The 56691-nt window shown below is 71.4% G+C and carries 50 protein-coding genes and 1 pseudogene (1 of these 51 only partly in view); 23 read left to right on the plus strand and 28 right to left on the minus strand.

From position 1 onward, the window contains the following. The 8 genes from ADL12_RS24310 to ADL12_RS24345 form a co-directional block, all read right to left on the minus strand. A partial coding sequence (locus tag ADL12_RS24310; protein ID WP_159053271.1) for an eCIS core domain-containing protein occupies positions 1 to 2240 on the minus strand: 2240 nt, incomplete at its 3' end. Beyond that, entirely contained in the window at positions 2237 to 2581 is a 345-nt protein-coding gene (locus ADL12_RS24315) for a hypothetical protein (protein ID WP_062705124.1), read from the minus strand. The genes ADL12_RS24310 and ADL12_RS24315, both read right to left, overlap by 4 nt. After that, on the minus strand, positions 2572 to 4557 hold the full coding sequence (locus tag ADL12_RS24320; protein WP_062705125.1) for an ATP-binding protein: 1986 nt from the start codon (positions 4555 to 4557) through the stop codon (positions 2572 to 2574). Before ADL12_RS24320 ends, ADL12_RS24315 begins: the two co-directional genes overlap by 10 nt. Positions 4558 to 4589: 32 nt before the next feature. Next, positions 4590 to 5543, minus strand: coding sequence for a Pvc16 family protein (locus tag ADL12_RS24325; protein ID WP_062705126.1), 954 nt, complete (start codon positions 5541 to 5543; stop codon positions 4590 to 4592). A gap of 70 nt (positions 5544 to 5613) precedes the next feature. Continuing rightward, positions 5614 to 6366 carry a hypothetical protein gene (locus ADL12_RS24330; protein WP_062705127.1) on the minus strand — a complete coding sequence of 251 codons (753 nt, stop codon included), beginning with the start codon at positions 6364 to 6366 and terminating at the stop codon, positions 5614 to 5616. Next, entirely contained in the window at positions 6359 to 7093 is a 735-nt protein-coding gene (locus tag ADL12_RS24335; RefSeq protein WP_062705128.1) for a T4 family baseplate hub assembly chaperone, read from the minus strand. Before ADL12_RS24335 ends, ADL12_RS24330 begins: the two co-directional genes overlap by 8 nt. A gap of 214 nt (positions 7094 to 7307) precedes the next feature. Further along, positions 7308 to 7832 carry a phage tail protein gene (locus ADL12_RS24340; protein ID WP_062705131.1) on the minus strand — a complete coding sequence of 175 codons (525 nt, stop codon included), beginning with the start codon at positions 7830 to 7832 and terminating at the stop codon, positions 7308 to 7310. 33 nt (positions 7833 to 7865) lie between these two features. Then, the gene (locus ADL12_RS24345) at positions 7866 to 9731 is read right to left on the minus strand and encodes a phage tail sheath subtilisin-like domain-containing protein (protein ID WP_062705133.1); all 1866 of its coding nucleotides are present in this window, start codon (positions 9729 to 9731) and stop codon (positions 7866 to 7868) included. Positions 9732 to 10365: 634 nt separating this feature from the next. Between ADL12_RS24345 and ADL12_RS24350 the strand changes: the two genes are divergently transcribed. The 5 genes from ADL12_RS24350 to ADL12_RS24370 are packed head-to-tail and all read left to right on the plus strand — an operon-like array spanning position 10366 to position 15737. Further along, positions 10366 to 11694: an ABC transporter substrate-binding protein gene (locus ADL12_RS24350; protein WP_062705136.1), complete on the plus strand. Its 1329-nt coding sequence runs from the start codon at positions 10366 to 10368 to the stop codon at positions 11692 to 11694. After that, complete coding sequence (locus tag ADL12_RS24355) at positions 11691 to 12605, plus strand: carbohydrate ABC transporter permease (protein ID WP_062705138.1); 915 nt, start codon at positions 11691 to 11693, stop codon at positions 12603 to 12605. Before ADL12_RS24350 ends, ADL12_RS24355 begins: the two co-directional genes overlap by 4 nt. Further along, on the plus strand, positions 12602 to 13546 hold the full coding sequence (locus ADL12_RS24360) for a carbohydrate ABC transporter permease (protein WP_062705140.1): 945 nt from the start codon (positions 12602 to 12604) through the stop codon (positions 13544 to 13546). Before ADL12_RS24355 ends, ADL12_RS24360 begins: the two co-directional genes overlap by 4 nt. Before the next feature lie 26 nt (positions 13547 to 13572). Next, on the plus strand, positions 13573 to 14481 hold the full coding sequence (locus ADL12_RS24365; RefSeq protein ID WP_062705141.1) for a 5-dehydro-4-deoxyglucarate dehydratase: 909 nt from the start codon (positions 13573 to 13575) through the stop codon (positions 14479 to 14481). After that, positions 14478 to 15737: a glucarate dehydratase family protein gene (locus tag ADL12_RS24370; protein WP_062705142.1), complete on the plus strand. Its 1260-nt coding sequence runs from the start codon at positions 14478 to 14480 to the stop codon at positions 15735 to 15737. Before ADL12_RS24365 ends, ADL12_RS24370 begins: the two co-directional genes overlap by 4 nt. Before the next feature lie 11 nt (positions 15738 to 15748). Here the strand turns inward: ADL12_RS24370 and ADL12_RS24375 are convergent, their stop codons facing one another. Genes ADL12_RS24375 through ADL12_RS24390 form a run of 3 tightly spaced genes read right to left on the minus strand, consistent with a single transcriptional unit; the run spans position 15749 to position 19132 of the window. After that, positions 15749 to 16504 carry a dienelactone hydrolase family protein gene (locus ADL12_RS24375; RefSeq protein ID WP_062705144.1) on the minus strand — a complete coding sequence of 252 codons (756 nt, stop codon included), beginning with the start codon at positions 16502 to 16504 and terminating at the stop codon, positions 15749 to 15751. A 7-nt stretch (positions 16505 to 16511) separates the two neighbouring features. Beyond that, a complete protein-coding gene (locus tag ADL12_RS58575) occupies positions 16512 to 18107 on the minus strand; it encodes a TIGR03619 family F420-dependent LLM class oxidoreductase (protein ID WP_425265146.1) in 1596 nt (531 codons plus the stop codon). After that, positions 18104 to 19132: a helix-turn-helix transcriptional regulator gene (locus tag ADL12_RS24390; RefSeq protein ID WP_062705146.1), complete on the minus strand. Its 1029-nt coding sequence runs from the start codon at positions 19130 to 19132 to the stop codon at positions 18104 to 18106. Before ADL12_RS24390 ends, ADL12_RS58575 begins: the two co-directional genes overlap by 4 nt. 289 nt (positions 19133 to 19421) lie before the next feature. Here ADL12_RS24390 and ADL12_RS24395 point away from each other — a divergent pair, with 289 nt between their 5' ends. The 7 genes from ADL12_RS24395 to ADL12_RS24425 all read left to right on the plus strand — a co-directional run bounded on the left by ADL12_RS24395 (position 19422) and on the right by ADL12_RS24425 (position 29265). After that, positions 19422 to 20459, plus strand: a complete 1038-nt coding sequence (locus ADL12_RS24395) for a sugar ABC transporter substrate-binding protein (protein ID WP_062705148.1) — start codon at positions 19422 to 19424, stop codon at positions 20457 to 20459. An 8-nt stretch (positions 20460 to 20467) separates the two neighbouring features. Next, a complete protein-coding gene (locus tag ADL12_RS24400; protein ID WP_079052245.1) occupies positions 20468 to 22186 on the plus strand; it encodes a sugar ABC transporter ATP-binding protein in 1719 nt (572 codons plus the stop codon). Continuing rightward, the gene (locus ADL12_RS24405; protein WP_079052246.1) at positions 22183 to 23217 is read left to right on the plus strand and encodes an ABC transporter permease; all 1035 of its coding nucleotides are present in this window, start codon (positions 22183 to 22185) and stop codon (positions 23215 to 23217) included. The genes ADL12_RS24400 and ADL12_RS24405 overlap by 4 nt, the downstream gene beginning before the upstream one ends. Positions 23218 to 23255: 38 nt before the next feature. Continuing rightward, on the plus strand, positions 23256 to 24953 hold the full coding sequence (locus ADL12_RS24410; RefSeq protein WP_062705151.1) for an amidohydrolase: 1698 nt from the start codon (positions 23256 to 23258) through the stop codon (positions 24951 to 24953). Between the two features lie 101 nt (positions 24954 to 25054). After that, positions 25055 to 26113, plus strand: coding sequence for an NAD-dependent epimerase/dehydratase family protein (locus ADL12_RS24415; RefSeq protein ID WP_062705260.1), 1059 nt, complete (start codon positions 25055 to 25057; stop codon positions 26111 to 26113). Between the two features lie 406 nt (positions 26114 to 26519). Further along, complete coding sequence (locus ADL12_RS56740; protein ID WP_062705153.1) at positions 26520 to 27935, plus strand: C40 family peptidase; 1416 nt, start codon at positions 26520 to 26522, stop codon at positions 27933 to 27935. A gap of 325 nt (positions 27936 to 28260) precedes the next feature. Further along, the gene (locus ADL12_RS24425; RefSeq protein WP_062705155.1) at positions 28261 to 29265 is read left to right on the plus strand and encodes a substrate-binding domain-containing protein; all 1005 of its coding nucleotides are present in this window, start codon (positions 28261 to 28263) and stop codon (positions 29263 to 29265) included. A 99-nt stretch (positions 29266 to 29364) separates the two neighbouring features. On the opposite strand, the gene ADL12_RS24430 is transcribed toward ADL12_RS24425, so the two are convergent. Further along, entirely contained in the window at positions 29365 to 30366 is a 1002-nt protein-coding gene (locus tag ADL12_RS24430) for a LacI family DNA-binding transcriptional regulator (protein ID WP_062705157.1), read from the minus strand. Between the two features lie 211 nt (positions 30367 to 30577). On the opposite strand from ADL12_RS24430, the gene ADL12_RS24435 reads away from it, so the two are divergent. Genes ADL12_RS24435 through ADL12_RS24450 form a run of 4 tightly spaced genes read left to right on the plus strand, consistent with a single transcriptional unit; the run spans position 30578 to position 34891 of the window. Continuing rightward, positions 30578 to 31537: a TIM barrel protein gene (locus tag ADL12_RS24435; protein WP_062705159.1), complete on the plus strand. Its 960-nt coding sequence runs from the start codon at positions 30578 to 30580 to the stop codon at positions 31535 to 31537. Between the two features lie 11 nt (positions 31538 to 31548). Beyond that, positions 31549 to 32973, plus strand: a complete 1425-nt coding sequence (locus ADL12_RS24440) for a sugar porter family MFS transporter (protein WP_062705161.1) — start codon at positions 31549 to 31551, stop codon at positions 32971 to 32973. Positions 32974 to 33011: 38 nt separating this feature from the next. Continuing rightward, positions 33012 to 34028, plus strand: a complete 1017-nt coding sequence (locus ADL12_RS24445) for a Gfo/Idh/MocA family oxidoreductase (RefSeq protein WP_062705164.1) — start codon at positions 33012 to 33014, stop codon at positions 34026 to 34028. Beyond that, positions 34025 to 34891 carry a sugar phosphate isomerase/epimerase family protein gene (locus tag ADL12_RS24450; RefSeq protein ID WP_062705166.1) on the plus strand — a complete coding sequence of 289 codons (867 nt, stop codon included), beginning with the start codon at positions 34025 to 34027 and terminating at the stop codon, positions 34889 to 34891. The genes ADL12_RS24445 and ADL12_RS24450 overlap by 4 nt, the downstream gene beginning before the upstream one ends. Before the next feature lie 6 nt (positions 34892 to 34897). Here ADL12_RS24450 and ADL12_RS24455 read toward each other — a convergent pair whose 3' ends face one another. Genes ADL12_RS24455 through tgmA form a run of 4 tightly spaced genes read right to left on the minus strand, consistent with a single transcriptional unit; the run spans position 34898 to position 37572 of the window. After that, positions 34898 to 36124 (minus strand): cytochrome P450, encoded by a 1227-nt coding sequence (locus ADL12_RS24455; protein WP_062705168.1) that lies wholly within the window; start codon positions 36122 to 36124, stop codon positions 34898 to 34900. Between the two features lie 28 nt (positions 36125 to 36152). Next, positions 36153 to 36362, minus strand: coding sequence for an MbtH family protein (locus ADL12_RS24460; RefSeq protein WP_062705171.1), 210 nt, complete (start codon positions 36360 to 36362; stop codon positions 36153 to 36155). Between the two features lie 47 nt (positions 36363 to 36409). Then, the gene (gene tgmB, locus ADL12_RS24465; protein WP_062705173.1) at positions 36410 to 37366 is read right to left on the minus strand and encodes an ATP-grasp ribosomal peptide maturase; all 957 of its coding nucleotides are present in this window, start codon (positions 37364 to 37366) and stop codon (positions 36410 to 36412) included. Between the two features lie 14 nt (positions 37367 to 37380). Next, the gene (gene tgmA, locus ADL12_RS24470) at positions 37381 to 37572 is read right to left on the minus strand and encodes a putative ATP-grasp-modified RiPP (RefSeq protein WP_062705175.1); all 192 of its coding nucleotides are present in this window, start codon (positions 37570 to 37572) and stop codon (positions 37381 to 37383) included. 312 nt (positions 37573 to 37884) lie between these two features. On the opposite strand from tgmA, the gene ADL12_RS24475 reads away from it, so the two are divergent. Further along, complete coding sequence (locus ADL12_RS24475) at positions 37885 to 39900, plus strand: GDSL-type esterase/lipase family protein (RefSeq protein WP_062705177.1); 2016 nt, start codon at positions 37885 to 37887, stop codon at positions 39898 to 39900. Between the two features lie 2 nt (positions 39901 to 39902). Here the strand turns inward: ADL12_RS24475 and ADL12_RS24480 are convergent, their stop codons facing one another. The 3 genes from ADL12_RS24480 to ADL12_RS24490 all read right to left on the minus strand — a co-directional run bounded on the left by ADL12_RS24480 (position 39903) and on the right by ADL12_RS24490 (position 44015). Continuing rightward, positions 39903 to 41381, minus strand: a complete 1479-nt coding sequence (locus tag ADL12_RS24480; protein ID WP_062705179.1) for an MFS transporter — start codon at positions 41379 to 41381, stop codon at positions 39903 to 39905. A 210-nt stretch (positions 41382 to 41591) separates the two neighbouring features. Beyond that, positions 41592 to 43046, minus strand: coding sequence for a cytochrome P450 (locus ADL12_RS24485; protein WP_062705181.1), 1455 nt, complete (start codon positions 43044 to 43046; stop codon positions 41592 to 41594). 243 nt (positions 43047 to 43289) lie between these two features. Continuing rightward, complete coding sequence (locus ADL12_RS24490; protein ID WP_062705183.1) at positions 43290 to 44015, minus strand: ankyrin repeat domain-containing protein; 726 nt, start codon at positions 44013 to 44015, stop codon at positions 43290 to 43292. 416 nt (positions 44016 to 44431) lie between these two features. Here ADL12_RS24490 and ADL12_RS24495 point away from each other — a divergent pair, with 416 nt between their 5' ends. From ADL12_RS24495 to ADL12_RS24505, 3 genes are read left to right on the plus strand one after another with little or no spacing between them, the layout of a single operon-like run. Further along, complete coding sequence (locus ADL12_RS24495) at positions 44432 to 45454, plus strand: FecCD family ABC transporter permease (protein ID WP_244188033.1); 1023 nt, start codon at positions 44432 to 44434, stop codon at positions 45452 to 45454. Between the two features lie 2 nt (positions 45455 to 45456). After that, a complete protein-coding gene (locus tag ADL12_RS24500; protein ID WP_062705185.1) occupies positions 45457 to 46242 on the plus strand; it encodes an ABC transporter ATP-binding protein in 786 nt (261 codons plus the stop codon). Beyond that, the gene (locus tag ADL12_RS24505) at positions 46227 to 47231 is read left to right on the plus strand and encodes an ABC transporter substrate-binding protein (RefSeq protein WP_062705187.1); all 1005 of its coding nucleotides are present in this window, start codon (positions 46227 to 46229) and stop codon (positions 47229 to 47231) included. Before ADL12_RS24500 ends, ADL12_RS24505 begins: the two co-directional genes overlap by 16 nt. 179 nt (positions 47232 to 47410) lie before the next feature. Here the strand turns inward: ADL12_RS24505 and ADL12_RS24510 are convergent, their stop codons facing one another. From ADL12_RS24510 to ADL12_RS24530, 5 genes are all read right to left on the minus strand, one after another. Then, entirely contained in the window at positions 47411 to 47626 is a 216-nt protein-coding gene (locus tag ADL12_RS24510; RefSeq protein WP_062705189.1) for a hypothetical protein, read from the minus strand. 589 nt (positions 47627 to 48215) lie between these two features. Then, complete coding sequence (locus tag ADL12_RS24515; RefSeq protein WP_208614610.1) at positions 48216 to 48902, minus strand: sigma-70 family RNA polymerase sigma factor; 687 nt, start codon at positions 48900 to 48902, stop codon at positions 48216 to 48218. Between the two features lie 238 nt (positions 48903 to 49140). Further along, the gene (locus tag ADL12_RS24520) at positions 49141 to 49911 is read right to left on the minus strand and encodes a hypothetical protein (protein WP_062705266.1); all 771 of its coding nucleotides are present in this window, start codon (positions 49909 to 49911) and stop codon (positions 49141 to 49143) included. A 70-nt stretch (positions 49912 to 49981) separates the two neighbouring features. After that, positions 49982 to 50290 (minus strand): hypothetical protein, encoded by a 309-nt coding sequence (locus tag ADL12_RS24525; protein ID WP_167364429.1) that lies wholly within the window; start codon positions 50288 to 50290, stop codon positions 49982 to 49984. Positions 50291 to 50440: 150 nt separating this feature from the next. Continuing rightward, positions 50441 to 51040 (minus strand): DUF998 domain-containing protein, encoded by a 600-nt coding sequence (locus ADL12_RS24530; RefSeq protein WP_062705193.1) that lies wholly within the window; start codon positions 51038 to 51040, stop codon positions 50441 to 50443. Between the two features lie 248 nt (positions 51041 to 51288). Between ADL12_RS24530 and ADL12_RS24535 the strand changes: the two genes are divergently transcribed. Then, positions 51289 to 51759, plus strand: a complete 471-nt coding sequence (locus ADL12_RS24535; protein ID WP_062705196.1) for a bifunctional DNA primase/polymerase — start codon at positions 51289 to 51291, stop codon at positions 51757 to 51759. On the opposite strand, the gene ADL12_RS24540 is transcribed toward ADL12_RS24535, so the two are convergent. Next, on the minus strand, positions 51746 to 52150 hold the full coding sequence (locus ADL12_RS24540; RefSeq protein WP_159053272.1) for a hypothetical protein: 405 nt from the start codon (positions 52148 to 52150) through the stop codon (positions 51746 to 51748). The genes ADL12_RS24535 and ADL12_RS24540 overlap by 14 nt on opposite strands. A 141-nt stretch (positions 52151 to 52291) precedes the next feature. Between ADL12_RS24540 and ADL12_RS24545 the strand changes: the two genes are divergently transcribed. Beyond that, complete coding sequence (locus ADL12_RS24545; RefSeq protein ID WP_062705200.1) at positions 52292 to 52474, plus strand: hypothetical protein; 183 nt, start codon at positions 52292 to 52294, stop codon at positions 52472 to 52474. A gap of 23 nt (positions 52475 to 52497) precedes the next feature. Here ADL12_RS24545 and ADL12_RS24550 read toward each other — a convergent pair whose 3' ends face one another. Beyond that, positions 52498 to 53661: a PP2C family protein-serine/threonine phosphatase gene (locus ADL12_RS24550; protein WP_425265147.1), complete on the minus strand. Its 1164-nt coding sequence runs from the start codon at positions 53659 to 53661 to the stop codon at positions 52498 to 52500. 346 nt (positions 53662 to 54007) lie between these two features. On the opposite strand from ADL12_RS24550, the gene ADL12_RS24555 reads away from it, so the two are divergent. Further along, positions 54008 to 54577, plus strand: coding sequence for a hypothetical protein (locus ADL12_RS24555; protein ID WP_244188036.1), 570 nt, complete (start codon positions 54008 to 54010; stop codon positions 54575 to 54577). A 559-nt stretch (positions 54578 to 55136) separates the two neighbouring features. Here the strand turns inward: ADL12_RS24555 and ADL12_RS24560 are convergent. Beyond that, positions 55137 to 55808, minus strand: a pseudogene (locus ADL12_RS24560) (N-acetylmuramoyl-L-alanine amidase); the annotation flags it as partial. A gap of 192 nt (positions 55809 to 56000) precedes the next feature. Then, positions 56001 to 56691, minus strand: partial view of an aminoglycoside phosphotransferase family protein gene (locus tag ADL12_RS24565; RefSeq protein WP_062705204.1) — the 3' portion only. Its footprint extends 209 nt past the window's final position; the window shows 691 of its 900 coding nt (coding positions 210-900); its start codon lies beyond the right edge, outside the window; it ends in the stop codon at positions 56001 to 56003.

A 56691-nucleotide genomic window follows, 5' to 3' on the forward strand; every position in this document is an offset into this window, starting at 1 on the left:
CCCCTGGGGGCGGGGGCCGGGGTGGCCTTCGCGGCGCGGGTGGCGACCGGGGCGTTTGATTCCTCCGTGGGTTCGGAGGTCTCCGACTGGCGCGAGGTGGGCTGCGGTTCGGGGGCGGCCTCGTCGGCGGATGCGTCGGGATTCGTGCTCGGTGCCAGGGTGTCGGCGGCAGGGGCCTCCGCGGTGTCCGGCCGGCTCGGGCCGGGGGCGAGGCCCTCCGACTCTGTGGTGGCGGTCGCTTCGGCGGCGGGGCGCGGCTGGCGGGGCCGGGGGACCGCGGCGGCTGTCTGGCGGACGGCGCCCGCGCCGCCGAGGGCCTTGGCCTGGTCCACGGAGGTGGACACGGTCTCCGGAGCCGAGGGTTCGGCCGCGGGGTGCGGGGCGCCCTCTCCTCCGGCGGAAGTATCGCTTCCCGGTTCCGCCGTTTCGGGGTCAGGGGTGGTCGGCTCCGGAGTGGTGTCCTCCGGGGCCGGGCTCGTGTCGCGAGCGCCGCCTTCGGTCTCGGGGGCCGGGGTGTCCTCGGGAGCCGGGCCGATCTCCTGGTCGAGGGGCTGCTCGTCCTGCAGGTCACGGGTGGCCTGCTCGGCCGCTTCGTCCGGGAACGCGGCGTCGCTGACGTCCGCCTCGGCGTCCTCCTGGGCGGTTTCCGCCTCCCGCTGCTCCTCGACCTTGTCGGCCTTGGTGGGCGGTGGAGCCGGGAAGCTCGGGGCCTGCTGCTCGGTGCTGGATCCCGGGGTCAGCTCGTCGGCGGTGGGGACGCCGGAGACGTCCAGGTCGGAGCTGGGGAGGAAGTCGTCGGGCTTGAGTTCGACGTCCCAGGCGCTGTTCTTCTTGGGCTCCGCGTCCTGGGCCCCTTCGGAGCCGGGATCGGCGATGTCAGTCTCGGACATCGCGTCGGGGTCGAGGCCGAGGGGGAGCTCGTCTTCGGCGGGTTCGTCGGACTCCCCGCCCTGGGCGCTCTCCTGGTCGCGGGTCGCGGCCTCGTCCTCGGCCTCCGTTTCCTTGCCCGGGGTGACGGATTCGGACGGGCCGTCCTGTTCCTTGTCCTCCGACTCCTGCTTCTGCTCCTCCTCGCGGGTCCTGCGCTCCTCGCGTGCGTCCTTGTCCCCCTCGGCGTCCTGCTCCTCGCTGGCCGCCTCGGACTCGGCGCTCTGCCCGGCGGACTGACTCTCCTCAGCCCGACGCTGCCCCTGCGGGGAGGCGGAGGAGGCCGAGGACGAGGGTGCGGGGACTGCGCCCCGCGCGGTGGCCTCGGCGGACTCCCGCTCCTGCTCCTCCTCTTCCCCGGACTGTTGCCGCTCGTCCTGGGCCTGCTGCTCGGGCTTCTCCTTGGCGGGCTTCTCGCGCTCGGGCCACTTGGGACGGGCCGCGTACGCCTCGCGGTAGTACTCGATCAGTTCCAGGGCGTCCGGCAGCGGCTCGGGGACGTCGGCGGGCTCGAGGTCGTGCGGGAGCGGGTCGGCCTCCTGCTCGGCCAGCCGCTCCAGCAGGCGGTCGTACTCGCTGGTGAGCAGCCGTACTTCCAGCCGGTCGAGGACGAGCTCCTGCAGGTACGGGGACATGCGGGACAGCTCGACTCGAACGCGGCCGGAGAGGTCGGCCGGGTCGCCGCGCAGGGAGCGCAGGACGCCGTTGGTCAGCCGGTCCACCAGGGTGGCCGGGTCGAGCTGTTCGGCGCGGATCCGGTCGGCGTCGACCGTGGCGTAGCGGAGCCAGCCGGGGGTGGTCTGACCCGGGTCGATGTCGGGGCCGAGGGCCGGGCTCTCGCCGCGTACGGTCTGCTGGGCGGTCTGTTCGGCCTCCCGCTCGATGGGTTCGTGGGGCAGGCTGACCGCGCCCGGGTCACGGCCGACCCGCAGCGCACCCAGGCCGTGCGGATTCTGCAGGGTGTGCAGGACCTCGTGGGCGACAAGGCGCCGGCCCTCGGCGGTACCGGGGGCGTAGGCGCCCTCCCGGAAGAAGATGTCCTGGCCGACGGCGACCGCGTCAGCGCCCAGCAGCTCGGTGAGCGCGCCCGCGTCCCGGTCGGTGTGCAGCCGTACCCGGCTGAGGTCCTGGCCGAGCTGTTCCTCCAGCTCCCGGCGCTCGCCGGGGTCCAGCGGCAACCCGGCACCGCTGACGATGTCCTTGGGCTCCGGGGTACGGGACGCGGCGGCCCGCTCCTGCTCCCTGCGCTTGCGGCGCTTGGCGGCCGCCGAGGACGTACGGGCGTTCTGGCCCGCGTCGTGGGTGCTGCTCATCGGCGCCGCCCGGAGCGGTCGGCGGCGGTGTCCGGCTCCCGGCCCTGGCCCGACAGACCCGCGTGGACGGCCCGGGCCAGGGCCTGGCCGATCCTGACCGGCGAGGTGGTGGCGGGCAGGGGCGGCAGGTGGGTGAGGGCGTCGATGACGCGATCGGTGCCGTCCGCCACCAGCGGAACACCCTCGTCCCGCACGAGCCGGGTGAGTTCGCTCTGGAAGACCGCCGACACCAGGTCCGGGTCGGTGCCGGGGCCGAAGCCGCCGAGGGCCAGCTCGCCGATCTCCACTCGGACGGTGCTCTGCTGCTCGGGTGCGGGTGTCCGCGGCTCGTTCAGACCCATCCGTGCACCTCCGAGGGCGTCAGAGAGCGTTCCAGCTTCAGGTATTCGGTGCGGGCGGCGGCGAGCATGTGCCGCATCTGCAGGCGGTCGCCCTCTTCGGCGGCGAGGAAGGCACCGGACAGCGCGATGTTGCGGATCGAGCCGCCCGCCACGGTGAGCCGGGCCAGCAGATCGGGGTCGAGATCCTTGGTGGGGGCCTGGGCGGGCAGCACCCGCCGCCAGATCTCGGCGCGCTCGTCCACGCCGGGGAAGGGAAAGTCGACGACGAAGCGGATGCGGCGCATGAAGGCCGGGTCGAGGGCCTTCTTCATGTTGGTGGTGAGGATGGCCAGGCCCCGGTACGCCTCCATCCGCATCAGCAGGTAGCTGACTTCGAGGTTGGCGTAGCGGTCGTGGCTGTCCTTGACCTCACTGCGGCGGCCGAAGAGCGCGTCGGCCTCGTCGAACAGGAGCAGGGCGCCGCCGCGTTCGGCGGCGTCGAAGACCTTGCGGAGGTTCTTCTCGGTCTCGCCGATGTATTTGCTGACCACCTGGGAGAGGTCGATGATGAACAGATCGAGGCCCAGTTCCTTGGCCATCACCTCCGCGGCCAGCGTCTTTCCGGTGCCGGAGCCGCCCGCGAAGAGCGCGGTGACGCCGAGGCCGCGGCGCAGGGTCCCGGCGAAGCCCCACTCCTGGTAGACGGTGGCGCGCCGGCGGACATGGGCGACGATCTCGCGCAGGACGCGGGAGTGCCGTTCGGCGAGGACGAGGTCGCCCCAGCCTGCCTCGGGCTCGATCCGCCGCCCCAGCTCGTCCAGGCCGACGCGGGCCTCGGTGAGCCCGGCCTGCCACAGCAGTTGGGCGGCGTCCGGACCCTCCTTCCCGGCACCGGCGGTGGGCAGGTCGCGGCGGACGGTGGCGGCGGCGGAGCGGACGAGGTGCGGGGGGAGCTGGAACTGGGCTGTCAGGGTGCGGAGTTGGGCAGGCAGCACATCCGGTACGTCGGCGAGGGCGTCCTGCCAGAGGGCGAGGTGTTCATCCTCGCTGAGAGCGGGGACAGGCACGCGCTCGCCACGGGTGTGGGCGCTGGGAGCCGGTTCCTGGCTGGAAACGGCGAGCGGGACGCCGGCCGAGGCGATGAACGCGTCGGTGGCGGCGGCCTGTTCGCGTTCGAGTCCGCCGGTCTCCAGGAGGAGCGCGGCGGGCAGGAGGATCGCCTCTCGCTGCCACAGGCGGGCGAAGCGGTCGCGTTCCGCCGGGTCGGTGGGTACGTCCTCGGCCGCCATCGTGTACAGGCCGAGGCCGGTGCCGGCGGCGGCCGCGGCCGCGATGTCGGCGCGGCTGCGGACGTCGCCGCCGACGAGCTCGACGCGGAGCGGGGCGTCGGCCCGGGGCGCGGACCAGCCCGCCGCGACTCGTTCGGCGGCCCGCTTGTAGGAGACGGGGAGACTGTCCGGCGCCGGGGTGCGGCGCAGCATGCCGTGCAGGCGGGCGTCGAGGTAAGGGGAGCCGAGCAGGAAGTGCAGGATGCGCTCGTCGAGCCGGAGCCGGGTCGTCGTGAGCCGGGACTCGTCGTCCAGCTCGATCAGTCGCCAGCGGCGCAGCGGGGCGACGGGGGTGAGGGCGCTCCAGTGTGGTTCGGTCAGGGCGGCCAGGGCCAGGGCGAAGGTGGGGTGAGCACGGCCTGGGTCCCCGGTGGCTGCGGCGCACCGGTTCGCGGTGCTGGGGTCGAGCTCGGCGGCGGCGGTGAGCAGGATGACGTCGCGTTCGAAGGAGCTCAGGCTGAAGCAGGCGGTGAGGGCTTCCAGAGTGGGCGGTGCGGGGGCGGCCGTCCGAGGCCCGCCTTTATCGTCGCCATCGCTGTCGCCGTCGCTGTTGCCGCTGCGGGCGGCCAGCCGGTCGAGGCGTGCGAGGACGGCGCGCACGGCCCCGGCCAGAGCCGTGCCGTCCGTCCCGGGCCCGGTTGTCCGTGCGGTGCCCTGATGGGTGTTCATACCGTCTTCTCCCCCGCTGTGCGCACTGTGCTTCAGCTCTCCTGGTCCCCGGCCGCATCGGATACGGCCGCGTCGGATCCGGCCGCATCGGATCCACTGGTCCCGGACGGCTTGCGGGAACGAGTTGAGCCGGCCGTCTTCCTGGCGGTGGCTGTCTTGGCGGCAGCCTTCCTGGCCGGTTCAGCCTTCTTCGGCGGTTCGGCTTTCCTGGCCGCTTCAGCCTTCTTCGCCGGCTGTGCCTTCTTCTCCGGCGGCGCCTTCTTGGCAGCGGCGGGCCCCGCCGTGTCCCCCGTCCCGTTCCCGGCAGCCTGCTGTGGAACGGGGGCGGTGCCCGCCGGAGCAGGGCCTGGCGCTCCCGGCGGCGCCGGGGCGTTTGGGGCGCCGAAGGGCAGGGCGCGGACGGTGTGTTCCTCCACGGGTTTGGCCGGGACAGGCTTCTCCCGGCCCTCGATCAGCACCAGTGACCCCTGGTAGGCGACCGACAGCGAGTACGGCGTCTGGTGGAGCATTCCCCAGAGCTTGGAGGTCTCGTCGATGTCCAGCTGAGTGGGGGTGAACCGCACCCGCTGCTCCGAGTCGGCCAGGTCGCTTCCGGCCAGGTACGGCCGTTCGCCCGCCGCCGCGATCACATCGGCCGGGAGGATGGGGATCTCATGCAGCGTTCGTACGACGCAGCCGATCAGCCGCTGGCCGACCAGCTCGTTCTCCTCTCCATAGGCGCTGATCACGTAGTGCAGGTCCATGGCGGCTGCCGGGCGCTTGACCAGGGTGCCTTGGGAACTGCGGGTGGGCAGGTCGTTGTTGCGCAGGGAGGCGTTGGGAGTGACCTGGTAGAGAAAGACGGTGATGGTCGGGTCGGTGGGCGGCTCGGCCGGTGGCTTGCGGGTCTCCACGGAGACCGCCATGTCGATCTCGGGCCGCAGGTTGTTCTCGATCAACAGCGCGAGAGCCTGGGTGACATGGGCGATGGCGAGAGCGTTGCTCATGGCGTCGGTTCCTCGGTCCCTCTCGTCCTGCTCATCCGTCTCGTCCGTTCGGTACGGCTGTCCGTGCCGCTCACTGGCGTCCCCGTCCCAGGTACTCCGCCAGGCTCACCGTGGTCTCCGGCCGCCCTGTGGTCCGCGGCCGCTGCCGGCCGCCGCCCTGGGGCGTTCCGGCCGCCGTCACCTCCAGCCGCCCGATCTGCACCTGCACCACCCGCTCGGTCCCGCGTCCGGGGCGCCGGGCCGCGACCTGCCGCGCGGCGTCCCGGGCGGCCGCCGTGTCCGCGCTGCTGGGCAGTAGCGCCGACACGGCCGCTGGTGAAGCGGCGCCCGTGCCCGGGGGGATGGACACGGGCGCCGCGCTCGGGGAGGTGTCCCGCTCCGTGATCCCCCGTACTGCCGTGCGGCGCGCGGCGTCGGGGACCGGCCGGGGACCGGGCGTGATCGGCGTGGCGGGCCGCAGCAGTGACACCTCCGGCAGGGCGGGCGCATCCGGGCGGGCTGCGGCGTCGTGCGGCGCCGGGTCCCGCTCCATCCGTACGACCGTCCGCTCCCGCTCGGTGCGCACCTCGTGAACGGCCGGGTGCGCCGTGCTCTCCCGCGGCGCGGGAGAGGGGGTGGAGACGGGCCACAAGGGCTCGGTGTCGTTCGGATCCGGGGCCGCGCCCCGGACCGCCTCGATCCGTTCGAACGGCCCCGCCAGCCGAGGCCGGACGCGTGCCACGCCCGGGCGCGGCGCGGCGGCCGGTGCGTGCCGGGCGAGCAGCCGGTCGAGGAAGTCGGGCGCCGGGATGTCCCCCGGCCGGTCTCCGGAAGGGTCAGACATCCGCACACAGCTCCAGGTAGTAGCGGCGCCGCAGCGGGCTGAGCGCCAGGATCTCCGGCTCGCTCCAGCCGTACGCGGTGGCGAGCAGATGGACGTCCAGGAGCAAGTCACGTGCCCAGGCGTCCAGTTCGGTCCACAGGTAGGAGGCGATGTCCAGCTCGGCCCGGGTGGCCGCGCCGCACTCGGGGCAGGCGATGCTGAGCGTCACGTCGGCGCCCGGGTCCGCCGCTTCGACCGCCTCGGCGATCCGGCGCTGCACGGCGGCGGGCAGTTCCTCGGCCGGGACCGGGACTCCGTCCCGTGCAGCCGTCACGAGGCATCGGACGAGCAGCGCCCTGCGCGGGTCGTCGGCCCGGGCCGCGGCTGTCAGGTCGGCGACGCCGGGCACCCGGAACTCGGCCTCCCAGCCGTGCTCGGTGATCCGCACCACGGGCTCACCGCGTACGGCCAGGCTCCGGGTGAACTCCCCGGCGTCCAGCTCGAACTCCATGTCCTCGCCGCACGCGCCGCACGCCAGGCGCACCTGCATGCGCTCGCCGAACAGGGCCCGGCGCAGTGCGAACAGGTCCGCCTCACGTTCGCCCACCGGCAGCGACAGAAGCGCCTCCGGCTCGCCGCCCAGCTCCGGGCGGGCGGCGCGATGCAGCAGCAGGGCACGCCCGGCCGGTGCCCGGCCGAGCCCGGCCTCCCAGGTGGCCAGGAAGTCGGCCGCCCGAGTGATCGCCATGTCCTCCCCCGATTCCCACGTTCTTCGTCAGATCGCCTGCCGCAGATCGCCCGCCGCCAGGTCCTGTTGCGAAGATCCCGAACGCCCCGCGACGCGCTTGACCGGGTCATCCGGCTTCGCGCGAGCGGGCAGTGCCTCGACAGCACTGCGGGACCTGCCCCAGCGCCGCGGGGACCTGCCCTCCGGGTGGAGGACAGGCCTTCCGCAACAGGCCCTACGCCGGATTCAGGAACGACGGCTCCTCCGGCTCCGGCACCTCGTAGTCACGCTCCCAGCCCTCGCACTCGAGCTTCAGCGACTGGATGGCCACCGCGTTGGCGTTGGCGTCCAGCTCGCCGAGGACCTGGTACTCACTGGGCCAGGTCCGGTACAGCTTGTGTGAGACGGCGACCTGACCGGCCTCGTTGAGGACCTGGATGATGATGTCCTTGCGGAAGTCGGCGAGGGACACCTCGGAGCCGAGCCCGGCGCCGACCTGCCAGACCTTGTTGGCCCAGCGGTCGAACTCGGGGTCGTGGGTGACGCCGCGCTCCAGGGTGACGCCCTCGAACTCGGAGCGGCCCGGGGACAGCCGCGGCGAGCTGGGATCGCCGCCGTGCCGGTGCTTGACGACCTCGGTGGTCCGCTTCAGCGGACTGATCTTGCTGATGCCGGCGACCGTACGACCGTCCCACAGGACCAGGAACTTGAAGTTCTTGTACGGGTCGAAGCGATGCGCGTTGACCGTGAACTCAGCCATCGGATTCTCTCAGTTCTCCACGATTCCCCGCGCCTAGAGCGCGAACTGCCCGGACGTCTGCTGGATCTTGACGATCACGAACTCCGCCGGCCGCACGGGTGCGATGCCGACGAGGACGTTGACGATGCCGTTCTCGATGTCCTCGGCGGTCGTCGTGTCGCTGTCGCACTTGACGAAGTACGCCTCGCGCGGGGTGCCGCCCTTGAAGGCGCCCTGACGGAAGAGCGTGTGCAGGTAGGACGAGGCGGCGAGCCGGATCTGCTGCCACAGGTTCTCGTCGTTGGGCTCGAAGACCACCCACTGCAGACCGCGCTGGAGGCTCTCCTCGACGTGCAGCGCGAGCCGTCGCACCGGCACGTACTTCCACTCGCTGTCGAGCGCGTCCGAGCCCTCCAGCGTGCGCGAGCCCCACACCACCGGGCCGGTCACCGGGAAGGTGCGCAGGCAGTTGACGCCGAGCGGGTTGAGCAGGCCGGTCTCGCGGTCGGTGAGGTTGACCGTGAGCGAGTGCACGCCCGCGAGCCGCGCCTCAGTGCCGGCCGGGGCCTTCCACACACCGCGCTCGGAGTCGGTGCGGGCGATGACGCCGGCGACCGCGCCGGATGGCGGGAAGGAGCGCAGCCGGCCCGTGAGCGGGTCGGTGAGCTGCAGGTGCGGGAAGTACAGGCCCGCGTGGTTGCCGCGCACGGCGTCGAAGGCGGCGAGCCCGGCGCGTGCGGTGTCGACGCTGACCCAGGTGCTGGGCGCGTCGACCAGCAGGAAGATCCGACGCTCGGCACACAGCCGCTGGGCGGCCGAGATGACCGTGAGCGCGTCCTCGGTCTTCTCGTACGCCGCGAGCTCCGGCAGCGCCAGCAGGTTGACGTCGGCGACACCGCGCAGGGCCTGGATACCGCTCTTGTCGCCCTCGGAGCCGATGAGGTCGCGCGGGCCCGGCGCCTCGCCGTCCTCGCCGCCCTCCAGCGGGAACACCGGCGGGTTGACGGAGGCTTCCAGGCCGAGATCGTTGGCGCACTCGCCGAGGAAGCGGACGACGTCCTCGGGGTCGGTGGAGCCGGCGACGACCTGGATACGGCGGCCGAAGGCGGTGACCTCGGCGCCCGCGAAGGCGTGCTTGCCGGGCGCGTCGGGCAGGGCGCGCAGCTTGCGCTCCAGCAGCAGCGCCAACTCGGCGACGCTGCACGGGGCTTCGCCGTCGCAGTCGGGGTCGTAGAGCGTGAACTCGCGCTCCACCTCGCCGATCTTGACGGTCAAGTCGACGGCCAGGTCGGGGAGTTCGTCACCGAAGGGCTTGGAGACGGTGCCGGACGGGTCGGGGCGGCCCTCACCGACGACCTCGACGCGGATCAGCTTGGAGCCCGCGTTGATCACGGTCTGCGCGTAGCGGCCGTTGGCGGGGTCCATGGACAGGCCCGTGAAGCTCTCGCGGGCGTCACCCTTGGCGTCGTAGACGCGCAGGTTGAAGGTCTCGTCGGGGCACGGGGTGTCGTGGTCGACGGCGACGCGCAGGCCGTTGCCCCAGACGCCGGGCTCCTTGGCGTGCACTTCGAGGACCGGGCCCTCGCTGTGCCCCTCGGTGGACTTGAGGGTGACGCAGGCGGCCTTGCCGCTGCCGGCCTTGGCGACACGGACGATCACCGCGACGGTGCCGCCGTTGCCGAAGAACTGGTGAACCGCGTAGCCGACGGCGCTCTGCGCGCTCAGGCCGCCGAAGCGGCGCTCGAACTCCGTGAAGCTGGTGACGCGTACCGGCTCGTTGAGCGGACCCCGTCGGGTGTGGCCCACGAAGGCCGTCACGGACGTGGTCAAGGTCGAGATCGTGCGGGTGCTGCTGGGAAGTTCTTCGACGTAGACGCCGGGATACGTCGGCTTGGCGGCGCTGACCGCGCTCATCGGCATTCCCCCTCCTACTCCCTGTCTCGGGTACCGGACAAAGACACCAAGAGATGGCAGAGGGAGGCATTCCCGACCCGGGGCACGAAACGTCACCTATACAAGGGCGACGTCGACACGTGCACCGCACCAGTTCCCCCGTCATCACCGTGGGCGATCGACCGCACGGCTCAAGCAGCGCGCTTGTGACTCCTGATGCTCAAGTGCTCAACCCACCTTGCTGTGTTCGAAGTTGACCGAGCAAGGCGCCTTCAGGCCAGCCCGGGAGGCAGTTCGGTGAAGACCTCTTCCCGGCATCCGCACATCACGCCTGCGCGCCCCGGCCAGCTGGTTCACATTTCCCACACAGGGGGTGCCGCGACGGAGCGCCGGACGGGCCCAACCGCTCGCCGGAAGCCCCTTACACCGCCGTTCGACTGGCCGCACACTCGTGCGACCTCCGCGAGTCGTACACAACGTGCCGTGGCCGGTCTTCCGATGGTGACGCGAACTCACCCATCCACGCCCGCCCTTACAGGGCCGGTGAAATCCCGCCGCCATGTCTTGACATACGGCTGAAACGATTCGTAGCTTGGCCCATCATTTAGATGCGTGAAGTGAGTTCATGTATATGAACTCCATGGAACCATGGAGTGTGCCCATGCGGGATCGCCGACGAAGTCGCCGCCCGGCCGCCCTGCTCGCCGCCGCGGCGCTCGCGTTCGGAACGGCCGCGTGCGGCTCCGGTTCCGGCAGCGCGCGCAACGACGACCCGAACACGCTGGAGGTGTGGACCCGGAGCAACCCGGATCCCGCCGCCACCTACGAGCGGGTCTTCGCCGCCTTCACCAAGAAGACCGGCATCAAGATCGACTACCAGCCGGTCATCAACTTCGACCAGCAGCTGCAGAGCCGGGCGTCCACCAAGGACCTGCCGGACGTCATGATCAACGACACGGCGCTGATGGGCAGCTACCAGGGCCAGGGCCTGCTCAAGCCGATCGACCCCGCCTCGATCGCGGGCCACGACCAGATCACCGGCAAGACCTGGTCGTCCACGGTGGGCATCGACGGCAAGCACTACGGCATCCCGTACTCCCGCCAGGCCCAGACCCTGATGATCCGCAAGGACTGGCTGCAGAAGCTCGGCCTGAAGGCACCGACGACCTGGCAGGAGATGCTCTCCGTCGCCAAGGCCTTCGCCACCGAGGACCCGGACGGCGACGGCAAGGCCGACACCTACGGCATGGTCGTGCCGGGCAGCGCCCAGAACGGCTACGCCGCCTGGTGGGGCGCGAGCTTCCTGTGGCAGGGCGGCGCGCAGATCATCGAGCCGGACGGCAAGGGCACCTACCGGGCGGCCATGGACTCCGCCGCCGCGGTGCACACCGTGACCTGGATGAAGGACAACCTCTTCTGCGGTGACAACGGTGTCACCCAGCCCGGCGCCCTGACCGCCGTCACCTCGACGGCGACCAACTTCCAGGACGGCAACGCCGGGATGTACATGACCGGCCCGTACAACATCGCCACCTTCGACACCACGCCCGGCAAGGACAAGTACGAGGTCGTCCCCGCCCCGGCCGGCCCCGCGGGCGCGGACGTGCTGGCCGACGGCGAGAACATCTACTTCGGCGCCAGGACCGGGAAGACGAAGCAGGAGCAGGCCCTCGCCGCCTTCCTGATCTCCCCCGAGGGCCAGAAGCTCGCCATGACCGGCAAGAACCAGCCCGTCGTCCGCATCCCCGTGAACTCCACGCTGGACGCGGCGAAGGTCCGTGACGACGCCCGCTGGAGCGTCGTACAGAAGGCGTACGAGGACGCCTCGCAGCAGTTCCCGAACGCGCCGGACTTCGCGCCGATCAAGCAGGACACCGCCGACGCGCTCAACGCGATCTTCACGTACTGCGGCGGTGACGTCCGCTCCCAGCTGGGGGAGCTCAACGAGACCCTCGCCGGTGACCTCAAGGACCAGGACTTGCTGACATGACCGCTACCGTCCCCGCCCCCGCGGCGCGCAGAGTCTTCGGCGTCCTCGGCAAGAAGGCCGTCGTCCCCTGGCTCTTCCTGGCACCGGGTCTGCTGCTCGCCCTCGTCTTCAAGTTCTGGCCGATGGCCAAGGGCATCTGGCTCAGCTTCTTCGACGTACGGCCCTTCCTCGGCGACCAGTGGATCGGCCTCGACAACTACACCCGGGTCCTGGCCGACCACCGCTTCCAGGACGCCATCGGGCACACCCTGGTCCTGGGCCTCGGCCAGTCGCTCGGCGCCATCCTGCTCGGCTTCGCCCTCGCTCTGCTCCTGGAGGGCCAGGCCCGCTCGCTGAAGATCCTCCGTACCGCCGTCTTCCTGCCCGCGGTCACCGCCACCGCCGTCGTCGGTGAGCTGTGGCGGCTGATGTACTACCCGACCTCCGACGGCCTCCTCAACAGCGGCCTGCACCTGCTCGGGCTCGGGCCAGTGCAGTTCCTCGACAACCCGGACATCGCGCTGTACTCGACGATGGCCATGGGTATATGGATCTGGGCCCCGTACAACATGGTGATCCTCCTGGCCGGTCTCGCGGGCGTGGACCGTTCGCTGTACGAGGCGGCGGCCATGGACGGGGTCTCGCTGTGGCAGCGCCTGCGCTACATCACGCTCCCCGCGATCCGTCCGGCGCTCATGATCGTGCTCACGCTCGCCACGATCCGCGGACTGCGCGTCTTCACCGAGGTCTACGTCCTCACCGGCGGCGGCCCGGCCGGGTCCACCGACGTCTGGATGACCCGCGCCTACACCCTGGGCTTCACCCGCAACGACATCGGCGGCGCCTCCGCGGCCTCGGTCGTGCTGCTCTGCGTGACGCTGCTCCTCACCGTCATGGTCAACTACCTCCGTAAGAGGGGAGAAGCGCGATGAGCGCCCCCGTCATCGACCCCGTCCGGCCGACGGCCCCCGACACCCCGGCCGGACGCAGCACCAAGGCGCAGCGGACCACCCCGGCCCGCTTCGACACCGCCCTCGGCTGGAACGACAAGCCCTCTCTCGCCTGGGCCCTGCGCATCCTGCTCTGCCTGATCGCCCTCGCCGTCTTCGCGGCCCCGTTCCTGACGATCTTCTCGGGCGCATTCACACCCAACCCCAGCGGCTCCTCGCTGTCGTTCCTGCCGCACGACAGCACGCTGTTGAACTTCAAGGTGGCGGGCGAGCGCGGCATCTGGGACTACCTCGGCAACTCGCTGGTCATCGCGGGCGGCGGGCTCCTGCTCCAGCTCGTGGTGTGCACCCTCGCCGCGTACGCGCTGGCCCGGCACCGGTTCCGCGGCCAGGCGCTGATCATGATGCTGTTCATGATGACGCTGATGCTCCCCGAGGAGGTCATCGCGATCCCGCTGTCGCTGGTCCTCGGCGACGTCCCCGTGGTCCACCTGGACCTCAAGGGCACGGTCTGGGGCGTCATCCTGCCGCTGGGCGCCTGGGGCTTCTCGGTGATGATGCTGACCGAGTTCATGCGGGACATCCCCACCGAGATCGAGGAGGCCGCCCGCCTCGACGGCGTCGGTGAGCTGCGGATGCTGTGGCAGGTCGTCCTGCCGCTGTGCAAGCCGGCTCTCGGTGTGGCCGGCGTGCTCGGGTTCATCATGATCTGGGACCAGTACCTGCTGCCCCTGATCGCCGCCAAGGACCCCACCGACTACACGGTCACCGTCGCCCTGTCCATCCTGCGCACCGACCCCGAAGTCGGCTCCGGGGTGGTGCTGGCCGGTGCGGTCATCGCTCTGATCCCCAGCCTGATCGTCTATCTGCTCCTCCAGCGCTCGCTGGTCACCGGCATCGCCGCCGGGGCCACCAAGGGCTGAACCAACCCCCCACGTTTGAGGGAGACATGAAGTTCCAAGGAGTGCTGTTCTTCCCGGTGACGCCGTTCGCCGCGGACGGGTCACTGGACGAGGAACGGCTCGCCCAGCACATCGACAGCGGCGTCGCGGCCGGTGCGGGCGGCGTGTTCGTCGCCTGCGGCACCGGAGAGTTCCACGCGCTGACGCCCGACGAGATCGAACGGGCCACGCGGGTCGCCGTCGAGACGACCGCCGGACGCGTCCCCGTCCTCGCGGCGGCGGGCGGCCCTCCCCCGGTCGCCCGCGACCAGGCCGCCCGCGTCGGACGCGCCGGCGCCGACGGCATCCTGCTGCTGCCGCCGTACCTGGTGACGGCGCCGCAGCAGGGCCTGGTGCGGTACGTCGAGGAAATCACCGGCGCGACCGAACTGCCGGTGATCTTCTACCAGCGTGGCACCGCCCGCCTCACCGAGACCACGGCCGCCCGGATCGCCGCCCTGCCCAAGGTCGTCGGTCTCAAGGACGGCATCGGCGACATCGAGCGGATGCACCGCATCGTCCGGGCCGTACGCGCCGTACCCGGCGCCGAGGACTTCCAGTTCTTCAACGGCCTGCCCACCGCCGAAATGACCGCGCCCGCCTATCGCGGCATCGGCGTCGACCTCTATTCCTCCGCCGTGTTCGCCTTCGCCCCGGAGATCGCGCTGGCCTTCCACCGCGCACTGGCCGAAGGCGACGAGGCGGTGATCAGCAGGCTCCTCGACGAGTTCTACGGCCCCCTCGTCGAACTCCGCGACGAGGTCCCCGGATACGCCGTGGCGCTCGTTAAAGCCGGAGTGACCCTGCGCGGCCTGGACGTCGGCGGCGTACGTGCGCCGCTGCTCGACCCCACGCCGGAGCATGTCGCCCGGCTCGCGAAACTCATCGACCACGGCCTGGAGGCGGTCCGCGCATGAGCACCACCGTCGGCACCCGGATCCGCGAGCTGATCGTCACCCCGATCGCCTTCCGCGACCCGCCCCTGCTCAACTCGGGCGGCGTCCATGAGGCGCTCGCCCTGCGTGTCATCCTCCAACTCGTCCTGGAGGACGGCACGGTGGGCCTCGGCGAGTCGCCGGGCGGCATCGCCCGCCTGGAACGACTTCAGGCGGCCGCGAAGGTGGTCGTCGGCATGGACGTCTTCGACACGACGGCCGTCGCGGCCGCGATCGACGCCGCCCTGCTGCCCACCGTGCCCAGCTCCCACGAGCGCGGCTGGACCACTTCGGCGGTGGAAGTGGCCTGCCTCGACGCACAGGGCAAGCTGCTGGGCCGTCCGGTGAGCGATCTGCTCGGCGGGAAGGTCCGCGACTCGGTGCCGTTCGCCGCGTACCTCTTCTACAAGTGGGCCGAACACCCCGCCCTCGACGGCCGCCCGGCGGTCGGCGACGACTGGGGCGAGGCGCTCGACCCCGCCGGGATCGTCGAGCAGGCCCGGATGATGCAAGAGCAGTACGGCTTCCGTTCGTTCAAGCTCAAGGGCGGCGTCTTCCCGCCCGACGAGGAGATCGCCGCGATCAGGGCGCTGGCGGAGGCCTTCCCCGGGCAGCCGTTGCGCCTGGACCCCAACACGGCCTGGACGGTGGAGACTTCACGGTATGTCGCCCGCGAACTGGACGGCGTACTGGAGTACTTGGAGGACCCCACCGCAACCATCCCCGGCATGGCCGAGGTGGCGAAGGACTCGCCGCTCCCCCTCGCCACCAACATGTGCGTGATCGCCTGGGAGCACCTGAAGCCGGCGATCGAGCAGAACGCGATCCAGGTGCTCCTCACCGACCACCACTACTGGGGCGGACTGCGCCGCACCCGTGAACTGGCCGCGGTCTGCGAGGCGTTCGGCATCGCCCTGTCGATGCACTCCAACTCCCACCTGGGGATCAGCCTCGCCGCCATGACCCATGTCGCGGCGGCCATCCCCAACCTCGACCACTCCTGCGACACGCACTACCCGTGGAACTCGGCCGACGACGTGATCGTCCCCGGCGTCGTCGAACTGCGGGACGGGGCGGTCGAGGTCCCCTCGGGACCGGGCCTCTGCGTGGAGCTCGACCACGACGCCCTCGACCGGCTGCACCGGCTGTACGTGGAGTCAGGGGTGCGCAGCCGCGACGACACCGGGTACATGCGGCGGATCCATCCCGAGTACGAACTCCGCCTGCCCCGGTGGTGACGGACGGAGGATCACGACGACGGCAGGGTGCGGCCCAGCAGATCGAGCAGGGCCGCCCAGTGCCGCTGCGTCGCCTCGGCGTCGTACATCGCGGTGTCCGCCTGGGTGAAGCCGTGGTGCGCGCCGGGGTAGACCTCGCCGCGGTGGCGCACGCCGGCCGCGGTGAGGGCCTTGTCGAGGCGGTCGATCTGCTCGGCCGGGTTGGTGGAGTCCCGGTCGGCGTGGCCGAAGTAGAGCTCGGCGGTGATGCGGTCGGCGAGGAGGTGAGGGCTGTCCGGGGCGTCCGTCGCGAGGTACCCCCCGTGGAAGCCGGCCGCGGCCGCCACTCGGTCCGGATGGGTCGCGGCTGTGCGCAGGGCGAGTGCGGCGCCCATGCAGTAGCCGGTGACGCCCACCGGGCCGTCGAGCGTGAGCGGGGAGTCGGCGAGCCAGTCGAGGTAGACCCCGGCGTCCCGCACGGCTGCCTCGGGGGTGAGGGTCTGCGCGGCCGGGCGCAGACTCTGGAAGATCTCCGGTCGCTCGGCCGGGTTGATGAACTCGGGCAACTCCACGACGGGTGCCGGGCTGTGGCGGTAGAAGACATTGGGAACCAGGACGGTGTAGCCGGCCGAGGCGAGCCGGTCCGCCATCCCCTTCAGGTGCGGGCGCAGGCCGAAGGCGTCCATGTACATCAGCACCGCCGGGTGCGGGGCGCTGCCCTCGGGACGGGCGAGGTAGGCGTCGGCGGTTCCGTCCGGGGTAGGGACGGTGACGAGTGTTCCCTGCATGGTGGCCTCAGTTCTCGATGGTCGTGGCGTCGATCAGTTCCTTGACGCGGTCCGCGGAGACGGGGACGCCCGGCGTCTCGAAGAACCAGCGGTGCCCCTCCTCCTGGCTCAGCCCCTCGGGCCGCGGCGCCATGTACGGATGGACGTAGACCGGCGTGCCGGGCTCGCTGCGCCGGCTGTCGGCGAGCGTCCCGATGTCCACGGCGTCGTAGCCGAGGGTGTCCAGCAGCCGCGCCACGTCGGCCTTGGCCCCTGGGTCGTCACCGGCGATGGGCAGCGCGCTGCGGTCGGGGGCGCCGGAGGGGCGGGCGGACGTCTCCAGACGCCGGAAGTCGATGTTGTTGAACGCCTTCACCACGCGTGAGCCGGCCAGGTGCCGCTGGACCAGAGCGCTGGAGGTCGGTTCACCTGCGTCCAGTTCGGCGAGGCGGCCGTCGCGGTCCGGGTAGTAGTTCATCGTGTCGATCACGGTCTTTCCCGACAGGGCGGCGACCGGGAGTCGGTCGTAGGCCTTCAGCGGGACGGTCGCCACCACGAGATCACCGGATTGCGCGGCCTCCTCGGTCGTGGCCGCCCGTGCGTGTGGGGGAGGAGCCACGTGGGCGGTTCGGCAACGCGGCTGGGGGTCCCCCCTCTGGGGGAGTGCGTGCCAGGCGTCGCGGGGCAGGCGGGAATTGTCAGGCCGCATCACGTCGCGGCAGAACGCACCGACCCCGTCCGGGTCGTCGATGAACTGGTTCGGCTTGATGCAGAAGGTCTTGAAGCCCTGTTCCCGTTGCTCCGGGATCGACGCGAGCGCCGCGCCGAGGTCCGCCGGGGAGCGGTCGTCGGGGAAGACGGCCGGTGTGCCGCCGATCATCTCCAGGTCGGCGGGGTCACGCCCGGCCGCGGCCAGGGCCTCCTCGAGGAGCCGCATGTCCTCGGGCGTCGGCCGGCCGAGCGGATGGAATCCGTGGCCGTGCCGGACGAGCCGGCGCAGGACCGGACCGTGCAGGCGCCGTCCGCCGAACCACAGCCGGGGACCTTCCGGACGGTAGGCCTTGGGTTCGAACCAGACGTCCTTGAAGGAGTAGTGCTCGCTCGCGTGCGAGATCGGTGACGGACCCCAGGCCTTCGCCCAGATCTCCAGGTGTTCGTCGAGCAACCGGCCCCGGTCGCCGAACGGCACGCCCAGAGCGTCGTACTCGTCCCTGCTCCAGCTGACCGTGGGCTGCACCACCAGTCGTCCCTCACTGAGCAGGTCGAGGGTGCCCAGCTCCCGTGCCATCAGCAGGGGATGGCGCAGCGGTGCGAGGACGGCCGCGGCGGCCAGGCGCAGCCGCTCGGTGACGGAGGCGATGGCGGCGAGCAGGAGCAGCGAGTTCGGCCAGGGCGTGTTCGGGTCCTGGTTGCCCGGGAGGGCGTAGTCGCGGCGGTTGCCCATGAGGCCGGCCGCGGCGGCGTCGGGCCCCAGGACGATGTGTTCGCTGACCATCACCGCGTCGAAGCCCGCGTCCTCGGCCTCGCGGGCCCACCGTACGGCCCTGGGCAGATCGGCGCGGCCGCCGGTGAGGGTCCAGTTCTCGCTGAGGACGAGCAGCATGCGGGGTGTGGTGGCCGTCATGCGCATCCTTGCCTTTCGACGAAGCGGGAGACGTCCTCGGGGGCGGGCCGCAGGAGGCCGTCGCGCACCGCGAGCGCCGTGGCCTCGGCGCGGGAGGCGCAGCCGGTCTTGCGCAGGAGGTGCTCGACGTGGCTGTGCACGGTCCGCGGGGAGAGATAGAGGGCTGCCGCGATGGCCTGGTTGGTCTGCCCCATCGCGGCCCGCGTCAGCACTTCCAGCTCGCGCGGACTCAGTCCGTACGGCAGCTCGACGGGTTCCTCGTGGACGACGACCGCCCGCCGGACGAGCGCCGAGCCCGCGGTGCACCGGCGCAGCACGACGCGGCGCCACGCGCGGCCCACCGGCCACAGCACCCGTAGCCGCAACCCGCCGGACTCCTCGAACGCCCGCACCAGGCAAGCGAATTCATCGTCCTCGAGGACCTGGGCAGGTCCGTGTCCAGGGAGGTCGACGACACCTCCGCCGGCGACGAGGTTCGCCCCTGCCTCCTCCGGCAGGTCGTACAACTCGCCCGGCCGGGCCGTCGGGTCGGCGATCGCGCCCAGGGCCGGGAGCACCGAGGCGAGCAGCCGGCGCGCCTCGGTGTCGTAGGCGTTCGCGCCCTCCGCGGCCAGATGAACCAGCCCCACGAGCCGGCCCTCGTGACGCAGCGCTCCCGTCACGCCGTCCCGGAATCCGGCCGGGCGGACCCGCTCGGCGTAGAACCAGCCGTGCCGGAACCGCTGCCCGGCGTCCTCGGCGTCCTCGGTGATGGACGGCGGGAGCTCCTGCCGTACGACGTTGCCGTACCACGGGGTCGCCACGAATTCGGCGGCCAGCGCCTCGGCGTCGCCGGGGGCGTAGCCGACGCCGGCCACCTGGACGTGGGCGCCGGTCAGCGGGTCGATGGCGAGCAGGGTGGCGGCGTCGAGCGGCAGGGCGGCGCCGAGTTCGCTCAGCGCCTGCGCGCAGGCCGAGGTGGTGTCCCGCTCACGGGTGAGCATGCCGATGCGGGCGGCTGCGGCGAGATGGTGGTGGCTGATCATGCGGGCCTCCGGGGGACCGACGACCACGGGGAGGTTGTTTGGGCCCTAACGATATGGCGGGCGGGGGCGGTCCACAAGGCGTTCGGTGTCGCGGGGCGGTCTCGGATGCGTGGCGGGCGGCCTGCGTGCGGCGGTATCGGGGCCGGCCCGGTCGTCTTCGCCCCCGCCGCCCCTACGGCCCAACGGTCGGTATTTGTACGGATGGCGGCGCCACCTGCCCGGGTCTTTCCTGTTCGGCATGCACCGACGCCCGGCACCCACCGGGCCCCGTCCCCCGAAGGGCACCGCCATGACCGCATCCCCCTCATCCGCCTCCCCGGCCTCAAGACGCCGGTTCCTCGCCTGGTCCGGCGCGTCCGTCGCCACCGCCGCGCTGGCCGCCGCCGGATGTTCGGCGCCGGACGACGGAGCGAGCTCGGCTCAGGCCGCACCGACCGGCGGCGCTTCGGGCGACCTCACCAGGATCGGCCTGGACTACCCCTTCACCCAACTCCCGCTCTACTCGACCCTGGTGAAGCTCTCCACGGCCGCCGCCAAGCGGCACGACATCTCGCTGCTCACCACCAGCGACGCGGGCAACGCCGACACCCAGGCCACCAACCTCCATGCCTGGGTCGCCCAGAAGGTCCCGGCCATCGTGTCGTTCCCGATGGTCTTCGAGGCGACGGGGTCCATCGCCAAGGCGGCGCTGGACGCGGGGCTGATCTGGGTGACCTACGGCGGATCGCTGGAGCACCAGAGCGCCGACATCCGGTTCAGCTTCGTCGAGGGCGGGACCCTGCTCGGGGAGGCCGCCGCCAAGTGGGCGGGCGAGCGGCTCGGCGGCAAGGGCAAGGTCGCCTTCCTCACCGACGGCACCATCCAGTTGGGCCGCGAGCGCACCAAGGGCATGATCGACGCCTTCACCAAGAACGCGCCCGGTGTGGACGTCGTCGCCGAGGAGCAGGCCATCGACCCGGACACCGGCCTGTCCAAGTCCCGCGCCATCCTCGCCAAGCACCCCGACCTCAACATCATCCTCGGCGTCACGGACGCGGCGGCGTACGGCGGGTTCAAGGCGCTCCAGCAGACCGGGCGGGCGAAGGACGACGCCAAGACCTTCGTCGGCGGGCAGGACGGCTCGGCGCCCTCCCTCCTCGCGATCAAGCAGGGCACCTTCTACCGCGCCTCCGCCGCCCTCGCGCCCAAGGACATCGCCGCCGCCATCGTGGACGTGCCGCGCGCGGTCGCCGCGGGGAAGGCGAACCCGAGCGCGCAGGTGCCGATCACGCTGGTGCAGCGTGCGGACGCGGCCCGGATCGACGCGCTGCTCGCCCAGAACGCGTAGGGCGTGTCATGACAGCGGTCACCAATCTCCGCATCCGGGGTCTGACCAAGTCCTTCGGCGGCGTACGGGCGCTGGACGGCGTGGACCTGACCGTCCCGGCGGGCCAGGTGCACGCCCTGCTCGGGCACAACGGCGCCGGCAAGTCCACGCTCATCAAGTGCCTCGGCGGTGCCTTCCCCCCGGACGCGGGCACGATCGAGGTGGGCGGGAAGGCATATCCACGGCTGACGCCGCGCGAGTCCATCACCGCCGGTGTGGCGATCATCTTCCAGACGCTCAGCGTCGTGGACTCCCTCACCGTGGCCGAGAACATCTTCCTCGGCCAGGAGTGGACCCGGTACGGCCGCATCGACCGTCGCGCCCAGGAGGAGGTCGCCGACGTGCTGCTGCGGCGGGTCGCGGCGAGCTGCTCGCCCCGCGACCGGGTCGGTGAACTTCCCATGGGACAGCGGCAGTTGGTCGAGATCGCGAAGGCCCTCAGCCGAAGCGCCTCGGTCCTCGTCCTCGACGAGCCGACGGCGGCGCTGTCCGGCGCCGAGAGCGACGCCCTGGCCGAACGGGTCGAGGACCTGCGCACCCAGGGGCTGGCCATGGTCTACGTCACGCACCTGCTGGCCGAGGTGGAACGGCTCGCGGATGCGGTGACCGTGCTGCGGGACGGACGCGTGAGCCATCGCTCGGAAGTGGCGGGGCAGACGCGGGGGGAGCTGATCGACGCGATCGCGGGACGGGCGCACGCCCCGCAGGGCCTGGCTTCCGGCGTCGGGCCGGGCCCCGCGTCCGTCCCCTCGCAGGCAGCCCGTCCGGCGATCCGGACCGCCGCCTCTCCGCGCCGTTCCCCACCCACTGCGCGTCTCACGGTGGACGGCCTGCGCGGCCCCGGCTTCGGCCCCGTCGACGTCCGCGTGGGCGCGGGCGAGATCGTCGGACTGTACGGGCTCATCGGTTCCGGTCGTACGCGTCTGCTGGAGACCCTGTTCGGCAGGCGCCGTGCCTCGGGAGGAACCGTGCGGGTCGGGGAGCGGGCCGTCGTGGCCGCCCGGCCGGCCGACGCGCTGGCCGCGGGCATCGCCCTCGTACCGGCGGACCGGCGCAGACAGGGCCTGTTCCCGTCGCTCAGCGCCCAGGACAACACCCTCCTGCCGACGGTCCGTTCACTCGCCCGGCATGGTGTGCGCGCGCTCGGCGCCGAGCGTCGGGTCTTCGGCGCGCTGTCCGCCGCGGTGGGCCTGCGTCCGGCCCGGCCACGGCTGCCGGCGGCCGCGTTCTCCGGCGGTAACCAGCAGAAGCTGGTCCTGGGGCGGTGGATCAACGCCGCGCGCACCGTGGACGTGCTGCTCCTGGACGAGCCGACGCAGGGCGTCGACGTGGGCGCGCGCCAGGAGATCTACGGTGTCGTCTCCTCACTCGCCGAACAGCAGGACACCGCTGTGCTGTTCGCGTCCAGCGACCCCGAGGAGGTCGTCGCGCTGGCCCACCGCTGCCTGATCGTCTCCGGCGGCCGGGTCGTCGGCGAGCTGAGCGGAGCCGAACTCACGGAGACGGCACTGCTGTCGGTCGTACACGACGCCACGTCCAACCCCGCCGAAGAAGCCGCAGCGCCTGCTTCCCCCGCACCGCCGGACGAACCCACAGCACCCGCCTCCCCCACACCGCTCGAACTGCCCACCCCCGCCGACGCCCCCGCACCACCCGACAGGCCCGCCGCACCCGAAGGAGCACCATGACCACCGCTACCAAGGGCCCTGCTCCCAGCCCCGCGGGTCCCGCGACCACGCCCCTCACCAGCCGCCGACTGCCCTCCCCGGGCGCCCTCGCGGGGACCGGCCTGACCGCCCTGCGGCGTCGCCCTCTGCTCGCTGTGCTCCTCCTGATGGTCCTGGTCTTCCAGCTGACCACCGGCAGCTTCCTCGACACGGGCAACCTGCGCGGGATCGCCACCGACGCCGCCACGCTCGCCGTCGTCGCGGTGCCGCTGGCGCTGCTGGTGATCAGCGGCTACCTCGATCTGTCGGTCGGCTCCACGCTCGCCCTGGGCGGGCTGGTGGCGGGCTGGCTCGCCGCGTCGCAGCAGCAGTCACCGGTCGTCGCCGTGCTGGGCGCGCTGGCGGCGGGTGCGGCGGTGGGCGCCGTGAACGGCGTCCTGTGCTGCTACCTGGGCCTGTCCGCCTTCATCGTGACGCTGGGCATGCTCACCGCCGTACGGGGACTGGCGCAGCAGCTCTTCCCACTGCCGCTGAGCGGCTTCGGTTCCGGGTTCGCCTGGCTGGGCGGGTCGCGGATCGCAGGCATCGACGCGCCGGTCCTCATCGCGGTGCTCGTGCTGGTGACGGGCGCCCTGTTCCTGGCGCTCACCCCGGCGGGGCGGCACGTCTTCGCCATCGGCGTCAACCGGGAGGCCGCCCACCTCTCCGGTATCGACGTCCGCCGTACGCCGTTCACCCTGTTCGTCGCCACGGGCGTCGCCGCCGCCCTCGCCGGGGCCATCAAGGCATCGGTTCTGGACAGCGTCGTCGCCGGAACCTCGGGCGCCGGGTTCGAGCTGACCGTGCTGACCGCCGTCCTGCTGGGCGGGGTCGCTCTGACGGGCGGCTCGGGCTCCGTCTTCGGAGTGCTGCTCGGCGTGCTCTTCCTCGGCTGCCTGCAGAACGGCCTCACGCTGCTGAACGTGCCCACGTTCTGGCAGCAGATGGCCCAGGGCACGGCCCTGGTGGCGGGCGCGGCACTCGCCTGCTTCGGTCCGCGGCAGACGCGATGACCACCAACGACTCGCCCCGCCTCACAGAAAGGCCTCGCGTGAGCGACAGCACCCCCACCCTCGTCCTGACCGGCGGTCAGGTCCTCACCGTCGACGCCGGTTTCACGGTCGCCGAAGGCGTGGCCGTGCGCGGCCGCGACCTCGTCGCCGTCGGCAGCGATGCCGAGATGCGCGCCCTGGCCGGACCCGACACGCGGATCGTCGAGCTCGGCGGCCGGACCGTGCTGCCCGGCATCAACGACTCGCATCTGCACGGGGCCGCGTACGGCCTGGCCAAGCCGCCCTTCGCCCTGGACGTCGGACATCCGACGGTGGGGTCGATCGCCGACGTCGCCGCTGCCGTCGAGCGGGCGGTGCGCGCATCCCGTCCCGGTGAGTGGGTCGTCGGGCTCGGCTGGGACGCCGGATACCTCGCGGAGTGTCTGGCGGATCCGCAGCGCTTCCCCCACCGCCGCGATCTGGACGCCGTGGCGCCCGAGAACCCGGTCTGTCTGACCGACTTCTCCCAGCACATGGTGTGGGTCAACAGCACGGCCCTGCGCCGCTGCGGCATCGACGCGGACAGCACGCCCCCGCCCGGCGGTGTCATCGACCTCGATGCCGTCGGGGAACCCACCGGCATCCTGCGGGAGGCGGCCGGAAAACTCGTCCAGGCCGCGCTCCCCTCCCCCACCGTCGCCCAGCGCCGCCAGGCGATCCAGGCGGTGGTCCGCGAACTGCACGCACGCGGTATCACCAGCTACACCGAGCCGGGCCTCGGCCCCGGCGGCGCGCAGACCCTGTTCGGCGGCCTGAGCACCGACAACTGGACCGCGTACACCGAACTCGTCGAGGACGGTGAACTCGACGCGCGGGTCAGTGTGTTGCTGCTGCCCGCACCCATGGGCGGCTCCGCGGACGACGTACGCAAGGGGCTGGCCGAACTGCGCCGACCGGAGTCGGCGGACCCGCGTCTGCTGGCGGCGATCGGTGTGAAGATCTTCGGCGACGGGGTGCCGCCGAACCGTACGGCATGGATGAATGAGCCGTACGCCGACGGCGGCCACGGCGCGTTGTGCGTGCACGGCACCACCCCGGCGCTCCAGGTCGCCGAGTTGCGCGAGATGATCCGGCTGGCACACGAGGCCGGCTTCCAGCTGGGCGTGCACGTCACCGGGGACCGGGCCATCGACACGGTCGTGGACGCCTTCGTCGCCGCGAACACGGCCGCGCCCCGCCCGGACGCCCGGCACTACGTCATCCACGGCGACTTCATCGGCGCGGACAGCCTCGCCAAGCTGGCCGCGCACGGCTACGGGGTCAATATGAACCCCGCCATCAAGTGGACCATCTCCGACCTGATGGACGAGGTCATCGGCACCGAACGCTCCGCCTACCAGTGGCCCGTGCGTACCGCAGTCGAGGCCGGGATCGCGGTCTGCGCCGGCTCCGACGCGCCGATCACCGCACCCGACTGGCGGCAGGGCGTGGCCGCGATGATGCTGCGGGAGTCGAAGGCGAGCGGGCGGCAGAGCGGCCCGGAGCAGTGCGTGGACCTGGCCGAGGCACTGCGGGCGTACACGATCAGCCCGGCCCGGCAGGACTTCGCCGGGGAGTGGAAGGGTTCCGTCGAGGTCGGCAAGGTCGCGGACCTGTGTGTCCTGGACCGTCCGCTACTGGACCTGGACCCGCACGCGATCACGGACGCCGAGGTGGTGATGACGGTGTTCGACGGGCGGATCGTGTACGAGCGCTGAGGGCTCCGCCGGTGCTGAAGACTTCACCTTGAAGGCATGGCCGTGCACCGGTGCCGCCGCTACCGTGATCGACCGGCTTCCGCGTGGGAGAAGGAGTGACGGTGGGCGCAGTCGGTTCGAAGACCGTGTTGGTCACCGGTGGCAGCGGGTTCGTCGGCAGCCATCTGGTCAAGCGGCTTCTGGAGCGGGGGTACGAGGTCCACAGCACCGTGCGGAGCATCGCCGACCCGGCGAAGGTGCGCCCGCTGCGGGAGATGCAGGAGGCGCATCCCGGCCGACTGTCCCTGTTCGAGGCGGACTTGCTCACGGAGGGCTCCTTCGACGAGGCGATGAGCGGCTGCCGGGTCGTGTTCCATGTGGCCTCGCCGTTCCGTATGCCGGAGAAGATCAAGGACGGCCGCCGGGACATGGTCGACCCGGCCCTGCTCGGCACGCGCAACGTGCTGGCGGCCGTCGAGCGGACGCCCACGGTCGACAGGCTCGTCCTCACCTCCACCGTGGGCGCGATCTTCGGCGACTACGCGGACGTCCTGGCCATGGACGACGCCGTGCTGTCGGAGCGGTACTTCAACACCACCAGCACCGTGGCGAACAACCCCTACCACTACGCCAAGACGGTCGCGGAGCGCGCGGCCTGGGACGCCGAGGCCGCCCAGGGGCGCTGGCGGCTGGTGACGGTCAACCCCGGCCTGATCCTCGGCCCTTCCCTCACCCCCGCCTCTGAGTCCGGCAGTCTGTTCCTGCTGGAGGAGCTGTTCAAGGGCTACTTCTTCTACGGCGCCCCGGACTTCAGCTTCACCACGGTGGACGTCCGCGAGGTGGCCGACGCGCACATCGCCGCCGCGGAGAACCCGGACGCGCAGGGCCGTTACATCCTCGCCGCCCCGACCATGACGTCCTTCCACGAGATGGCCCGCATCCTCCGGACCCGCCACCCCCGCGACCTCCGCCTCCCGCGCACCGCGCTCCCGCACTGGCCGGTACGCATCCTCGGGCCGGCCTTCGGGCTGACCCAGGACTACATCCGGGGGCACCTCGGCATCCGCTTCCGGGTGGACAACAGCCGGAGCGTGAGCGAACTCGGCATCAGCTACCGCCCGATCGAGCAGACGGTCCTCGATCACTACGCGGCGTGGCGGAGCCAACGCGCCGCGAAGTGAATCCGGCCACCGGTCCGCTCCGAGCGTCGAAGGTCACAAAAACGTATCGGACATTTCACACGTCAACCTTCACGCGAGTCACACAAGTTGGCTAGGTTACGCCTAGGCCGCACGACGACCTCCGGCGAACCCCGTCGGGACGTGCGGCCTCCGCCGAGTCCGGTGGACCCCCAGGGGCCGCTGGAGCCGGGGACCCAACCGAAACTTGGGGTGAATCGGCCCAACCTCCCTTCGGGGCAAGGGCCGTAGGGCACACCTTCCGGAACCGACCGCCCGAACCCTCCCCCAGTGCCTGAACGGCCTGGGGGGACCCCCACCGCTAACTCGGTAGGCGGATTACGGAAGGAGTACGTCGCCCATGGCGCCGGAACGCACCGCGCGTCCGGGAGCTTTGAGCCTCCCCGGTATGCGCAATTCCGCACTCGCGTCGGCGGCCCTCACCTCTGTGGCCCTGCTCGCCCAGACGGCCAACGCCACCCCCTCCGCAGGGGACGAGGCCCCGAGCCGCGAGGAAGTCAGCCGACGGGTCAGCTCCCTGTACGACCAGGCCGAGTCCGACACCGGCACCTTCAACGCCACCCGCGCGGCGACGACAGGACCGCGCAAGCGCGCCGGCGGGCCTACGGACCCCGGACGCAGGCCCGCCGGCGAGGCCGCCAGTGCACGGAGCGAGGAGAGCAGGCGGAGCGACCCCGCACTCGACCATGTCGCCCGGCAGTGGTTCGACGACGCCCGCTCGAAGCTGGGCCCGACCGTCCCGGCCACGCTGCCGAGGGACAGAGTGCCGGACCGTCCCACCGTGGCACGGCCCGCCCGGTCGGCGGAGCGCACGCTGGAGGGCCTCACCGACGGGGGACGGGAGCCGTCCGGCCGCGCCGCCCTGGAGCTGCCCGCTGGAGCCGTCGCCGCGCTACCGGCCGCACCCGTCGCCAAGCTCCCGGCAGCCGGGGCCGGAACGGCACCCATGGCGGAGCTGGCCGCCGGCCCGATCGCCGCCCTGCCTCCCGCCCCCGAAGCACTGCCTGCCCCGCCCGCCCCGACGGCCGACCCTCAGCGGTCCCCCCTCCGGACGACCAAGGAGCAGAACCAGCGCAAGCTCGACCGCGCCCGCGAGCTGCTGTCCGCGTACACCGTGCGGCAGAACACGGAACTCACGCCCCTCGAGACCCCGTTGGGCCAGGCCCCGGCCGCCGACACCTGGAGCGCCACACCGGCCCCGGTCCAGCCCTCGGCCGAGACACAGTGGCAGGCACTGCAGGACCTCGGCGCGTCCGACCTGACCCCGGTCCCGGCGGGCACAACAGCCTGGTCCGGCACGGCAGTTCAGCCCGCCTACACCCCTTCCGCCACCGCCGACCAGACCGCCGCCGCGAGTCAGGTCCTGGACACCGGCCAGACCTACACCACCGGTCAGTCCTTCGACACGAGCACCGCCCTCACCACCGTCACCGCCACCACCGCCCCTCAGGACACCCGAGCCACGCGGGCACTGGACTTCGCCCGCGCCCAGATCGGCAAGCCCTGCGTGTGGGGGACGACAGGCCCGGACGCGTACGACGGCGGGGGCCTCGCCCAGGCCGCCTGGAGGGCCGCCGGCATCACGCTCCCCCGCACCCCGCAGGAGCAGGCGACCGCAGGCCGGGGCATCGCCCTCACCTATGCCGAGCCCGGCGACCTGGTCCTCTTCCACATCGGCCACGTCGGCATCTACTCCGGAAACGGCATGATGATCCACGCCCCCGGTCCGGGACGGGTCATACGCGAGGAGCCGATCGACTACGCCGGTGAGTCGGCGATCCACAGCGTGATACGCCCGGCCTGACCGCTCGGAACGCATCCTGACCGAAGCGTCGGTCGTCCGCCGCCCCGCCTCCGAGAGGCGGGGCGGCTTCGCGTTTCCCCGACGGTGAAGCCGATCGCGACGCCGTTGGCGACGCCCACCGCGACGCCCACCGCGACGCCCCTTCCACCTCGGCTTTGTCGATACGTCCTGACAAGCCCATTGACACCCACCTCCGGGCGACCGCATAGTACGTGCCACTAGAGCGCGCTAGTAACGCGCTCCAGCCGTATCCGACGGGCGGTGACCCGTGACCCTCCCCCCACCTGAAAACCCGCCCTGATCAGCACAGCGAGGTGCATGGGACATGCGCAGACACCACCGAGCCGCCGCTCTGACCGCCACCGCCGTGGCCGGCGTCCTGTTCGCCGCGGGCTGCTCCAGCAGCTCCGGCGGTAAGGACTCCGAGGAAGGCGCCGCGGACGCCTCGGCGGGCAAGGCCACCACACCCCGGATGACCGTGGCCATGATCACCCACGCGGCCCCCGGCGACACCTTCTGGGACCTGATCCGCAAGGGAGCCGAGGCCGCCGCCGCCAAGGACAACATCAAGCTCGTCTACTCCAACGACCCCAGCGCGGGCAACCAGGCCAACCTGGTGCAGAACGCCATCGACCAGAAGGTCGACGGCATCGCCCTCACCGCAGCCAAGCCGAGCGCCATGAAGGCCGTCGTCGCCAAGGCCACCGCCGCCGGCATCCCCGTCGTCGGCTTCAACTCGGGCCTGGACAACTGGAAGGACCTCGGCATGCTCGAGTACTTCGGGCAGGACGAGAACATCGCCGGCGAGGCCTTCGGTGAGCGGCTCAACGAAACCGGCGCCGAGCACGCCCTCTGCGTCATCCAGGAGCAGGGCCATGTCGCGCTGGAGGCCCGCTGCGCCGGTCTGAAGAAGGGGTTCAAGGGCAAGACGGACATCCTCTACGTCAACGGCACCGACATGCCGTCCGTGAAGTCGACGATCACCGCCAAGCTGCAGCAGGACTCCTCCATCGACCAGGTGGTCACCCTCGGCGCCCCCTTCGCACTGACCGCCGTGCAGTCGGTGTCCGACACGGGCGCCAAGGCCAAGGTCGCGACCTTCGACCTCAACAAGGCGCTGGTCTCAGCCGTCCAGGACGGCAAGGTCGAGTTCGCCGTGGACCAGCAGCCGTATCTGCAGGGCTACTTGGCGGTCGACTCGCTGTGGCTGTACAAGACCAACGGCAACTTCAGCGGAGGCGGCACCGCTCCGGTGCTGACCGGGCCCGCGTTCATCACCAAGGACAACGTCGACGCGGTCGCGGAGTTCGCGGCCAAGGGCACGCGCTAGGCGCATCCATGGACAGGCGGGGTCGGCCGTGGCCGCGACGGGGCGCGGCCGACCTCGCCGCTGTTCGCTGCCAGGCCGGTTCCTCGCCGCTGTCCATTCTCACGCCGGCTCCTGCGGGGCCGGCCCGCTGCTGCCCCGGACGACGAGCTTGGGGTCCAGTACGGCCTCGCGGGGCTCCAGTTCCGGGTTCTGAAGCCGGTCCACGGCGAAGCGGACCGCGTTCTCGGCCATGAGGACCGCGTCCTGGCGGACGGTGGTCAGGCCGATCGGCATCAGGTGAGAGAGATGACTGTCGTCGTAGCCGACCACGGACAGGTCGCGCGGGACGTCGACGCCCGCCCGCGTCAGGGTCATCAACAGGCCCATCGCACAACGGTCGTTGCCCGCGAGGACCGCCGTGGGCAGGGGCAGCCCCTGGTCGCGCTCGGCCAGCAGCAGCCGGCCTGTCTCGATGCCCGAGTCCTCGGTGTGCGCGCCGGGGATCACCCGCTGCTCGGCCTCCAGCCCGTGCCGGCGCATCGCGGCCCGGTACGCGCGCCGCCGCTCGGCCGAGCCGGGGCCGCGCCCGCCGTCGATGTGCACGATCCGGCGGTGGCCCAGTTCCACGAGGTGGTCCATGGCCTGCCGTGCGCCCTTGCCCTCGGCGCTGTGCACGAAGTCCACGCGCGCCTGGGGCACCCGGCGGCTGACCGAGACGGTGACGGTACGGCGTCCGAGTTCGTCGAGGTAGGCGGGATCCGCGTCGGGGCCGAGCAGGATCACCGCCTCGCAGCGGTGGCCGAGCAGTGCCTCGACCGCCTTTTCCTCGCTGCGGCCCTGGGCGGCGGCGGAGAGCAGGACGTCGTAGCCGAGCCGCTCGGCCTCGGGGTAGATGCCGGCGATGAGGTCCATGTGGAAGGACTGGTGGACGGTGAACATCACGCCGAGGGTGCGGCTGCGGCCGCGGGCGAGCAGCCGGGCCGCGTTGTCGGGGCGGTAGCCGATCTCGTCGGCGACGCGCAGAACCCGCTCGCGGGTCTCGCGGCCAGCACCCGGCAGGTCGCGGAAGATGATCGAGACGAGCGCTCGGGACACGCCCGCCTTCTCGGCGACGTCCGCCATCGTGGGCCGCTGCCTGCCCGAAGCATCCACCTGTGAACCCACCCTTCGACGCGGATCACCTTAGCCCGGTCTCGAAATCTCCCGGCAACAAGCTATTGACATGACATTTGGATCAGGGTCATCGTACTCGCACTAGAGCGCGCTAGTAGAGCGCGACAGACGATGTGTGGATACGTCCACTGACTTCCGTCCCCATCCCGAAGGACACGTCATGGCAACGGTGCCAACCTCGCTCCGCACCACCGCGGGCAACCTGTGCCTGGGCTCGGCCCCCGACTCCTGGGGCGTCTGGTTCCCCGAGGACGAGCAGCAGGTCCCGTACACCCGCTTCCTCGACGAGCTGGCCCGGGCGGGTTACCGGTGGCTGGAGCTCGGGCCGTACGGCTACCTCCCCACCGACCCGCAGCAGCTCAAGGGGGAACTGGAGGCCCGCGGCCTCCAGGTCTCCGGTGGCACCGCCTTCGGCGCCCTGCACCGGCCCGAGGCGTGGGACGGGATGCTCGCCCATGTCCGCCAGGTCGCGGAGCTGACCGCCGCCGCGGGCGCCCATCACCTGGTCCTCATCCCGCCCATGTACCGGGACGAGAAGACCGGCGCGTTCACCGAGCCGCCGGAGCTGACCGCCGAGCAGTGGGCGGGCTTCGGCAAGTCCGCCGACCGGCTCGGCAGGCTGCTCCTCGACGAGTACGACGTACGCCTCGTCATCCACCCACACGCCGACAGCCACCTCCAGACCCAGCCGGAGATCGAGCGGCTGCTCAACGAGTCCGACTCCCGCTACACCAACCTGTGCCTGGACACCGGGCACGTCGCCTACGGCGGCGGCGACAACCTCGATCTGATCCGGCGCTTCGGCGAGCGCGTCGGGTACGTGCACATCAAGCAGATGGACCCGGAGATCCTCGCCCAGGTCGCCGCGGAGGGCCTGTCGTTCGGCGAGGCCGTCAAGCGCGGCGTGTGCGTCTCGCCCCCGGCCGGTGTGCCGAAGCCCGCCGATGTGGTGGCCGAACTCGCCCAGCTGGACGCCGAGTTGTTCGTGATCGTCGAGCAGGACCTGTACCCGTGCGCGCCCGACACGCCGCTCCCCATCGCCGTGAGCACGCGTGAGCACCTGGCGGGCTGCGGCCTTACGGGGACCCGGCGCCCCACGCTCACGACGCGCGACCAGTGAGGAGACGGCCCATGGACGTCAAGGACGACGCGACACAGACCCCCTCCCCCGTCACGGACGACGCCCCGCCGGCTGTCTCCCGCAGGCTGCGGCTCATCACCGTCATCGCCACCTTCGGCGGACTGCTCTTCGGCTACGACACCGGCGTCATCAACGGCGCCCTGCCGTACATGACCGACGACCTGGGCCTGACCCCGGTCACCGAGGGCATGGTCACCAGCTCGCTCCTCCTCGGTGCCGCGCTCGGCGCGGTGACCGGCGGGCGGCTGTCGGACGCGCGCGGACGGCGCCGTACGATCCTCACGCTCGCGGTGCTGTTCTTCATCGGCGCGCTCGGCTGCACGCTGGCACCCACGACCGCGGTCATGGTCGTCGCCCGGTTCGTGCTCGGCCTCGCGGTCGGCGGCGCCTCGGTGACCGTGCCGGTCTACCTCGCCGAGGTCTCGCCCGCCGAGCGGCGCGGCGCACTGGTCACCCGTAACGAACTGATGATCGTCAGCGGTCAGTTGCTGGCGTTCACCTCCAACGCGATCATCGCCCAGGTGGGCGGCGAGTCCGGCGGGGTGTGGCGCTGGATGCTGGTGATCGCCACCGTCCCGGCCGTCGTGCTCTGGTTCGGCATGCTCATCATGCCGGAGAGCCCGCGCTGGCTCGCCTCCAAAACCCGCTTCACCGAGGCCCTGGACGTGCTCAAGCAGGTCAGGTCGCAGCAGCGCGCCGAGGCCGAGCTCGCGGAGGTGTCCGCGCTCGCCGTGAAGGAGGACCAGGAGAAGCTCGGCGGCTGGCAGGACATGAAGGCCACGCCCTGGGTGCGCAAGCTGATGTTCATCGGCTTCGGCATCGCCATCGTGCAGCAGATCACCGGCGTCAACACGATCATGTACTACGGCACCCAGATCCTCACCGACGCCGGCTTCGCCGCGGACAGCGCGCTCACCGCGAACATCGCCAACGGGGTGATCTCGGTGCTGGCCACCTTCGTGGGTATCTGGCTGCTCGGCCGTGTCGCCCGCCGCCCCATGCTGATGACCGGTCAGATCGGCACCACGGCAGCCCTGTTGCTGATCGGGATCTTCTCGCTGGTGCTGCCGTCCGGCGACGGCCGGGCCTACGCCGTGCTCGCCATGACCGTCACCTTCCTCGCCTTCCAGCAGGGCGCGATCTCGCCGGTGACGTGGCTGATGCTGTCGGAGATCTTCCCGATGCGGATGCGCGGCTTCGGGATGGGTGTGGCGGCCGTGGTGCTGTGGCTGACCAACTTCGTGATCGGACTGGTCTTCCCGTCGCTGGTCTCCGGTATCGGGATCTCCCACACCTTCTTCCTGTTCGTGGTGGCGGGTGTCTTCTCGCTCGCCTTCGTGAAGCGCTACGTCCCCGAGACGAAGGGCCGCTCGCTCGAAACCCTCGAGGCCGAACTCCGGGCGCGCTTCTCCTGACCCTCTGCTTCCACTCTCCCTGTTCTAAGGACTCCAACATGACCGTACGTGTAGGCGTCATCGGCGCCGGCTGGATCGGCAAGGAACACATCCGGCGCCTCACCGACACCGTCACAGGCGCCCGCGTCACCGCGGTCACCGACATCGACGCCGCCCGCGCCGCGGAGGCAGCGGCGCCGGTCGGTGCCCGGGTGCTGCCCGACGGCGCGGCCCTGATCGCGGCGGACGACGTGGACGCCGTCCTCGTGACGTCCTGGGGCCCGACCCATGCCGAGCACGTACTGAACGCGACAGCCGCCGGCAAACCGGTGTTCTGCGAGAAGCCGCTCGCCACGACCGCCGAGGACTGCCTGAGGATCGTCGAGGCCGAGACGGCACTCGGTCGCCGCCTGGTCCAGGTCGGCTTCATGCGCCGCTACGACACCGGCTACCGGAAGATGAAGCAGGTCATCGACTCCGGTCGCATCGGTGAGCCGCTGATCGTGCACTGCGCCCACCGCAACCCGACCGTCCCCGAGTCGTACACCTCCTCCATGGCCGCCCTGGACACGGCGGTGCACGAGGTGGACGTGCTGCGCTGGCTGCTGGACGACGAGATCGTCTCCACCCAGGTGGTCACCCCGCGCGCCACGAGCAAGCGGTTCGCCCACCTCAAGGACCCGCAGATCATGCTCTTCGAGACCGCCAGGGGCGTCCGCATCGATCTGGAGGTCTTCGTCAACTGCCAGTACGGCTACGACATCCAGTGCGAGGCGGTCGGCGAGGAGGGGCTGGTCCGGCTGCCCGACCCGGCCTCGGTCGGCCTGCGCAGCGCGGGACAGCACAGCACGGAGGTGCTCACGGACTGGGTGGCCCGTTTCGCGGACGCCTTCGACACCGAGTTCCGCGAGTGGATCGCGGGCGTCGCCGCCGGCAGCGAACCCACCGGACCCTCGGCGTGGGACGGCTATGCCGCCACCGTCATCACCAGCGCGACCGTCGAGGCCCTGGAGTCGGGCCGCGTAGTCGCCACCGACCTCAAGCCCCGCCCCGCACTCTACGGAGGTGCCGCGTGAAGATCGCCCTCGACCCGTACATGTTCCGCGCGCTCCCCATCGACGCGATGGTGCGCACGGTCGCCGAACTCGGCTACGACTACATCGAGTTGTCGCCCCGCGACGACTTCATGCCGTTCTTCCTGCACCCACGGGCGGACGACGGGCGGATCGCCGAGCTGAAGAACTCCCTGCGCACGCACGGCGTACAGCTGTCCTCCGTGCTGCCGCTGTACAAGTGGTCCTCGCCGGACGAGACCGAGCGGCAGGCCGCCGTCCGCTACTGGAAGCGGATGATCGAGATCACCGCCGATCTCGGATGTCCGTTGATGAACTCGGAGTTCAACGGCCGCCCCGAGCGCGCCGCCGAGAGCGAGGCGGCCTTCTGGCGCTCGCTGGAGGAACTGCTCCCGGTGTTCGAGCGCGAAGGCATCGCTCTGAACCTGGAGGCGCACCCGGACGACTTCTGCGAGGAGAACACCCCCGCGGTCGACCTGGTCCGCGCGATCAACAAACCGTGGGTGAACTACCTCTACTGCGCCCCGCACTCCTTCCACCTGTCGGGCGCGGACCCGACGGCGGACATCGCGGCGATGATGCGCTACGCCGGCGACAAGCTCCAGCACGTGCACATCGCCGACTCCTTCAACCACAAGGGATCGTCGGGCCTGCGCTACATCCTCAACCCGCCCGGCACCCCGGCCCGCATCCACCAGCACCTGGACATCGGGCAGGGCGAGGTCGACTGGGACGCGTTCTTCGGCACCCTGCGCGAGCTGAACTTCGACGGCGTCGCCACGGCTTGCGTCTTCGCCTGGGAGGAACGGGCCGAGGAGTCCTCGGCATTCATGCTGGACCGCATCCGCAAGGAGCTGGCCGAGTAGGGGAGTTCAGGCGGCCTTCAGGGCGAGTGGCAGTGCGCTCGGGCCGCTGAGGAAGTTGGAGTAGACGGGCTTCGCCGGGCCCGTCTGCTCCATCTCCGCCACCAGGTCGCGCAGTCCCGCCAGTACGGCGCCGATCTCCGCCCGGGCCAGGTAGGCGCCGAGGCAGAAGTGCGGGCCGTAGGCGAAGGTGACGTGCTTGTTGGGGGTGCGGTCCAGGCGCAGTTCGCCGGGGGCGTCGAAGATCCTCTCGTCGTGGTTGGCGGAGGCGTTCCAGACGGTGACGATCTCCCCCGCCTTGATCGGGTGGCCGCCGACCTCGGTGTCGGTCGTCGCGGTGCGCCCCGAGTGCAGGGCGGGGGTCGTCCAGCGCAGGATCTCCTCGACGGCGGTGTCGATCCCGGCGTCGCCGCGCTTGAGAGCCTGCCACTGGTCGGGGTGGTCCAGCAGGGCGAGGGCGGCACCGACCATGGACAGGCGGGCCGTCTCGTCGCCACCGAGGATCAGGCTGTAGCAGTTGAGCATGATCTCGTCGTCGTCCAGCGGCAGCCCGTTCACCTCGCTGCCCGCCAGCAGCGCGATGATGTCCGCGTGGCCGCTGTCGCGCCGGTCACGGGCGAGGTTGGCGAAGTAGAGCAGGATCTCGTTCTTGGCGATCCAGGCATCGGCGGCCGTACTGTCCGCCTCGTGCGAGCCCAGCGCCGACGACGTGAGGCTCAGCACGTAGGCCCGGTCGCGGTCGGGTACGCCGAGCAGGTCGCAGATGGAGCCCAATGGTATGCCGGCCGCCACGTCGGCGGCGAAGTCGCAGGTCCCCTTCTCCAGGGCGTCCCCCAGCAGCCGGGTCACCGTGCGCCGCACGCTCTCCACGATCGGCTCCAGGACCCGCGGCGAGAACGCCGACATCAGGACGCGGCGCAGCCCGGCGTGCCTCGCCCCGTCGGTGATGGCGAGCATCCGGCCGGCCGCGGAGTCGCCGCCGGCGAGCAGCGTCTCCAGGACGTTGCCGCCCTCGGAGGTGAAGCGTGCGCTGTCGCGGTACACGGAGGTGACGTCGGCGTGCCGGGTCACCGCCCAGAAGCCGGGGGCCGTGTCGGTGGCCGGGTTCCAGTGGACCGGCCGGTGCTCCCTCAAGTGGCGCCACACGGCGGACAGGTCGCTCTCGGCGTGCAGCCGCGGATCGGCCAGGTTCAGCGTGTCGAGCTCTTCCGGCGCGATCGTCCGCCGTGTGGTCATCCCGTTTCCTCCCGTGCTTCCGCTGTCCCTATGCGCCCATGGCCCGGATGAGGCTCTTCGGACGCATGTCGGTCCAGTGCCTCTCAACGTAGTCCAGGCAGGACTGGCGTCCGGCGGCACCGCGGACGACGGTCCAGCCGGCCGGCACCTCGGCGAAGGCGGGCCACAGCGAGTGCTGTCGCTCACCTTCGACCACCGGGTGCGCGACGGCGGCACCGCGGCCGGATTCCTGCGCCATGTCACCGACCGCCTCGTGAGCGGCTCCGGCGACTGACGACGACTGACTCACCGGCGGCTCTCGGGAGAGCGGCGGTCCGCCCTGCGCTGTGCCAGCCACAGGGCGACCTCCTCCGAGATCGGCTGCCCGGTCTCCAGTTCCACGAAGCCGAACTGGCCGCCCTGGTTGCACTCCAGGAACCACCAGATGCCGTCCTCGTCCTCGGCGAAGTCGAAGGCGGCGAACGCCAGTCCGGCGAGGGTGACGTACTCGTGCACCGACTTGCCGATGCGCTCGGGGACCGGGACCGGCTCCCAGGCGTGCCCGGTGTCGCCGTAGCGTCCGTCGACCTGCCCGGGTTCGGCGGTCTTCCGCGCGGCGAACAGCCGGGTGCCGACACTGGTCAGCCGGATGTCCGCCCGCTTGGGTACGTACCGCTGCAGCAGCGCGGGCCCGGCCGCGACGGCGGAGAAGTCCGCGCCGGGGCCGACGAGGGTGGTGGGCAGGGCCAGCCCGGGGTCACCGGGCGGCGGCCCTGACGCCGACTTCACCACCACGTCCCGGTACTCCTCGGCGAACTCCCGCGCCAGCCGGGGTGACGTGGTGAAGACCGTCGGCGGTACGGCGAAGCCGCTGAGGTGGGCGACCCTCAACTGCCAGGGTTTCAGCCGAGCTTGGTCGGCGTTGCGCGGATGGTTCATCCATCGCGCGGCGGCGGAGTGGAGCATCCCGTACAGCGCCTGCCTGGTCTCGGCGGTCAGCCACGGTGAGGAATGCTCGGCGTACGCGGCCGGTTCGCCGGGCCTGCGCACCCATATGGAGCGCAGGCCTCCCATGCTGAGCACATGTCCGTTGACCGACAGGTGCCCGTCGAAGTCACCATGGGCGAAGTCGGCGGACAGCACGGCCTTGCCCGGCAGGTCGGCGGGGTCCAGCCGCATCACGGGAGTCCCTGTCCCATGCAGCCTGGCCACCACCATGTCGGCGGTCACGTCCTCTTCGGACGTCAGGATCAGTACGGTCATTCGCGCACGGATCGTCAGTCGTCGAAGTGGGTCGCGGATCCGGCCGTGGACGTCGTCGTGCCGACCGCGAGCAGGAGGTCCGGGTCACTGACGGCGGGGCGGCCGTCGGGCAGCACGTTCAACTGGCGGGCCGGGTCGAAGTGATACGGCGTCACCGCGTTCGGAAGCCCTCGGGGAAAGGCGTAGTTGAGGGTGAACGGTCGCACTCGAAACCTCCACGGACGTTGTCTGCATTACCGTCCCTTACGCGCTTCTTGCGTAAGGAATTCATCACTTTCAGCCACATCGGGGTGAAGGTCGTCACATCAACTGCACGACTCGCGTGCACCTTCCCCACGAGCCATCCATCGGATGGACCGTCACATCTGTCACACGAGCCACAGGAGGTGACCGCACCCTCACGCTCGGCCCCTCCCGTGCACACGCGACTCCTTGACGCTGAACCGTTTCATTGCTTCTCTCAGAAAGCCGTTCTTCATGGGAGCGCTCCCAACCCCCACACGTGAAAGGGATCCCCTGTGCAGACCACCACCCCCCACCCCCTCCTCCTACGCCGCCCCAGACGCGCCCTTTCCGCCCTCGTCACCGCCGCGCTCGTCGCCTGCCTGCTGTCGCTGTCCTGGGCGGGCGGCTCACCGGCGCGGGCAGCGGCCGGTGACGGCTCGGTGTCCGACCCCAACATCGCCTACGTGGGTCGCTGGGACACGAGTTCAGGCACGGGCGCCGTGCCCCACTGGTCCGGCGCGTACCTCCAGACGGCCTTCACCGGCACCACGGTGAAAGTCAGGGCGAGGGACGCGGTCAACTTCTACGCGAGCATCGACGGCGGAGCCGACGTCTTCCACGCGGGCGTCCGCGGGACGGTGAACCTCACGCCCCAGCCCCTGTCCCCCGGCACCCACACCCTGCGGATCTCCTACCGCTCCGGCGACACCGTTTTCCAGGGCCTGGTGCTGGACTCCGGCGCGCGGACGGTCAGTCCGACCATGCCGTCAGGGCTGGTCGAGTTCGTCGGGGACTCCATCACCGCCGGCGCCCTCACCGACCGGCTGGCGCTCGACTCGTACGCCTGGAAGACCGGCGAGCGGCTGGGCCTGCGGCACACCCGGATCGCCCGGGCGGGCTACTGCCTCGTCGCCCAGTCCGGTTGTACGGGCCTGAGCAGCCAGTACTTCAGGACCGGCAGCACCGGCGACCAGGGCTGGGACTTCTCCCGCTACGGGGCGAGCGCGGTCGTCATCAACCTGGGCACCAACGACATCGGCCACGGCGTGTCCGGCTCCGCCTTCCAGTCGGCGTACACCAAGTTCCTGAGCGACCTGCGCGCCAAGCACCCCGAGGCGCACCTCTTCGCCGTGCAGACGCTCAAGAAGCGCTACGTGACGGAGACCAGGGCCGCCGTGAGCGCCCGCAACGGCTCCGGTGACGCCAGGGTGCACTACGTCGACACCACGGGCTGGCTCACCGACGGCACCGACTACGAGGACGGCAACGGCCACCCCAACGAGGCGGGGCACACCAAGTTCGCCGGCCGCCTGGCGCCCGTCATCGCCGCCCAACTGCGCACCGCCACCCCCGTGTCCACCAAGGCGGCCGCTCCCGGCCAGCCCGGCGACCCCAACATCAAGTTCGTCGGCCGCTGGGACACCCGCAGCTCCAGCACCCTCTACACCCCGTACTGGGCCGGCGCGTACTACCGGGTCGGGTTCACCGGCCGGACGGTCAAGCTGAAGCAGCGGAACACCATCGACTTCTGGGCGCGCATCGACAACGGGCCGGTGAAGTTCTACGACGACGTCAAGGGCACGGTGGACCTCACCCCGTCACCGCTGGCTTCCGGCAACCACACGCTCCAGGTCAACTACCAGGTGGTGGCCGGCTCCTATCGCGGTGACGCCGTCTTCCAAGGGCTGGCCCTCGACAGTGGCGCGACGACGTTCGCGCCGCAGGCACCGGCCAAGCTGATCGAGTTCGTCGGGGACTCCATCACCGTCGGCACCACGACCTCGCAGAACGCCCGTACCGCGTACGGCTGGCTGATCGGCGAACGGCTCGGTACGGAGCACACACAGATCGCCCAGGGCGGCGCCTGTCTGGTCGCCGCGGCGGACGGATGCGTGGGCCTGGAGCAGCAGTTCACCCGGCTCAATCCCAACGCGCCCACCCCGGACTGGGAATTCTCCCGCTACCAGGCGGACGCCGTCGTCATCAACCTGGGCACCAACGACGTGGGCCACGGCGTCAGCTCCGCACAGTTCCAGTCGGCGTACACCAGCCTGCTGCGCAAGGTCCGAGCCGCCTACCCCAGGGCCTGGATCTTCGCGTTGGAGACCTTCCGCGGCCGCTACGTCCCGCAGACCGAAGCGGCCGTCAAGGCGGCCGTCGACGGCGGCGACACCCGGGTCTCGTTCGTCGACACGACGGGCTGGCTGGGCTCCGGCGACCTGACGGACTCCGTCCACCCGAACGACCAGGGCCATCGCGTCATCGCCGACCGCCTGGCACCGATCATCGCAGCGAGAATCGGCAGCTGACCTCAGGCCATCGGCATTCCTCCCCCCTGGAGCCGTTCCAGGTCGGAGCGGCGGACCTGGATGACGAGGAGGGCGATCACCGCGGCGATCGCGGTGAAGATCGCGGCCATGATGAAGGCGGCGGAGACTCCCGCGGTGAGGATCTCGTCGGCATAGGGCGCCGGGAGCTGCCCCGTGCGCTCGAAGCGGAGCCGCTCCACGGGGGTCGCCTGGGACAGGAAGGCGGGGATCTGCTGGTCGGCCTCGTTGCCGCTGGCCGTACCGAACACCGTGACCAGGATGGACAGCCCGAGGGAACCGCCCACCTGCTGGGTGGCGTTGAGAAGCCCGGAGGCGGCGCCCGTCTCCCGGATGGCCACGTTGGACAGCGCCATCAGGGTCAGGGACACGAACTCCATGCCCATCCCGAGGCTGAATACGAGGATCGGGCCGAGGATGCTGCCCGCGTAGGTGGAGTGGACGTCGGTCAGGGTCAGCCAGGCGAGGCCGGCGGCGGCCAGTATCGCGCCGGTGACCATGAAGGGCTTGGGCCCGTACTTCGGCAGGAGTTGGGAGGCCAGCCCCGCGCCCACCGCGATGACGGCGCTCACCGGGAGGAAGGCAAGGCCGGCCTGGAGCGGGCTGAAGTCCAGCACGTTCTGGACGAAGAGGGTGAGGAAGAAGAACATGCCGAAGATCGCGGCGGCGAGGCTCAGCATCATGCCGTAGGTGCCGGCCCGGTTGCGGTCCGCGAACATGTGCAGGGGTGTGATCGGCTGCCGGGAGCGCCGTTCGATCAGGATGAACGCCAGCAGGACGACGACGGCCGCCCCGAACGCGGCCAGGGTGAGCGGGTCACGCCAGCCGTCCTGCGCGGCCCGGATGAACCCGTACACCAGCAGCACCATGCCGATGGTGGAGGCCAGCGCGCCCGCCAGGTCGAAGTGACCGGGGTGCCGCTCGGACTCCCGGATCCAGCGCGGGGTGGCGAGCGCGATGAGCAGCCCGATGGGCACGTTGACGAACAGCACCCAGCGCCAGTTCAGCCACTCGACCAGGATTCCGCCCGCCAGCAGCCCGATCGCGCCGCCGCCCGCCGAGACCGCGGCGAAGACGCCGAACGCCCTGTTGCGTTCGGGCCCTTCAGGGAAGGTCGTACTGATCAGGGCGAGGGCGGTCGGGGACGCGATGGCGCCGCCGACGCCCTGGAGGGCACGAGCGGCGAGCAGTTGCCACTCGTTCTGGGACATTCCGCCGAGCAACGAGGCGAGTACGAAGAGCAGCACGCCGAAGATGAAGACGCGCCGTCTGCCGAGGATGTCGCCCATTCTGCCGCCGAGCAGCAGCAGTCCGCCGAAGGTGAGCGTGTAGGCGTTGATCACCCAGGACAGGCTGGTCGTGGAGAAGTCGAGGGAGCGCTGGATGTCCGGCAGGGCGATGTTCACGATGGTGATGTCGAGCACCACCATCAGCTGGCAGGACGCGATGACCAGCAACGCCATACCACTGCCACGGCCCTCGCCCCGCTCCGTCTCCTGCGGGGTGGTCCGCGCTTCGGGTGTCGGCTCCGGGTTGCTCATCGCATCGCGCCGTCGGCGGGGGGCTCGGTGGCTTCCCGCCACCATTCGACCGTACGCCGCTGTGGGACGGGCCTCCAGTCGATCACGGGGCCGGGCCATGGCGCCCTTGGCGGGGCCCTGGTAGGCCCCTGGTCAGCGACCGGGGCGGATCAGGCCCGTGAGATAGCGCCACAGCGACGAGCGCTGCCGGGCGGACTGGTCCGGCAGCACCGGCTCGGCCGGCTCCGGCTCGGACTCCTGCACCGTCTGCAGCGCCGATGCCCGCTCCGGTGCCGACGCCGGCGCGGATGCCGAGGGTCGCGCGGGCAGGGAGGCGAGTTCGTACCGTACGGGCAGTGAGCGCAGGCCGCGCATGAAGGGCGAGGAGCGCCACGGCAGTTGGTCGGCCGGGAGGGCGAGGTCCAGATGGGAGAACCGCTCGAAGAGCCGGCCCACACCTACGGCCGCGACGGTCGACGCGAGCTCGCGCGCCGGGCACTGGCGGGGCCCCGCGCCCCAGGACAGGTGCGCCCGGGTGCTGATGGTGCTGCTCGCCGCCACGTGATCGGCGAAGAGCGGGTCGGCGTGCGCGGCGGCGGAGGAGACCCACACCGGGTCGCCCGCGCGGATCGTGTAGTTGCCGAGCGGGGTGTCCTTGGCGGCGAAGCGCGGTACGAAGTTCACCAGCGGCGGCTTGCGCATGACCACCCGGTTCATGGTCTCCCTGATCATCCCGGCGGACAGGCTGGCGCGCACGCTGCCGTCGCCGTCACCGGAGATGACCTCGACCACGGTGTTGGACATGAGGATCCCGACGTGGTCGGAGGTCATGCCGAGCAGCATGAACAGCTCACGGGCCAGCTCGTCGAGCGACAGGTCGGGGTGCGCGGCCAGAAGGTAGGAGGGGAAGTCGTCCCCCGGCTCCTTCAGCTTCACGGCCACCAGTTCCGCGAGCGTCGCCAGCAGCCGCTCCAGGGCGGGCTCCGCGTCCGGGCCCGCGTCCAGGACCCGCCACATGTCCATCAGCGCGTCGTCGCCCTGTGAACCGGGGAAGCCCAGCAGATGGCTGGCCACCATCAGGGGCAGCGGCCGGGAGAACTGCGCGGACAGGTCCGCCACGCCCGTGCCGCCCCCGTGCCCGACCAAGGTGATCAGTTCGTCGGCGTAGGCGGTGACGGCCGCCTTCAGCCGCTTCGCCTGGGGGTGGCCGGGATCCTGGAACGGTTTGAGTGCTACGTCCCACGCCGTCCGCAGCGGTTTGTAACCGGGACCGCCTTGGATCAGCACATGGTTGACCTCCAGGGACGGCCCGAGCGGCCAGTCGGCGGGCACTTCGCCTTCCGCGCGGGCCCGCCAGTTCTCCAGCCCCTTGGGCCAGCCGTCGTCGTCCTGGAGAACCTGCAGCGCCTCCCGGTAGCCGAGGACCAGCCACGCGGGCACACCCAGCAGGTCGACCGGCGCGACGGGTCCGTGCTGCTGCCTGAGTCGCTCGTACACGAGCGAGGGGCGCGTCTCGTAGTCGCGGGTCAGCAGCGGTTCGGGAGCCAGCTCCTCCAAGCGGGTGCCGTCGGCGCCCACCGCTCCGCTCTCACCCCACTGGGATTCCATCTGCCCGCCGCCCTCCGACACTCCCCGCACCGGTGCACTACCAGTCAGTAGCCGACAACGCCGGTGACCCTACCCCAGGGGGCACTTGCGGGTGAACGACGGGTGCGGTGGCTGTCCGCCGGGCGCCGGCGGGGTTCCCGGTGTTCCCGGTCTTACCCCTGCCTCGGCGGCCGCACGTCGGCCGAGGGCGTCGCCCGCCCGGCCCGACGTCAGTCCCCGCCCGACGCCGATCCCCGCCCACCGTCAGACCAACTCCTCGGCGGACTTCGCTCCCTGCTCGCGCAGCCACGTGACCAGCGTGGGATGGCCGGAGCGGTGGGCGGCGTCGAGTGGAGTCAGCTGGTCGTAGCCGACCCAGTTGACGTCTCCGCCCCGTTGCAGCAGGTAGCCGGCCGTCTGGCGTTGCCCGCCGTGGCAGGCGCACCACAGCGCGGCGGTGATGTCCTCCTCGGTGGGCGGGTCGGACTCGGACGTGCAGCAGGCGGATACGCGGTCGGCCTCGCCGAGGGCGGCGGCCTGCCACAGGGTGGTGCGGGCGCCGCGTTCCAGCAGCCGCCTCGCGCACCCCCACTGTCCGAAGGCCACCGCGTCCGCGAGCGGCGTGCCGTTGCCGATGACCGCGCCGTCGGCCTCGATGTCCGCGCCCAGGTCGAGCAGAGCGTCCAGGACGGGCACGTCGTCGGTGCTGGCCGCCCAGTGCAGCGGGGTCTCGCGGTGCGCGCCGGTGAACCGGGCGTTCACGTCCGCGCCCGCGGCGACCAGCGCGGTCACCGTCGCGGGACCGTTGGGCACGTGGCCGGGCCAGTCCGTGGCGACATGCAACAGGGTCCGCGTGGTCTTCGTGTTGCCCAGCCGTGCCGTGGCCAGCCCCGGATGAGCGGTAAGCAGGTCCTGCAACGCGCCCACGTCGCCGGTCCGGATCGCCTCGATGACGGCACGGGCCGGCGGGGCGGTCGTATCGATGAGCATCGGTCCACCTCCCAAGTCCCCACCTGGATAACACGGCGCACTGACAACGCCCCCTCCCGCGGGCCACGGCGCCCCTGTCCGGCCGCCCCCGAACCCCTTTCTGTTACGCTCCCCGGGCCTCCCGCGGGGGAAGTCCGGTGAGAGTCCGGCGCTGACCCGCAACGGTGTGCGCGGGGACCATGTGGTCCGTCGCGCGAGCCCGATCGCCCGTGGTGGGTGCGACCGTTGAACTGCTCGCCGTGGACTGCGAGAGGGGACCGCGCGGCCGGCACGGTCGTACGGGCTGTCTCCCTGATCGATGCTCACAGGCGGCCCCAGGCGAAGGACCGCCGCCCGTGCACCGAAGTCCGACCCGGATAGTGAGACCGAAACCCAAATCCGGAGCGTCCCGACTGCCCGGTGCCTCGCGCGTATCCGTGGTGTCGCTCGTCCTCGCGCTGGGGCTGCTCCTGCTCGTCTCACTCGTGTGCGGTGTGGGGCTGGGAGCCGCCGGGATCGGCTGGGGCGATGTCTTCCGGCTGCTCGGGGCCGGGCTGACCGGCGGCACCATCGACGCCGGGGACGTCGCCGCGTACGCCATCGTCTGGGAGATCCGGCTGCCACGCGTCGTGCTCGGCGCGGTCGTCGGGGCCGGGCTCGCGTCCGTCGGGGTGGCGGTGCAGGCGATGGTGCGCAACGCGCTCGCCGATCCGTTCGTGCTGGGCATCTCCTCGGGCGCCGCGGTGGGCGCCAACGCCGTGATCCTGCTGGGGGCGTTCGCGGGGCTCGGGGTCTGGGCGCTGTCCCTGTCGGCCTTCGCGTCGGCGCTCGCGGCGACGGCGCTGGTGTATGCCGTGGCGCGGTCGCCGCACGGCCTCACCCCGCTGCGGCTGATCCTGACCGGGACGGCACTGGCGTACGGCTTCGAGGCCGTCACCACCGTCATGGTGTTCGGCGCGGCCCGGGGCGAGGCCGCCCGCTCGGCGATGATGTGGCTGCTCGGGAGCCTGGGCGGCGCGACCTGGGCCCAGGTGCCGCTCGCCGCGGTGACCGTGGCGGCGGGCTGGGTGTGGCTGCGGTGGCGGGCCGAGGCGCTGAACGCCCTCGCCATGGGGGACGAGACGTCCGCCGCCCTCGGGGTCCAACCCGCATGGCTGCGCAGGGAGTTGTTCCTCGTCACTGCCGCCGTGACCGGGACCGTGGTGGCGGTCAGCGGGGCCATCGGGTTTGTCGGGCTGATGGTGCCGCATGTCGTACGGATGCTGGTCGGCGCCGATCACCGGCGGGTGCTGGCCGTGGCGCCGCTCGCCGGGGCCGTGCTGCTGGTGTGGGCGGACCTGCTCTCCCGGCTCCTCCTCGCCCCCGCCGAACTGCCCGTCGGCGTGATCACCGCCGTGGTCGGGGTGCCCGCGTTTCTGCTGCTGATGCGGCGCGGCGGTTATGCGTTCGGGGGGCGGTGAGCATGCGGCTCGACATCGAGGGGATCACGGTCGAGGCGGCCGGGGCGCGGCTGGTCGACGACCTTCGACTGACCGTGGACAGCGGGGCGTTCGTGGGGCTCGTCGGCCCGAACGGCAGCGGCAAGTCCACGCTGCTGCGGTGCGTGTACCGGGCGCTGCGTCCGGCCGACGGCGTGGTGCGGCTCGACGGGGACGACGTCCACGCGATGGCGCCCCGGGCCGCCGCCCGGGTACTGGCCGCGCTGCCGCAGGAGTCGTCGGCCGAGTTCGACTTCACGGTCGCCGAGGTGGTGGCCATGGGGCGCCTCCCGCACCGGGACCGTACAGCTGCGTCCGACCGGGAGATCTGTGCTGCGGCCATGGACCGCACCGGCGTCGCCCATCTCGCCGACCGCGGGTTCCTCGCCCTGTCCGGCGGCGAGAAGCAGCGCGTGCTCATCGCCCGGGCGCTCGCCCAGCAACCGCAGGTGCTGGTCCTGGACGAGCCCACCAACCACCTCGACATCGCCCACCAGTTGGACGTGCTGTCCCTGGTGCGGGCCAGCGGCCTGACCGTGCTGGCCGCCCTGCACGACCTCAACCTGGCCGCCGCGCACTGCGACGTCCTGTACGTCATCGAGGGCGGCCGGGTCGTCGCCTCCGGCGCCCCGCACGACGTCCTTCAACCCGCCCTGCTCGCCGAGGTGTTCGGGGTCCGTGCCCATCCGGTACGGCACCCGGAGACCGGCGTCGTCCAGCTCCTGTTCGACCTCCTGCCTCAAGGAACAACCACATGCGCAAGCTCGTAGCCACCGCCCTCTGCCTCGCCGCGACCGTCACCGCGACCGGCTGCGGAGCCACAGTTCAGAAGTCGGCGGACTCCAAGTCCTCCGCGGTCACCCTCACCAACTGCGGCCGCAAGGTGACGTACGACAAGGTGCCCGAACGCGTCGTCACCAACGACGTCGGCATCACCGAGCTGATGTTCGCCCTCGGCCTGGAGGACCGCATGGCCGGGTTCGCCATGCCCGACGACAAGGGCGATCTGAGCGGCGTGCCGTGGAAGGACGGCTACGACAAGGTGAAGTGGCTGTCGAAGGACCAGCTCACCAAGGAGAACGCCCTCGACGCCCGCGCCGACCTCGTCTTCGCCGGCTGGAACTACGGCTTCCGCGAGGACAGCGGCTTCACCCCCGACGCCCTGAAGAAGCTCGGCATCCCCTCGTACATCCTCACCGAGTCCTGCCACAACGGCCGTACGGAGACGTCGCGCGGCATCATGCCGCCCCTGGACGCCCTGTACGCCGACCTCACCAACCTCGGGAAGCTGTTCGGCGTCGAGAAGCGGGCCGCGGCGCTGATCGCCGACTTCAAGAAGCAGGTCGCCGAGGTACACACGAAGGCTCCTACGGGCGCCGACCGGCCGAAGGTGTTCCTGTACGACAGCGGACAGGACCAGCCCTTCACCTCCGGCCGCTACGCCGCCCCCGAGCAGATCATCAGCGAGGCCGGCGGGACCAACGTCATGCACGATGTCCAGGACTCCTGGACCACCGTCGGCTGGGAGAGCGTCGTACAGCGCGACCCCGACGTCATCGTCATCTGCGACTACGGGGACGTGAGCGCCGAGCAGAAGAAGAAGTTCCTCCTCTCCTACGCGCCCCTGCGGAACGTCTCCGCCGTCAAGCACAAGCGGATCTTCGTCCTCGACTACGTCGACCTGGTCGAGAGCCCGCGCAACCCGTCGGCCATCGCCCGGCTCGGCACCTATCTGCGGAAGGTCGCCGAGGAGCGCTGACCGTCGGCGCGGGGCATGAGGGTCCAGCTGCAGGAACCACGTTCACGATGTTCATGTCGAGCATCGCCACGAACGACAGCGCGCCCGCCACGGCCACGGGAACCCAGCGGCCCCTCACTTCTGAGTTCCCGGGCGTGGTCGACGATTTGCTCGATATGGAGCCGGTGCCCGCTACGGCGTCAGACCGTGCTGATGCCGTCCAGCTTGCCGGACTTGGCGTCCGCGACCAGCGACGAGAACTGGTCGGCGCTCATCTGCACCCGCTGCCCGAAGTCGTCCGTGAGGATCACCCGGCGCTCGGCCGGGGCGGCGGGGTCGACGAACAGTTGCGGACAGCCGCAGTCGCAGTTGCCGCAGAAGGTCGCCACCGGGGCCAGGCCTTCGATGTCGCTCATGGTTCACAACCTTTCGGTTCGTGGGCGCTCACCGGCGTGACCGCCCGGGACCAGCCCCCAAGACACCGCTCGGGGCCGACATAGGGATACCCGTACCGGCTGGCCCCACCGGCCCGCCGGGCGACCACGGCCGCCGGTACGCCGAACACCTTGGCCAGCAGGGCGGGTTGCAGCACATCGCGGGGGCGACCACGTGGCCGCGACATGCCGGGGCGCCTCGGCGGGGCTCAGCCGGCTCGTACGGCCGGCGTACGCGACGTGCAGGCCCTCGATGTCGATGCTCGTGGCGGCGCAGGCCGTGGACTTCAGGAAGGTGTGCTTGATGCCGGCCGCCCTGAACTCCTCCTCGGTCGGCGCGTCCCCCGTCCCTGTGCCCATGTTCATCGGAGTACCTTCACCTGCCGTGCCTGCGCGCCAAGTTCACGCGGCAGGGTCCCCTTTCCGGGCGGGAAGCCGGCGGCCGTCGTACCCCGCCGCACGAGAACGCATCGAAACTCCCCACGATCCACCAGATGCCCGATCCAGTAGTCGGGGCGAGGCCGGTGTCAGTTCCCGGCAGAGGGAACCGAAACTGACACCGGCGTTCCCGTCAGGCGGCCACAGCCGCCGGTTCCGCCATGGCCACGGCGTCGGCCGCGGCCTCGGACTGCGCCCCCGTCTCCGCCTCGGTCAGCAGCTCGACGAGGGTCGCTCGGGCGCGGGCGACGCGCGAGCGGACCGTCCCGACGGGGCAGTCGCTCCTCTCGGCCGCCTCCGCGTAGGGCAGGCCCACCAACTGGGTCAGGACGAACGCCTCACGGCGCTCGTCGGGCAGCGCGTCCAGCAGGTCGAGCAGCGCGATGCCGTCGTCGAAGCCGGGCAGGCCGGTCGGCTGTGCGCGTTCCGCCACCAGCGTCCAGTCGTCCGAGTCGCTCAGCCTGGGCCGGGCGGCGGCGTACCGGTGACTGTCGATCACCGCGCGGCGCGCGATGGACAGCAGCCACGCGCGCGCCGAGGAGCGGCCCTCGAACCGGTGCAGGCTGCCGAGCGCCCGCAGGAACGTGTCCTGCGCCAGATCGTCGGCGGCCTGCGGATCGGCGGAGAGGTGCGCCACGTACCGCACGACATCGCGGTGCAGGGAGCGGACGAAACGATCAGTGGCGTCCGGGTCACCGCCGCGGGCGGCCAGCGCCCACGCGGTCGTGGACTCGTCACAGGAGGCCGTTTTGGAGGTGTTGTCTGCCTTCGTGCAACTCACGCGGGTCGCGCGTGGGGAAGGCAGGGCAGGAGTGATCACCTGAGTCCTTCTCGGGTAGTCCGGGCTCCGGCACGGCGGGCGGCGGACGGCGGGCACTACGGCGTGGCCGCCGGGCGAGCACCAGGGCACGTGTACGCGTCGCGAGACGTACGGGCACGCCGTACCGGAGGAGTCCGGGGATGCAGGGGATACGGCCGCACGGCAGGTGCGACCGAGGCCCGAGGCGCGGCCGGCGTCGACGACTCGACGCCCGTGCGGCCTCGGGGAACCGGCTGTCTCAGACGACAGCGATCCCCGCCGGAGGCCCCCGAGAGGTGATCGTGTGAACGAGCGGCAGCAGTCGCGGCGCCCGGTCGGAACGGCCGCGCCGCAGACGCAGACACGGGCAGTGCGGCGGTGCCGGCAGGGCGAGCGCCACCCGCAGCGGGGCGGCCAGCCAACCGGCTACGGCCCGCAGGATCCGGAACGCGGCACGCTCACCGTGACCCAGCCACAGGCCACACAGCAGCGCGGCGAGGGTGTGGGCGGCGAACATGCCGAACGAGGACGTGGCCGCCATGTCATGCGCCATGCCCGTGTGGCCCGAGCCCGTGTGGCCCGAGCCCATGTGGCCCGAGCCCATGTGGCCCAAGCCCATGTGGCCCAAGCCCATGTGGCCCAAGCCCATGTGGCCCAAGCCCATGTGGCCCAAGCCCATGTGGCCCAAGCCCATGTGGCTCGCGCCCATGTTGCTCGCGCCCATATGCCCCATGGACATAGAGCCCATGGAGCCCAAGTCGTGCGCGGGAGCAGCGGAGGACTGTGCGAACTCGAAGGCCGCGTGCAGCCCACCCTGGGCGACGACCACGACGGACACGACCAGCGGAAGTCCGCGCTCCCGGCCTGCCAGGCACCAGCCCGCGCCGCCCGTGAGGACGGCACCGGGCGCCAGCGTCCACCAGGGGACGGTCGCGCCCGACATCAATACGTGGCCGAGGGCGGCGAGCAGCACACAGACGGACGCGAACACCGCGGCCCGTACCGTGCGCACACCCCACCCAGCAGTCATGACGGCCCTCATCCTCGCATCCCGGGCCCACTCGTCACGGGTGGGTACGCACAACACCCCAGTCCCACACTCAAGCCCAGAAGAGTGACACAGGACACATCAGTGAGAGGGAACTGAGCGCGCGTGCCTTCACATCCAGGCCGAACTGCGCCATGGCGAGGCTGCCGCCCCGGGACGCGGGCCGAGTCGACCGTCTGCGCGTACGCCATCCAGCTTCGCGAGCGGCGCAGGTCATCCCACCGACGGTCAGGTCCGTGGTCGTCATCGGGGGTGCCGGTTCGATGGCCATCAGCCGCCGCCCCTCGTGCCGCATGTCCATGTCCTGCATGTCCCCCACGTCCGTGGCGCCGCCGTCGTCACTCGTTCCGGAGCGGTGCATGCCGGCCGCGACAGGACGCGCGGCGGCTCCCCGCCGTCTTAAGAAACCGCGCCGCGACGACTCCTGAACCACCACGCCCCGGCGCCGAGCGCGACCCGACTGGTGGGCGTGCGCTTCCAGCCCTTCCGGCCCTCCTTGCAGGGGGACGCCTCAGCGCGAAGGCCCCTCGCGCTGAGGGTGGCGGAGACAGGAGGCGACGACCACGAAGGGCCACAGGGACTGAAGGGCTGTCACAAGGCGTTCGGCGACCCCGTCGGCACCGTCCTGATACATCTCGATCATGAACCAGGCCGCGCTGGCGACCATCAATGCGGTCGCCGTGAAGGAGGGCACGGGCCGGAGTCCCCACGGTGCGGCGCCGCCGCGGTCGGCGGCCAGCACCGGCCACACCGCCAGGAGCGCGAAGCCGACCGCGACAGCCGAACCGTGGCGCAGGGACCCCCCGCTGCTCGGCGGCGGGAGCAGCGCCACCACGAACGCCGCCACTCCACCGGCGCCCAGCGCCACACGCCCGGGGAGTGCGGCCGGGTGCAACCCCCAGGCGGTGACCAGGTGGCAGACGCCCAGGGTGGCCAGCGCCGCGGTCATCACCCAGAATCCCGCGGCGCCGTAGGCCGCGAGGACGCTGATCGTCTGCCTGGCGGGGTCGTAGGCGGGCCCTTCGAGCAGCGCCGCGATCGTCCATCCTCCGATCAGCACGACCGGCGCACATCCCGACGAAAGCAAGGCCCATCTTGGGACAGGTCGCATCAAGCCACCGTAGAACGCCCCTTCGGCCACCTGCCGCGCACACGCCGCACCGTCGGACCACCGTGCACACAAGGGCCCCGGTGCGTATCCGGGGGTTCGCGCGGCCCGTGTGCAGCGAACAGTCGAGCGTCCGTCGAACGGAACGACCGTAAACGCCAGGCCACGCCACCCCTTCCGGCCCATAGAAATATCCACCAGCATGAAGGGCCCTGAAGGGCCGGCGGGGCAGACAGTGCTGGGGGTAGGAAATGCAGCGCACCATGGGGAAGCATGCCGTCGAGTGGCTGGCCGCGGCTGCCACGGATCCTCGGGCGTGCCGACAGCAGTGGGACGACGGTGCGGATGCGGTCCTGCTGGAGGCCGGACGGCTCTGGGACGTCCTCACCGTCCCCGAGCACCTGGGCCTGAGCGCCCTGGATCTCTTGAGGCGTGCGCAGGTGCGGGCGTCCGGCCCCGTCCTCGTGAACTGCGGGGCGCGCAGGGTGGGTTTCTTCCTTCCGCCCGATCCGGCCACCGAGTGGGTCGGGCCCGGCGTACGCCACGCCGGCAGGGGATCATGGGTTGCCGTACCACCGCCCCACCGGTCCTCCGGATGGCGCCTGGAGTGGCTGCTGCCACCCGACGGCACCGGCGCCCTGCACGACCCGGCCGTCGTGGAGCTGGCGCTGCGCGAGGCCGGCGGCACACTTGACGTGCTGGCGCGCGTCAGTCGGCCATAGGCGGAGCGGTGACGCTGACGCGTCCGCTGCTCCCGTCCCACTCCCACACGGCTGCCGGTCCGGGAAGACCCCGGGGAACGACAACGGCCGGTACGCGCTCGGTCGCCTCGACGCGCCGCTCACCGGCCGGTTCGGCGTCGACGACCCGAGCCGGGCCGGTCCACCGGCCGACCGCCCAGGAGGTGACGGCCTGCCCTTGACCATCGGCGGCGGCAACGGAGTGCCACGCTGTGTCGCGGCGCCCCGGAACCGCGCGGCCGTTGGCGCGCCACTCCGCGACCAGCGCCGCATAGATCGACGGCCGACCCGGAACACCGGTGGCCGGTACGACGTACGACATGGGTGCGTCATCGTTTCCGAGGACACGCCGCGCCGTCTCAGTGCTGTCCATGTCGGGGAAACGCCGAGGCGTGCGCCGGTGGTACGCCCGCCGCCCCTGCCGCCACCCAGTCGAGTGAGACCATCCCCCGGATGGAGCCATGGTGCGCTCGACACACACGGTCCGCCCTCGATCGAGACAGGAGCCGCTTCCATGGACCGACGACACCACCTCCCCTCCCTCTTCGGCATCCGCGACGACGCCGACGACACCCCCGACTGCCCGTGGTGCGCCGCGTTGCGTGAGGCGAGCCTGCCGCGGACGGCACAGCCGTCCGAGTCACCGGGACGACGGCATGACCCGTACGTCTCCGGAGCCCCGTACGACGACTGGTGATGGGCGGCGATGGGCAGTACCGCTCAGCGCCGCGCGTCGTGGGTGTCCGGGGTGCGCTGGTGCAACTGGGCGGCGAGTACGGCGACGTCGTCCTCGGCATGCCGGGCGTCGAGGCGGGCGAGGACCGTGTCGATGACGTCCTCGACGCCCGCGACGGACGTGAAGCCGACGTCGACCAGCCGGTCCAGGGACTGGTCGATGTCCTCGCCGCGGTGTTCCACGAGTCCGTCGGTGAACAGCAGCAGCGTCTGGGTCGGGTCCAGCCGATAGGTGGCCGGCTCGTAGCCGCCGAGGCCGGTGCCCAGGGGCGGGCCGACCGGCACCGGCAGCAGTGAGGTGCGCCCCTCCGCGTCGATCACGGCCGGGGGCAGGTGGCCGGCGCTGGCCAGGGTCACCTGCCCGCGGTCGGGGTCGAGGCGAGCGATCAGGCAGGTGGCCGGGCGGCGCTCCGGCTCCGCGGAGGCGATGTCGTCGAGCTGGCGCAGCACGCGGTGCGGCGGAAGGTCGGCGGAGGCGATGTAGCGCAGGGCGGAGCGGTAGGCGGTCATGTCCACGGCGGCCTCCAGGCCGTGCCCCATGACGTCGCCGACGACGAGCAGCGTCCGGCCGAAGTGCAGGCGGACGGTCTCACACCAGTCGCCGCCGACCACGGTGCTCTGCCCGATGGGCAGGTAGCGGATGGCGACGTCGAGGTTCGGGTGGGGGCGGCCGGGTTCGGCGAGCAGGGCCCGCTGAAGCTTGCCGACGAGGCCTCTTATCCGTTCATGCTCCCGGGCGTGGCGGATGTGGGAGGCGGCGCGGTCGGCGAGGAGGGTGAGAAGCTCGGCTTCCTCGCGGGTGAAGGGTGCCGGGTCGCGGGCGCAGACCAGCACGCCGTAACGGTGCCCGCTGGTGGCCAGCGGAACGCAGAGCGCCGGTCGGGCGCCGCCGGGCGCCGTGGCCAGGGCCCACGAGGCGTCGCCGGGCAGCACTGCCGGGTCGCCGTGGACGGCCTCGTACTCCGCCCCGGCTTCTCCCCTGCCCCTACCCAAGCCCCTGCCCCTGCCTATCCGCCGCAGCACCGCCGCCGTACCGCCCACCTGACCGGCGGCCTCCCGGGACAGCACGCCGAGGTCCTCCTCGGGTAGGCCGCCCGGCGCGGCGGGCTCCACCGTCGCCGGCCTATGGAACGACTGCAACCAACGCACCACATCAAACACCCTAAAAGGGTGAAAAAGCATCATAGGTAACGCACAGAATATCCAGCGCCCTGACACGCACCCAACAGCTCCCGCCCCCGCCAAACGCGAGCACAGACAGCGTGCGGATGGTGACACGGCGGGGTCGGGCAGGCCTGGCGCCCCGATCAGCTCCGGCGTACTCCGCTGCCGTGGGGGCGCGTGCCCTGCCATCTGCCTGTTTGGAGCGCGGGCGCTCGCCCCATACGGGGAATTGAGCTCCGGCGTATGGCCGCGACACCTGGCACCCGGTGCACTAGGGCATCGCCCGGTCACGGCCGTCTCGGGCGTCTGCGCACCACTGAGGAGGCTTTTGTTGGCACTCACGGAGTGGACGAAGTCAATGGAATGGCTGGCCGCGGCGTCGGAGGACCCCGGCGCCTGCAAGCAGGAGTGGCAGAACGGCAGTACCGGAGTCACGCTCCTGGCGGCCGGACGGTTCTGGGACGTGTTGATCGTGCCTGAAGAACTCGGGCTGCGCGTCGCCGACCTGCTGGAGGAGCTGGCGCTGCTCGACTCCGGCCCCTGCCTGCTGGACACCCGGCGCCGTCACGTCGGATTCCTGCTGCCCCCGGAGCCGCAGACCGTGTGGATCGGCACCGGCGTACGCCTCCTCGGCGCGGGAACGTGGATCGCCGCTCCCGCCCCGCACTGCCGCTGGGGCGCGCTGCGCTGGCTCGTTCCGCCGGACGGCACCGGCAGGCTGACCATGCCCGAGGTCCTGGAAGTGGCCCTGCAGCGCTGCGCGAGCGAGCTGTCCCGCCTCCAGGGCCACCCCGGCCGCCCCGCAACCGCCCCGCTCGGCCGGACGACACCGGACGAAGGGCAGGACCACGACCGGCAACTGGTCCGCCAGTACGTATCAGGGGGATCCGTGTGGCCGTGACCGGGCCGGCCGGGGTGGACCTGGAGGCGGCCCGGTGAAGCGGTTCATGCCGGCGAAGTCGCGGGCGGCTTCCGCTCCTTGGGTGCGCCTGGCCATGATGTCCCGCACTGGTGGGGGCAGTTGTTCCCAGTCGAGGCGGAAGAGACCGCTGACCGTCGCGACCACAGCGACGCGCGGCTCCAGCGCCGCGGCCCGGCCGCGAAATAGTCCCCCCAGGCTGAGGCCGACGACTCCGATGCGTGAGGCTCCGAGCGCTTCGACGACCCAGCCCACGACCTGGTCGTAGTCCGGCCCGAGCGTCGTCGTGGCCGCGCGGACGCCAGACCGAGGAAAGGGGCGTCGGAGGGGCCGCGCAGCCGGCCGGTGGACCCCTCACCGCCGCCTGCGCCGCGCAAGCGGGCCTGCTCCGATGGATGGAGTACGACCCGGCACGCGACCGGCTGCCCGAACCTCCCCCGAACACGTGACGTCGGCCTGCACGATCCGATGCTGATCGTGCAGGCCGACGTACCGCCGCAGGCCGCACGCGCCGACTGTCGTGGGCCTCTGGGCGGCGGGGTTACTTGATGTAGACGAGACCGTCGGTGGTGACGGTGGGACGTCCGCTGGTGCCCACCATGACGATTTTGACGGTGTGCTTCGCGCTGCTGGACCAGGTCTTGGTCCAGATGGCCTGCCGGTAAAGGGTGGTGGACGACTTCAGGTCGACAGTCGAGACCTTGACGCCGTCGACGTAGACGTACGCCTGGCCGGATGCGGCGGCGCGGGAGACCACCCAGGCAGCGGAGCGGCCGGTGAAGGTCCAGGAGAGACTGGCTCCCTTGGAGCCGCTGGAGTAGGACTTGCCGCCGAGGTAGCTGGTGGAGGAACGGGTCGTCCAGCTCCCGGACTTGACGGCGGAGGTCTCCTGCAGGATCACCGGCGTATAGGAGGGGGACGAGGTGCGGTAGTTGCCGGCGTAGTCGTAGGCCCGCATCGACCAGGTCGTGGAGGTACCGGACTTGGCAGTGCGGCTGGAGCTGGTGCTCGCCGGGCCGAACGTGGCCGTGGTCGGGGACAGCAGCTTCACCTCGCGCAGGGCGGCGTTGTCGGCGGCCTTCCAGCCGAGCGTGACCGGGACGGCGGTGGTGTTGACGGTGCCGGTGCGCAGGGAGAGCTTCGGGGCGGTGGTGAAGGTCGGTGCGGTCGTCTCCGCGACGACGTTCATCGCGGCGGTGGTGGCCGTCTTGCCGGGCATCATAGGGAAGCGACGTACGGTGATGCAGATCACTGCGACAAGTGCGTCCCCTGCGCGGGTCTTGGGCCCCGCACGGTCGTGGGCTGCGTGGGCGCCCCGCGGGAACCGGCATCGCACCCAAGTCCTCGACACGTCCGAGCGGCAGTGAACCGGTCTCGGGGTGCTCCGCTCATTGTGCGGCCGTTCTCAGCCGATGAGGGCGTGGGTGATCTGCCGGGTGGTCTGCGCGGCGACCCGTGGGTTGACGGCGGCGTAGGAGGTGTAAGCGTTCAGGCCGGTGGCCAGGGCCCAGCCGCGCCCCCGCATCCAGGTGGTGTCGTCCACGCCGAGCGCATCGCGGAAGACGGCTCGGCTGTCGGCCGACATCAGGGTGAAGGCGATCACCAGGTCGCAGGCCGGGTCACCGGTGCCGAGCCCGCCGAAGTCGATGACGGCGCTGAGGCGGCCGTCGACGGTCAGCAGGTTGCCGGTGTGGAAGTCGCCGTGAAACCAGACGGGAGAGCGGTCCCATCCAGGGGCGCTCAGCGCCGCGTCCCACAGTTCGGTCATCGCTACGGCCTCGAAGACGCCGTCAACCTCGGCGATGGCGCCCCGCGTCGCGCGGTCCCGGTCGGACAGCGGCCGACCGGTGAGGTCCTCCCGGGTGTTCCCGGCAGGGATGTCCTCGGGTGCGAACCGCTGCAGGGCGGCCAAGAACTGAGCCAGTTCAACGGCGGCGCTGGAGGAGTCGGCCAGTGCCTCGACGGTCGCCACCTCGCCGTCCAGCCAGCGGGACACCGCCCAGGGCCATGGATAACCGAAGTCGGGGTCACCCACCCCGACCGGTACCGGGATGGCCAGGGGAAGGTGCGGGGCGAGTCGGGGCAGCCACTGGAAT

This window comes from Streptomyces regalis, from assembly GCF_001509475.1.
Lineage (GTDB): Bacteria > Actinomycetota > Actinomycetes > Streptomycetales > Streptomycetaceae > Streptomyces > Streptomyces regalis.

Bases quoted from the DNA above. Each gene is read 5' to 3' on its own strand.
- ADL12_RS24315 (WP_062705124.1), bottom strand. From the start codon at position 2,581: ATGGGTCTGAACGAGCCGCGGACACCCGCACCCGAGCAGCAGAGCACC.
- ADL12_RS24320 (WP_062705125.1), bottom strand. From the start codon at position 4,557: ATGAACACCCATCAGGGCACCGCACGGACAACCGGGCCCGGGACGGAC.
- ADL12_RS24325 (WP_062705126.1), bottom strand. From the start codon at position 5,543: ATGAGCAACGCTCTCGCCATCGCCCATGTCACCCAGGCTCTCGCGCTG.
- ADL12_RS24330 (WP_062705127.1), bottom strand. From the start codon at position 6,366: ATGTCTGACCCTTCCGGAGACCGGCCGGGGGACATCCCGGCGCCCGAC.
- ADL12_RS24335 (WP_062705128.1), bottom strand. From the start codon at position 7,093: ATGGCGATCACTCGGGCGGCCGACTTCCTGGCCACCTGGGAGGCCGGG.
- ADL12_RS24340 (WP_062705131.1), bottom strand. From the start codon at position 7,832: ATGGCTGAGTTCACGGTCAACGCGCATCGCTTCGACCCGTACAAGAAC.
- ADL12_RS24345 (WP_062705133.1), bottom strand. From the start codon at position 9,731: ATGCCGATGAGCGCGGTCAGCGCCGCCAAGCCGACGTATCCCGGCGTC.
- ADL12_RS24350 (WP_062705136.1), top strand. From the start codon at position 10,366: ATGCGGGATCGCCGACGAAGTCGCCGCCCGGCCGCCCTGCTCGCCGCC.
- ADL12_RS24355 (WP_062705138.1), top strand. From the start codon at position 11,691: ATGACCGCTACCGTCCCCGCCCCCGCGGCGCGCAGAGTCTTCGGCGTC.
- ADL12_RS24360 (WP_062705140.1), top strand. From the start codon at position 12,602: ATGAGCGCCCCCGTCATCGACCCCGTCCGGCCGACGGCCCCCGACACC.
- ADL12_RS24365 (WP_062705141.1), top strand. From the start codon at position 13,573: ATGAAGTTCCAAGGAGTGCTGTTCTTCCCGGTGACGCCGTTCGCCGCG.
- ADL12_RS24370 (WP_062705142.1), top strand. From the start codon at position 14,478: ATGAGCACCACCGTCGGCACCCGGATCCGCGAGCTGATCGTCACCCCG.
- ADL12_RS24375 (WP_062705144.1), bottom strand. From the start codon at position 16,504: ATGCAGGGAACACTCGTCACCGTCCCTACCCCGGACGGAACCGCCGAC.
- ADL12_RS58575 (WP_425265146.1), bottom strand. From the start codon at position 18,107: ATGACGGCCACCACACCCCGCATGCTGCTCGTCCTCAGCGAGAACTGG.
- ADL12_RS24390 (WP_062705146.1), bottom strand. From the start codon at position 19,132: ATGATCAGCCACCACCATCTCGCCGCAGCCGCCCGCATCGGCATGCTC.
- ADL12_RS24395 (WP_062705148.1), top strand. From the start codon at position 19,422: ATGACCGCATCCCCCTCATCCGCCTCCCCGGCCTCAAGACGCCGGTTC.
- ADL12_RS24400 (WP_079052245.1), top strand. From the start codon at position 20,468: ATGACAGCGGTCACCAATCTCCGCATCCGGGGTCTGACCAAGTCCTTC.
- ADL12_RS24405 (WP_079052246.1), top strand. From the start codon at position 22,183: ATGACCACCGCTACCAAGGGCCCTGCTCCCAGCCCCGCGGGTCCCGCG.
- ADL12_RS56740 (WP_062705153.1), top strand. From the start codon at position 26,520: ATGCGCAATTCCGCACTCGCGTCGGCGGCCCTCACCTCTGTGGCCCTG.
- ADL12_RS24425 (WP_062705155.1), top strand. From the start codon at position 28,261: ATGCGCAGACACCACCGAGCCGCCGCTCTGACCGCCACCGCCGTGGCC.
- ADL12_RS24430 (WP_062705157.1), bottom strand. From the start codon at position 30,366: ATGGCGGACGTCGCCGAGAAGGCGGGCGTGTCCCGAGCGCTCGTCTCG.
- ADL12_RS24435 (WP_062705159.1), top strand. From the start codon at position 30,578: ATGGCAACGGTGCCAACCTCGCTCCGCACCACCGCGGGCAACCTGTGC.
- ADL12_RS24440 (WP_062705161.1), top strand. From the start codon at position 31,549: ATGGACGTCAAGGACGACGCGACACAGACCCCCTCCCCCGTCACGGAC.
- ADL12_RS24445 (WP_062705164.1), top strand. From the start codon at position 33,012: ATGACCGTACGTGTAGGCGTCATCGGCGCCGGCTGGATCGGCAAGGAA.
- ADL12_RS24455 (WP_062705168.1), bottom strand. From the start codon at position 36,124: ATGACCACACGGCGGACGATCGCGCCGGAAGAGCTCGACACGCTGAAC.
- ADL12_RS24460 (WP_062705171.1), bottom strand. From the start codon at position 36,362: ATGGCGCAGGAATCCGGCCGCGGTGCCGCCGTCGCGCACCCGGTGGTC.
- tgmB (WP_062705173.1), bottom strand. From the start codon at position 37,366: ATGACCGTACTGATCCTGACGTCCGAAGAGGACGTGACCGCCGACATG.
- ADL12_RS24480 (WP_062705179.1), bottom strand. From the start codon at position 41,381: ATGGCGTTGCTGGTCATCGCGTCCTGCCAGCTGATGGTGGTGCTCGAC.
- ADL12_RS24485 (WP_062705181.1), bottom strand. From the start codon at position 43,046: ATGGAATCCCAGTGGGGTGAGAGCGGAGCGGTGGGCGCCGACGGCACC.
- ADL12_RS24490 (WP_062705183.1), bottom strand. From the start codon at position 44,015: ATGCTCATCGATACGACCGCCCCGCCGGCCCGTGCCGTCATCGAGGCG.
- ADL12_RS24500 (WP_062705185.1), top strand. From the start codon at position 45,457: ATGCGGCTCGACATCGAGGGGATCACGGTCGAGGCGGCCGGGGCGCGG.
- ADL12_RS24505 (WP_062705187.1), top strand. From the start codon at position 46,227: ATGCGCAAGCTCGTAGCCACCGCCCTCTGCCTCGCCGCGACCGTCACC.
- ADL12_RS24510 (WP_062705189.1), bottom strand. From the start codon at position 47,626: ATGAGCGACATCGAAGGCCTGGCCCCGGTGGCGACCTTCTGCGGCAAC.
- ADL12_RS24520 (WP_062705266.1), bottom strand. From the start codon at position 49,911: ATGACTGCTGGGTGGGGTGTGCGCACGGTACGGGCCGCGGTGTTCGCG.
- ADL12_RS24525 (WP_167364429.1), bottom strand. From the start codon at position 50,290: ATGCACCGCTCCGGAACGAGTGACGACGGCGGCGCCACGGACGTGGGG.
- ADL12_RS24530 (WP_062705193.1), bottom strand. From the start codon at position 51,040: ATGCGACCTGTCCCAAGATGGGCCTTGCTTTCGTCGGGATGTGCGCCG.
- ADL12_RS24535 (WP_062705196.1), top strand. From the start codon at position 51,289: ATGCAGCGCACCATGGGGAAGCATGCCGTCGAGTGGCTGGCCGCGGCT.
- ADL12_RS24540 (WP_159053272.1), bottom strand. From the start codon at position 52,150: ATGGACAGCACTGAGACGGCGCGGCGTGTCCTCGGAAACGATGACGCA.
- ADL12_RS24545 (WP_062705200.1), top strand. From the start codon at position 52,292: ATGGACCGACGACACCACCTCCCCTCCCTCTTCGGCATCCGCGACGAC.